This window comes from Desulfobacterales bacterium (assembly GCA_034520365.1).
GTDB lineage: Bacteria > Desulfobacterota > Desulfobacteria > Desulfobacterales > Desulfosalsimonadaceae > M55B175.
In genome coordinates this window covers 978,507-1,036,177 of record JAXHNP010000007.1, presented here as the reverse complement: position 1 = coordinate 1,036,177, position 57,671 = coordinate 978,507, and the positions used below count along the sequence as shown (strand labels likewise).

Here is a 57,671-nt window from a genome sequence, read left to right as displayed (position 1 = left end):
ATAATAGATCATGCAACCATAGAAACCGTGGAACCCGAGCAATCCGCGGAAAATTCCGATGAAAATGCAGACACCAATGCATAATATATAAGGAGGAAATACATTGCCTTTAATCCCAATGGTTATTGAACAAACCAGCAAGGGCGAGCGCGCCTATGACATTTACTCACGGCTCCTAAAGGACCGGATTATTATTCTGGGCACTCAGATAAACGATGAAATCGCCAATCTGCTGATCGCCCAGATGCTTTTTCTGGAGTCCGAAGACCCGGATAAAGATATTAACTTCTACATTAACTCCCCGGGCGGCTCTGTCACCTCCGGGATGGCTGTTTATGATACCATGGAGTACATCAAGCCGGATATCACAACCGTCTGCATCGGTCAGGCGGCCAGTATGGGCGCCCTGCTGCTCGCGGCCGGCGCCAAGGGAAAACGCTATACCCTGCCGAATGGCCGTATCATGATCCACCAGCCCATGGGCGGTATCCAGGGCCAGGCATCGGATATCAAAATTCAGGCAGAAGAAATCATTCGCCTGCGGGCGAGCCTTAATAAAATTCTTGCGCATCACACCGACCGGGACTTAAAACGGATTGAAAAGGATACGGACCGCGATTTCTTCATGTCCGGTGAGGAAGCCCGAGAATACGGTATAATTGATCATGTGATCTATAATCGCGACGATCTCGATAAGATCACTGAAACGGAGGCTTAGTATGTCAGTGAAAGGCGACGAGAGCAATGAGAACCTGTTTTGCTCGTTCTGCGGCAAGAACCAGCAAGAGGTAAAAAAGCTGATCGCCGGTCCCGCCGTCTATATATGCGATGAATGCATTCAGCTTTGCAGTGAAATCATTGAAGAAGAAAACGTCAAGGATTCGGATATCGCCAACCGGATCATGGCGCCCTCTGAAATCAAGGATAAGCTGGATGAATACGTCATACAGCAGGATCTGGCGAAAAAGGTCCTATCCGTAGCCGTACACAATCATTACAAACGGCTGGATACTTCGGTAATAACCGATGATGTAGAAATCCATAAAAGCAATATCATGATGATCGGCCCGACCGGCTGCGGCAAAACCCTTCTGGCGCAGACGCTGGCGCGGTTTTTGAACGTGCCGTTTACCATTGCGGATGCCACCAGCCTGACCGAAGCCGGGTATGTAGGCGAAGATGTTGAAAATATTGTCCTGGCGCTTCTGCAGAATGCGGATTATGATGTGGAAAAGGCCCAGCGGGGCATCGTGTATATTGATGAGATCGATAAAATCGCGCAGATGTCCGACAACCCCTCCATCACCCGGGATGTTTCGGGCGAAGGGGTGCAGCAGGCGCTTTTGAAAATCATTGAGGGGACCACCGCGAGCGTTCCGCCCAAAGGGGGGCGCAAGCATCCGCAGCAGGATTTTGTCAAGGTGGATACCACCAACATCCTGTTCATCTGCGGCGGCACCTTCAACGGCCTGGAGCAGATCATCCGCAAGCGCATCGGGTCCAAGGCCATGGGCTTTGGGGCAAACATCGTGAGCCCCAGCACCCAGACCGCCAGCGAAATTTTCAAGCAGGTGGAAACCGAAGACCTCATTAAGTTCGGCCTGATTCCGGAATTTGTGGGTCGGCTCCCGGTGGTGGCCACCCTGCAGGATTTAGATGAGGAGGCCCTGATCAAAATTCTGACAGAGCCGAAAAACGCGCTTATCAAACAATTCCAAAAGCTGTTTGAAATCGAGGGGGTGAACCTCCGGTTTACCGACGCCGCGCTGGCCGCCATTGCCAGAGAGAGCATGAAACAAGGTGCCGGCGCACGGGGACTTCGCGCCATACTTGAAAAAACGATGCTCAACATCATGTACGACCTGCCTTCCATCGGCGGCGTGAAGGAATGCGTCGTGGGCGAGGAAGTGGTGGTTAATCGCGAAGACCCGATCCTCCTCTATGAACAGCCCAAAAAACAGGCTTAATTTTACTAATATATGTCCGGCCGGCGTGTTAAAAACACCGGCCGGACTTTGGCCTGCCGAAAATCACGGTTCTCACCCCCTGACAATCAAACAATAGGGATTTAAATTAAATATATAAACAGATCCCAATTAAACTATAGAATAATAGTGACTTTGATATTATGGCTAAAGAAAAACATACATATGACAACAGTGCCACCCATTCGGAAATGAACCTGCCGCTTCTGCCCCTGCGCGATGTGGTGGTTTTTCCGCATACGATTTCTCCGCTCTTTATCGGGCGCAGCAAATCGATCAGTGCGATTTCCGAGGCCATGCACCAGGACAATAAATACATCCTGCTGGCCACCCAGTCGGATCCCGGCAAAGAGCACCCGACAGACAAGGACATCAAAACCATCGGCACCGTGGCCAAGGTGCTGCAGATGCTGCGCCTGCCGGACGGGACGGTAAAGACTGTCGTGGAGGGAAAATTCCGGGGCCGGATACTTACCTTCAACCCCAATGAAAGCTTTTTCGAAGTCTCTGTGGAGATTCTGGAGGAGCCCACCATCGGCCCCAATGAAAAGGAAGCGTTTTTCCGAAACATTCTGCAGGCATTTGAGGAGTATTCGGAACTGAATAAAAACCTGTCCAAGGAAACGGTTGAAAATATTCAGTCCATCCAGGATCCCGCGGAACTTCTGTATACCATTGCCGGCCAGTTCTCCTTTAAAACCAAGGATAACCAGAAACTCCTGGAGACCATTTCTCTTGAGGAGCGCCTCTCGCAGCTCCTTCAGCTGATCCATGACGAAATCGTCATCCTGCGGACGGATCAGAAGATCAAAGGCCGCATCAAATCCCAGATGGAGCAAAGCCAGAAGAATTATTACCTCAATGAGCAGATGCGGGCCATTAAGAAGGAAATGGGCGCTGATGAGAGCGAGGGCGATGATCTAAAGGAGCTGGAAAAGCGGATCAAAAAGAAAAAGATGTCCAAGGAGGCGGCTGCCAAGGCGCGTCAGGAGCTTAAAAAGCTTAAAATGATGACGCCCATGTCCGCCGAGGCGACCGTGGTGCGAAATTACATCGAATGGCTGATCAGCCTGCCCTGGTACAATAAAAGCAAGATCAATACGGACATTGAAAACGCGGAGCAGATCCTTGATGAGGACCACTACGGGCTCGGCCGGCCCAAGGAACGGATTCTGGAATACCTGGCTGTGCAATCGCTGATGCAGAAAATCAAGGGGCCGATTCTGTGCCTGGTGGGCCCGCCCGGCGTGGGCAAAACTTCGCTGGCCAAATCCGTCGCCCGGTCCACGGGCCGTGAATTTGCGCGCCTGTCGTTAGGCGGGGTGCGGGACGAGGCGGAGATCCGGGGCCACCGGCGGACCTATATCGGCGCCATGCCCGGAAAAATTATCCAGTCTTTAAGAAAGGCGAATGTCAATAATCCGGTGTTCTGCCTGGATGAGGTTGACAAGATGAGCATGGATTTCCGCGGCGATCCGTCTGCCGCCCTGCTCGAAGTCCTCGACCCGGAGCAGAACTATTCATTCAACGATCATTACCTGGACGTGGAATACGATCTTTCGGATGTGCTGTTTATAACCACGGCCAACACCTTGCCGGATATTCCGCTGCCGCTTCAGGACAGAATGGAGATCATCCGGCTGCCTGGGTACACGGAAATCGAAAAATACCATATTGCCAAGGATTTTCTGGTGCCCAAGCAAATCCGCCAGAACGGATTGCAGGAAGATCATATTAAATTCTCGAAAAATGCCATTTACTCGGTCATCCGGGATTATACCCGGGAGGCCGGCGTCCGGAACCTGGAGCGCGAGATTGCCTCCATCTGCCGGAAAGTGGCCCGGGCGATTCTGAAAGAGGACCGGGATAAGATGATTCGGGTCACGGCCAAATCCGTGGAGAAATACCTGGGGCCGCCCCAGTACCGGTTCAGCCAGATTGAGAGCCAGGATCAGGTGGGCATTGTGACCGGCCTTGCCTGGACCCAGTTCGGCGGCGAGCTGCTCTCCATCGAAAGCGTGATCATGCCGGGCAAAGGCGAATTCAATGTTACGGGCAAACTGGGGGATGTCATGAAAGAATCCGCCCGGGCTGCCATCAGCTATGTCCGGTCCCGGTCGGATCAGTTCAATATTGATCAGAATTTTCACGAAAAATATGACTTCCATGTCCACGTCCCCGAAGGGGCGACACCAAAGGACGGACCGTCTGCGGGGATTGCCATGTGCGTCTCCATCGTCTCTGCGCTCACCAAACTGCCGGTGAAGCGGAGCGTTGCCATGACGGGCGAAATCACACTTCGCGGCCGGATTCTGCCCATCGGCGGCTTAAAAGAAAAAATTCTGGCCGCCCATCGGGGCGGGATCAAGCAGGTGCTGATTCCCAAAGAAAACGAGAAGGATTTAAAAGAAATCCCGCAGAGCGTAGCCAGGCAGGTCAAAATCCTGCCGGTGGAACATATGGATGAAGTGGTCAAGCACGCGATTCTCGTCAAGGAGGGCGAATCCCCCTATACTGAGCAGCATCAGCAGTTTATGGCGGAAACCGCGGATACCGGCGAGCCGCTGCCGGCCAGCCTGCAACATTAAATATTGCTGATTAATGTAATTTAAGCTTGACAGTAATGGCGCCGGCTGTTAAAAATTATTTTTTAAGTGAGGGCGGATAGCTCAGTTGGGAGAGCGGCGGCCTTACAAGCCGTAGGTCACAGGTTCGAGCCCTGTTCCGCCTACCAGTTATTTGACAATTTTACACACGGGGGCGTAGTTCAGTTCTGGTTAGAACGCCGGCCTGTCACGCCGGAGGTCGCGAGTTCGAGTCTCGTCGCTCCCGCCACTAACAAAATCAGGGGTTTAAGAGAAATCTTAAACCCCTTTTTTATTGCTTGAAAGAAGCAGATTTGCTGCATCAAACTGAGGTTTACATTTGTGATTTGACGGATTCCACCTTCCCGGTCAGGCCGGCGGAGCGGTCTTTGCGGTAATCCGCCTTCATCGTCAGATAGATGCGGTCGCAGTCACTCTGCAAATCTTTAAAGCACTGATCCGCGACTCTCATTACTTCCGGCCATTCCCCTTCAATGCAGGTGCCCATGGAATTGATCGCATGAGAAAGGCCGCTACCCTCGATAATTTTGGCCACCCGGGCGACATACGGACTCACGCTGACACCCTTGTCCATTGGAAAAATAGATAGCTCAATGATAACACTCATACAAACAACCTCGTTTGGGAATTTAGAGAAGGATCTCCTGGTAAAGCTTGCTGAAAAGTTCTTCGGCAGTTTTGATCTGGGTCTCTGTCATCCGCGATTTTAGCACCTGGCGCTGCTCGGCCGCCACATCCTTTCCCTGGGCCGCGGCCAGGGAAAGCCAGGCATAGGCGGTTACATCGCTCTGGGACGTGCCCTGGCCGTTAAAACACATGACCCCGACACTGTACTGGGCCTCCACATCGCCCTGACGGGCCGCGGCTTCATACCATTTAAACGCCTGATTAAAATCCTTTTCCACGCCCATGCCGTTGTAGCACATGCCCGCATAGCGAAGCTGGGAATACACCAGGCCCCGGGCCGCCGCCTTTTGATGCCATTTTGCAGCCGTTTTCAAATCCCTTTCAACACCCAGTCCATTATCATACAATACGCCCATCCGCATCTGGGCCTTGGCATGCCCGTCTGAAGCGGCCTGCCGATACCACTCGGCGGCTTTGGGGTAATCCGTTTCCACGCCGGCCTTGCCCTCCTCATAGACCACGCCCAATGCAAACGCCCCCTCGCTGCTGCCGCTGTCTGCGGCTTTTTCAAACCATTCCACCGCCTTGGATTCATCAACCGGCTTGCCGAGACTGCCGTTGGCATACAGCATGCCGATCCGGTACATGGCATCGCCAAACCCGGCGTTTGCGGCTTTTTCATAAAGCAGAAGGGCTCGCTTGGAATTCTCTGCCACCCCTTCTCCGGCCTCATGCATCACCCCCAGGCTGTACATGGCCGGCGCAAAATCTTTATCTGCGGCTGCCTGAAAGTATTCCGCCGCTTTCTCATAGTTCCGGGGAATGCCGTCCCCCTTATAATAGATCACCCCCAAACCATAGCTTGCTTGAACAAGCCCCTGGGCATGGGCTTTTTCGTACCAGTTCAGCGCCTGCCAGGGATCCCTGTCTACGCCCTCGCCCTTATAGAACATATCCCCCAGACAAAGCTGGGCCTTTGCATAGCCGGCTTCAGCCGCCTGCTCATACCATCTTGCGGCTTTTTCCGGATCCGCCGGCAAGCCGGTGCCGGAATCATATATGGCGCCCAGGCTGTAATAATGAATCGGCAGGGCATCTTCCCGGTTGGCCGCCCGTTTGTACCATTTCGCCGCCTCCTCCGGCTGCTTTTCGCCGGCTTTTCCGTAATAAAGCATATGGGCGTATCCGTATTCCGCCAGCACGTGTTCCTGCTCTGCGCCTCTGCGATACCACGCCAGCGCTTCATCTGAATCCGCGGCCACGCCCAGGCCCTGTTCATACATATACCCGAGCGCATACTGAGCGGCAGCCCCGCCCTTTTCCGCGGCTTTTAAAAACAGGTCCGCCGCCTTCTCGTAATCCTGGGAAACACCCTGCCCCCGGTAAAAACGGATTCCCTGATCCGTGAGCTTTAGAGCTTCCGGATTCGGGGGTTCCACCGCCATGGGCACAAATTTATCCGGAGCTTCCGCTGCTTCGGGTTCGGGGTCGGCATTTTCGGCTGCCTCGAACGATTCCGGGGCATCCATCTCCGCCGAATCGTTTTCAGATGCATTGGACTCACAAAATCCGGCAGGCGGCAGCATCAAAAACAAACAGCAGATAAAGAATAAAGAAAAGGCAAAAACGCGGGGCCAGGCAAAATGATAATTCATGACAGAATCTCTCATAAGGAATAATATGTTATTGATCTATTTTTAAAAAATGTGGACTAAAACCAAACACTTGTCAAGCAAATATTCGGATTCGCCCGGCCGCTCGAACAGCCCGGCCGGCGGAACCCCCCGAAAAAATCCGGGTTGCATTCAGCGGCTGCCGCCTTTATATTGCGGACAAACGCCACAACCAAATTTCAGGCGACCCATGCGCAAGCAGCAAACAAAAGAAAAGCTGGTTCAGGAATTGACGGAGATCCTTTCCGGGGACATCTGTTTACCGGATGCGGTGGTGCATTATATTGATTCAACGCTTTCGCCAACATCCGGGCAAGCGCTGGCCGAAGCATTAGTGGATGCGGATAACTGCGAGGCGGACACGGCGGTTGAACTGATCTTTTTTCCGGATGCGGCCACACAGGAAAAACTTGAACCCATCCTCTCGGAAGCCGAACTGACCGAGGCGGAGGTTTCTGAGGTGGTCCATACTTTAAGCCAGAAAAACCTTCAGGCCCGGCTCTGTTTTCCGGATCAGCGCGGCCAAGCGATTCTGCCGGTAACTGAGACGGCCATCCGCCAGATGATAAGCCGGCTCCGCCCGAGCGCCACCATTTCCCGCCAAATCGCAGAGGCCATTGATCATTTTCTGCCGGAGGCCGAAGATGCCTGCCGGATGCGGGTCAAACTGCGAAATGCGCGGATCGGCCAAACAAACAACCAAATCGATTTTCTTTGTGCGCTAGTTAAGGGGCTTGCCCGGCCCTCGGCCCCGCATCCCACCCGTCAGCCAGATGACTTCTGGGAGCTCTTGGATCTGGCCATTTTTCTGCTGGAGCAGACCGATCCCGGAACGGACATTTATGAGGCCCTGATGACGTACAAACAGCATCTCATTAAAGCCGTCCGGGCAGGGGAAAAAAATCAGCAGGCGCTGGCATCCAATACCGTGGAAGCCCTGATCATGAAGGGGATGAATGTTTCAGCCATTGACGTGGCCGCAGCCCGGGAAAAAATTGACCAGATTGACCGGATCAGCATTGCCGTTTACGGCAAAACGGAATTTCTTTCCGCCCTGGCCCCCGCCGGCGGGCCAATGGATTTAAGTGTGCAGGACAAGGACGATATGGCCGCCGTGCTGCGGCTGCTTTCATAGGGGCCGAGGCCATTACTCGAACCGCCAGACTTCTTCAGCCAGCCGCTCCGCTTCTTCGCCCAGCCGGGTATCCTTGCCCATGGCCGCGGCTTTTTTAAATGTCTTGTAGGCTTTATTGTATTCATGGATGTCACGGTAGGCTTTGCCCAGATCCAGGTGAATCCGGGTTTGCCCGGGCGCCTTGTCCACGGCTTTTTCAAGGACTTCCACCGCCTTATCCGGCCTGCTGGTATCCAAATATACCTGCCCCAGCCCGTGAAGGGCCTTCGGAAATCCGGGCATTAAATCCAAGGCCTCTTTGTAATAATGGACGGCCTGCTCATAGTTGCCCTTATGATAGGCGATAAATCCCAGATTGGTCAGCGGGAAATGGGGCGTGGCATAGAGCAGATCATCTTTTACCGCCTCAAAACATTCAATAGCCGCATCCCAGTCTTCGTTTTCCATATAGGCCGCCCCGAGATTGTTTCTGGCCGGCGCATAATCGGGGTTTAATTCCAGGGCATACTTAAAATGCGAAATGGCTTTATCATACTGTTTTTTGGCCATATAGGCCAGGCCCAGATCATTCTGAAGAAAGGGGTCTTTGGCGTAAATCTGCTCAGCCTTCAGAAATTCCCGAAGCGCCCGGGTATAGGACTCCTGGCTCATATAGACTTCTCCCAGCTCCCGGGAGGCGGTGGCCCGCTCTTTTCGTAGCGCCAAATCGCCTGCAGCGCAGGCCGTAAGGCCGCAAATGGTTATCAGGCAGATAAAAAGCCGCCATTTTCTTGATGCCATGATGCGAATTCCTTTAATATTTTATGGTCCGCGTACCTGAAGCACGGCAAGCCCTTTTTCGGAAAGAAAATACCTTATTTCCGGCGGCACTTCAACGCTGGTGATCAGAATTCTGCGTTCTTCTCCGGACTGGCCGGGAGCTGACACCACTGTCCCCGGCAACTTAAAGGACGTATTGTGTATCCGCCGCCGATTGGCCGCCCAGAACATCGGCGTATCATTTTGTTCCACCGGCAGTTCGGATAGCAGCCGCCGGGCTGCTTGATACGGATCATTGCGGTTCTGGATTTGAATCACCTCAAAGCCGGTGAATTCAATCGATTTGATCGCATCCCCCTGCAGGTCGCCGTAATCGATCAGCACCTCGCTGCTTGGGCCAAGGGCGAGCAGGTTGGTTAAGGCTTTGACCTGGAAGCCCGCATAGGGAAATGAAATTTCAACGTTTTCCTGATATGTGTATCCCAGTTGCTCGGCGAGCGCGCGAACTACCTCGGAGGGGCTTGAGGCGATAAGGGTTTCGGCCCTGCCGACCGCCCCCTGATGTTCTGCGGCCTGCCGGGCCCGGGAAAAAACATTCTCCCGGTTGATCCAGTCCTCAACGCTTATCCATTGATGCGCCAGATAACTCCGGATGGCGGGCGCCATCTGCTCGCTTGGGTCCCGGATAAACGTAAGGCAAGCTTTGCCGTCCCCGTCCGGGCGCTCATATATGTATTCCCCCCGGACCGTCACGGATATGCCGTTATCGGAAAACGTCAGTTTGTTCTCGCACCCGTCCGGATCGATAAGCGGACAAATCTTCTGAAAAAGCTCCCGAAGCGTAGCCTTGGGCGCCAAACGGACAATCGAGAGGTTGCGCCAGAATTTTTTGATGGCAGCGGCCGCCTTCTCATCCACCCGCTCATGGGGATCAAACAGCAGACGCCCCCCCTCGGGCAGTTCCATGATCGGATTCTGCGTCAAATCGACCCTGTAATCCGCAAGCCCCGCCCGGGGAAAGAAGAAATCCCCTTCATCCATAAGCCGCGCGTTTAATATCCGGGCGGCTTTTTTATAAACCGGGCCCAGCCGCCCGGCTGCCTTTTGTTTTGGGGGCGCTGACGCTTTTTTCGGTTCTTTGGGGGGACTTTTGGATAATTCAGGGGCTTCAGCGGCCTCCTCAGGCGGCGCCTGGCTTTCAGGCTCAGGCTCAGGTTCAGGTTCAGGTTTTAGCTCCGGTGCGTTATCCGTAACCGCCGGTTCCGGCTCGGATTTGGCGGGCGGCGGCTCCGGCTCAGGCGTCTTAAACGGCTTTTTACTATCAATTTGGCCGGATTCGTCGAATACGGCATCATACCAGCCGGCATTTCGTACTGCCGGGTCCGGCAGCCGGATTTTTTCCCCCACCCGGATAAGATTGACGTCCTCCACATCCGGGTTCATGTATTTAAACAGTTCAAGCACCCTATCGTATTCCTTCCGGTTCAGTTTGCCGAACTGCTCGGCAATCAGCCTGGAAACCGTATCCCCGGACTGCACTTCATAGCGCGAGGAATTCTGGATCATGCTGTCCGGCAGGTTGGTGATGTTTATAATCGGAATGGTCACCGTGCCGGTGGATTGCCCCTCAATGGCGCCGGGCGCAAGAATTTTTAAAGGGATCAGGATCTTCTGGTTGGGATAGATTTTATTGACATCCTCAACATCCGAGTTGATTCGCTTGAAGATGGCTAAAAATTGGGGAAAATCTTCGTGCGCAATTTCGCCCCGCTGTTTGAAGAGCTTGATCACATAGTCGTTTTTCTGCACCACATAGGGATCGCAAAGAATGTCACGGCCGCGGTCCTGGCAGACCACAAAGCGCTTCTGGAAAAAGGCGGCATGGGCCGGAAAAGCCAGTAAAATACCGGCGAGCACCGCGACCATACCCCAGACAATGGCAAATAACCGGAATCTGCCGGATTCCATCTAACGGGAAACCTTCTTTAAATCCAAAATTTGAGCGATTTCCCGGGCTATCCGGGAAACGAACCCATCCAGCGCCTCCCCGGACAGCGGTTTGCCCGGTTCGGGCACGGCTTCCAGATCCGCCGGGCGGATGAGTTCCGGCGCATTGATGAGCGCCGGCTTGGGGGTTACCTCGTATTCCGGCGGAAAGCTGTCTTCAAAATACATTTCCTGAAAGCCCGAGAATTTCAGCGCATGGGCGGTGGAATCCAAAATCACGCTTTCATGCGGTTCAACCAGGCCGCGCGCCCTGGCGGCCACAATACCGGCCAGGCATTCCCCGCCGTGCGTACAGATCACATGGCCGTTTCGGTTGGCGGTGAGCTGCCAGTCCATGATCTGCTGTTCGGTCACCTCGGCCACAAACACCCGCTGCCGGCCGGCCATTTGATTGTATTTTTCCACAAGGTGGATCACCCGCGGCATGGAAACCGGGTTTCCGATCATAGCGGCCTGGGCCACGCTGGGTTTTACATGCACGGGCTCAAAATGCCGCTTTTCCGGCTCAGGCTCCAGATAATACTTGTATACCGGATTGGCATGTTCGGACTGCACCCCGATAATCTTGGGCAGGGCATCAATAATGCCGGTTTCAAAAAATTTCAGGAACCCGTTGATCACCGCCGTAATGTTGCCAGCATTCCCGATGGGCACCACCACCACCTTGTCGGCCAGATCATACTCAAAATACTGGGCGATCTCATAGGAATAGGATTCCTGCCCCAGGATCCGCCAGGCGTTTTTGGAATTTAAAAGCGCCACGTTATAGGTCTCAGACAGAGCCTCTACGATTTTCATGCAGTCGTCAAAAACCCCCGGAATCTCAAAAACCGCCGCCCCGCTGCCCAGGGGCTGGGAAAGCTGCTGGGGGGTCACCTTTTTATGCGGCAGAAGGACCGCGGATTTTACCTTCGGCTGCAGATAAGACGCATAAAGGGCGGCAGAGGCGGAAGTATCCCCGGTTGAGGCGCAGACCGCCAAAATATTTTCCACAAGCCCCTGCTGGATGAGGTACTGAATATAGCTTAACGCACTGGCCATGCCCCGGTCCTTAAACGAGGCGCTCGGGTTCTGGCCGTCATTTTTAAAAAATATCCGGGCCCCGGCGGTTTCCTGTAAAAACCGGTTGGACTCGATGATCGGGGTGTTGCCTTCGCCGAGATAAACAATCGCATCCAGCGGCAGGATCGGCCCGATAAACTCGTGGAACCGGTAGATCCCCTGAAGCGCCGGGATATTCAGCATTTTCCGGTAATCAAAAATCTCCTGCCAGGTTTTGCCGGAAATCGCCTTTAGCCGCTCGAATTTCGGATCCTGGAGCAATAAGACCTTGCCGCAGTCCGGACAGGTGTATAACAGTTTTTCAATGCCGTATTCGGCGCCGCAGCCCAGGCACCGGTAAATCAGTTTGCCGGCCGGCGCAGGCACCAGGTAGGGCTGGATATCTTTTGAAAATTCTTCGGGTTTCACGGTGTGATACGTTCCTTTCCGCCCATATAGGATCTCAAGGCCTCCGGGATAACCACGCTCCCGTCGGCCTGCTGGAAATTCTCCAGAATCGCGGCCACAGTCCGCCCCACCGCGAGACCCGAGCCGTTTAAGGTATGAATCGGCTCGGTGCCCTTCTTTCCCTTGCGACGCATGCGGATGCCGGCGCGCCGGGCCTGGAAGCCCTCAAAATTGCTGCAGGAGGAAATCTCCCGGTACTTTTCCTGGGCCGGCAGCCATACCTCGATATCATAGGTTTTAGCGGATGAAAACCCGAGATCGCCGGTGCATAAAACCACCACCCGGTAGGGAAGGTTAAGCCGCTTGAGCACTCCTTCCGCATCCGCCAATAACGTTTCCAGTTCATCATAGGAGTTTTCCGGTGCAACAAACTTGACCAGCTCCACCTTATTGAACTGATGCTGCCGGATCAGCCCGCGCGTGTCCTTACCATGGGAGCCGGCCTCGGATCGGAAGCAGGGCGTATAAGCGGTATAGTAGATTGGAAGGCTTTCCTCGTCAAGAATTTCATCCTGATATATATTGGTTACCGGCACCTCGGCGGTGGGAATCAGGTAATAGTCCCAGTCTTGCAGTTTAAAAAGATCCGTTTCAAACTTGGGCAGCTGACCGGTGCCGGTCATGGATTTGCGGTTTACAATAAACGGCGGCAGCACCTCCGTATACCCGTTTTCCCGGGTATGAAGATCCAGCATAAAGGAGATAAGCGCCCGCTCAAGCTGGGCGCCCGCGCCAAAATACAAGGGGAACCGCGAGCCCGTAATCTTGGCCGCCCGCTCGAAATCCAGAATATGCAGGGCCTCGCCGATGTCCCAGTGAGCCCTGGCGTCAAAATCAAAATCCGGCCGCTCGCCCTCTTCCCGGACCAGGCGGTTCTGGGTATCATCTTCACCCACCGGCACCGAGGCCTCCGGAATATTGGGAATACGGATCAGAATCTCATTAAGGGTGTTTTCGCAGTCCGCCAGTTCCTGCTCCATCTTTTTGATCCGGCTGGAAACATCGCGCATCTCGACAACCTGATCTTCGGCATCTTCACCGTTTTTCTTCTTCTTTGCGATCTCATCGGAGACCATGTTCCGGCGGTGGCGCAGCGCCTCCATTTCAGAGAGAATCTCCCTGCGCCGCTCATCCGCTGATTTAAACGTATCCAAGTCAGCGGCATCCCCCCGTTTCTGCAAAGCCTCTGAAACTTCAGACAAATTTTGTCGGACGTACTTGATTTCCAGCATAGCGTACCTATATTGTTAATGAATAAGTATACTTAACAATTCATAAAATATTAAAAATTAGCACCCAATACAGGGGGCGTCAATAATTATTGAAAATTTTGAAAAAATCATATATAAGGGGTATTTATTTTTGCTTGTGTTGGAGAATAGATTGATGGAGGATGTCAAAGAAAAAAAACAGGAACTGCGGAAACTGATTGAGAAAAAGCTGGAAGCCTACTCCCGGGAAGAGATCCGGAAAAAGCTGGATGCGATCGAAGCCCAGCTCTTTGAGTTCGCCAATTTTATTGAAGCCGAAGTTTCCCTGTTTTATATCAATACCCATCGCGAGGTGGATACGGATCATATTATCCGCCGGTGCATTGACAGCCCCAAAGACATCGTGCTGCCGCTGTTTGACGATGCCAATGGCGGAGCCAGACTCTACAAGATTCAGAATGTGGATGCGGACTTAAGAAAAGGGACCGGCAAAATGCTGGAACCCAATCCAAAGCGATGTAAGCCGGTTTCCATGGATCATATCGATATCGCCATTATACCGGGGGTCGCTTTTGACGAAAAAGGCGGACGATTGGGCATCGGTGCCGGGCGGTATGACCGGATGATTCCAAAACTGCCGGTCACGGCCAGAAAAGTGGCCTTTGCGTTCGAGGATCAGATCACCCAGATGGTTCCCATGGAATCCCACGATAAATTCGTGGATATCATTATTACCGAGGAACGCATCATCTATAAGATTTAGCGCATCGCCCCGCTTGCTTGCGATAAATCCAAACACCTCAAGAAAGCCTGTTTTCCGGAAGCTATGAAACCTGTTGTTGCCATTATCGGCCACCCGAATGCCGGAAAATCCACCCTGTTCAACCGTATCACCCGAACAACGGACGCTTTGGTTGACGATTTTCCGGGGGTTACCCGGGATCGACACTATGGAAACGCCGAGTGGGACGGGTGCGCTTTTACCCTGATTGATACCGGCGGATTCGCCGGGGCGGAGGATGAATTCACCGCCATGAGCCGTCTCCAGGTGGAACAGGCGGTCAAGGAAGCGGATGCGGTCATTCTGCTCTTTGACGGAAAAACCGGGCCCACCCCGTATGACCGCGAACTTCTGGCGCTTGTGCAAACCCATAACGTGCCCGTGATGCTTACGGTGAACAAGGTGGACAGCGAAACCCAGGAGGACCGGTGCTATCCCTTTTACGAACTCGGCGTGGACCGATTCTTTCCCGTCTCCGCGGAACACGGGTATGGGGTTTACGAGCTCCTGGACCGGTTAACCGCCGAATTGCCTGATGCCGCGCCGGAACCGGAAGCCGAGGCAATAAAGATCGCGGTCATCGGGCGGCCGAATGTGGGCAAATCCTCTCTCATCAACCGGATTCTGGGCGAAGACCGGGTGATGGTGAGCAGCCAGCCCGGCACCACCCGGGATGCCATTGACACGCCATTCTTCAGGGACGGCCGCCGCTATATTTTTATCGATACCGCCGGGATCCGCCGGAAAAGCCGGGTATCCAAAAAAATTGAAAAGTATTCCATTATAAAGGCCCTTAGAAGCATTGAACGCGCGGATGTGGTGCTGATTCTTCTGGACGGCTACGAGGGCATCACCGAGCAGGACGTCAAAATCGCGGGCTATGCCTTTGAACAGGGCCGGGGCTGCATTTTTGTCCTGAACAAATGGGATATCGTGGAAAAAGACAGCCGAACCATGCAGCGCATGATGGACTGGTTAAGAAGCGAGGCCAAGTACTTAAGCTTTGCCCCGGTATTAACCGTATCCGCCGTGACCGGAAAGCGCGTGCCCCGGATATTTGAAACCGTGGATACCGTCTATGCCCAATATGCAAGCCGCATTGCCACCGGCCCGTTAAACAAGATCATCGAGCAGGCCACTGAGCGCACGGAGCCGTCGCTCTTTCGCGGCCGGCGTCTGAAATTCTATTACGCCACCCAGGCATCAACCCGGCCGCCCACATTCGTCTGCTTTGTCAACTACCCCGAAGGCGTGCATTTTTCTTACAAACGCTACCTCATCAACCAGATCCGGGCGGAGACCGGCCTGGACCAGGTGCCGGTGCGGCTTTACTTCAGAAAACGCGGGGAATCCGAACCCAGACAAAAGAAAAAGCGCCCGGCGCCGACTAAAAAGAAAAAAGCCCGGAAACGGGCCTGATTCGACCGGACATCCCTATGGCGTCCTCTGACGAAACCAACGAAACCCGAAACCTTTTCAATCCGCCGCCCCAAAAGGCGGCTGACGACTCCCGGCCCCTGGCCGACCGGATGCGGCCCAAAAACCTGGATGCGCTGATCGGCCAGCAGCATGCGGCGGGCCCCGGCACCCTGATTCGAAATGCCGTCACCGCGGACCGCCTGTTTTCCATGATTCTGTGGGGCCCGCCCGGCTCCGGCAAAACAACCATCGCCCGGATCATTGCGGAACAGACCAGCTGCCATTTCGTTCATATTTCAGCGGTGCTCACCGGGGTTAAAGACATCCGAAGCGTTATTGAGACCGCCAAGGAGCAGCAGCAGCGCTACCAGAAACGTACCATCCTGTTTGTAGATGAAATCCACCGGTTTAACAAATCCCAGCAGGATGCCTTCCTCCATCACGTGGAAAGCGGCCTGATCACGCTGATCGGCGCCACCACGGAAAACCCTTCGTTTGAGGTCATATCCGCGCTTCTGTCCCGTTGCCAGATCATCTCCCTGTATGCCCTGTCGGATGCGGATATCCAAACCCTGCTTACCCGGGCCGCGGCAGATTCTCTAAACGGGCTGGGCGAAACGGACTTAACGCTTTCGGATGAGGCGGCCGCCCATATTGTTTCCATATCCGACGGCGACGGGCGGGCGGCGCTAAACGCGCTTGAGGTGGCCGCATTTACCGCGCAGTCCGCCGGGCATACGGAAATCACCCGCCAGGATGTGGAAACTGCGCTGCAGCGCAAAGCCCTTGCCTATGACAAGGCGGGCGAGGAGCATTACAACCTCATCTCCGCCTTTCACAAGAGCCTGCGCGGGGGCGATCCGGATGCGGCCCTTTACTGGCTGGCCCGTATGATGGAAGGCGGCGAGGACCCATTCTATATTGCCCGCCGCATGGTGCGGTTTGCCTCGGAGGATATCGGCAATGCCGATCCCCGGGCATTGACCCTTGCCATGGACGCCATGGACGCCTACCGGTTTCTGGGGTCTCCGGAAGGGGACTTAAGCCTTGCGCAGGCCGCCGCCTACCTGGCATGCGCGCCCAAGAGCAATGGGATCTACGCGGCGTACGGGCAAATCCAAAAAACCATCAAAAAAACCGGCACCCTGCCGGTGCCCTACCATATCAGAAACGCCCCGACCCGGATCATGAAGGAGGAGGGCTACGCCGAAGGGTACAAATACCCACACGATTACCCGGAGGCGGTGGTTTCCCAGGACTATCTGCCGGAGAAATTAAGGGGCCGCTCATTTTACCAGCCCACGGACCGGGGCTATGAGAAAATCATCAGGGAAAGACTGGATCACTGGCGGACCATCAGCCGGAAAAGTCAAAAAAAATAGGCCTTAGTCATACGCTTTCTCTATATTCGCCAGCTTTTCAAGATATACATCCTTGTATATCAGGCCATTCTGATGGCGAATATCATCCAAGGCCAGCTGAATGTGGGGCCGGATGTCTATGCCGTAGCGGTTCAAGGTGGCCTTATTGGCCTGATCAAGCACCCGCACGCTGTAATATCGGGTCAGGCAGCGGATGGTGGAATCCCGGCGCAAAATATAGCTCTTGCCGGAAAGCGTGTTTAAAAAAAAGCCCGCATACTCGTACAGCGTTTCCAGAGAAACGACCGCCTCGCTCTGCTCCCCGCAGCCGCCCAGTTTAACATAGTAGTCATAAAAATTCAGCAGGGCATGCTCCAGCACATCTCTTTCTGTCTGCAGGATATGCTTGATGAGCGCAATCCGCTTCTTATCCAGGGTGCGGAAAAAATGGGCCTGGTTGTGTATGAGGCTTATGATATCCTGGGTTTCTCTTATGATTAACGGCGGTCTGGCCGAAAGCGCAGTCACCATATCCTCAAACACCTGACGGGCGCCTTCAGCATCCTCAATGCCGGCGGCCGCCAAAACCCCCTGCTGATCCAGGTAGCTGAAAAATGCGTTGATTTTCTGCTCCAACTGATAGCAGCCGGGGGTTTCCATGACTGCCATGGTATTGATGGGCGGCTTTTCCGGCGGCTCGCCGAAAACCTTTTCGATCCGTTCGGCAGCCGCCTGCTTTGGCGTCTGTTTTTGCTCGTCCGCCTGTTCAAGCTTTTGCTCTAAGGCTTCAACCGTTTCCTGCAGGTCCCTGGTTTGCGCTGCCAGGTGCTGCGCCTGCTCCGATACAGCGGTCTGGACTTCCTGCTGATGCCATTGCATTACTTTAAGATATCCGAAGTAGCCGGCAACCGCAACGATGGCCAGCACGATGACAGCAGCGACATACTTTCCGGTATTGGAGGTGGCGAATTGATGATCCGGCATTTGAATACCAGGCTCCTTATTAGAAGGTATTAGCTGTTATTAATATAGCATAGAATTGAAAAATGTCGAAGATCTCATGCTCATTCTGACCACCCGGCTAATTTTTTATATAATAATCACTGGATACCCTTTATCAGGTCTTCCAAGGAACTTAATCGGGTTTTAGGTTTTGGGTATTAGGTATTAGGTTAATGAAATCAAGAAGTTATGGTCGGCACGGTGGCCGACCCTACGATGAATCGGGTTTTTCCCCATTCGTAGGGCGGGCCACCGTGCCCGCCTGAAAAATAGATAGAACAAATTTACCGTGTATACGAACGGCATTGTCTGGACAATCCCGGGCACATGGGGTATGGTATGTGCCATGAAAAAACGATCGATTGCCCTGTGTGTGGCCGGCATGCTTGTTTTAGCCGGCCTTGGCCTTTCCGCGTGCTCGTTTAAGGAAAAGCTGCCGGAGACCGTCACTGACATGCATGGAAAATGCGCTAAAATTGACATCGGTCCCGGGCCGGAGGATTTTGTGCTGGATAAGTGGCAGCATCCGTCCCGGTTTCTGATTTCATGCTGTGAGCGGCGGGAACCGCCAAAAAACGGCAATATTTTCTTTTATGAACCGGAGACCGGCCGCAAAGGCATTATGCGGCGAAAAGGGGAACCCGCGCGAATTGCCGCATTCAAACCCCATGGCATGGATGTCCGGCATGCAGAAGGCGTTACCTATCTTTACGTCATCCTCCACGACCCCTATGATACCGGCGAAAAAACCGAGCATGCGGTGGCTGTATACCAGGTGTTTCAGGATCAGCTGACATTTAAGAATTGGTTCGAGGATCCGGATTGTCTCTGGTCGCCCAATGATCTCTCCGTTCTTGAAAACGGCGACATTTACTTAACCAATGATTACCGCGGCAAGCTGGACCTCTATTTTAAGCGGCGCGCCTCGGAAATCGCCTTCTACGATGCGGATGATAAAAAATGGCAGATCGCCGCAAAGGATCTGGCCTTTGCCAACGGCATTCTGGCGGAAACGGATCAGGTGTTTGTCACCACCACGCTGGGCAATCAGGTACTCTCCTTTCCCCGGCACCCGGACGGCAGGCTCGGTGAAGCAGAAGCGGTCGTCTCCTTAAAAGGCGGGGACAACCTGATGCGGTATGGGAAGTACCTGATCACTGCGGCCCATTATGATGATTGGGCGTTCTTACGGCATGCCAAGGACAGTGAAAAAACCGCCCCCACGGTGGTCATGCGGATCACCCCGGAGACGGGCGTGAAAAAGCCGATTTACGTCAATTCCGGAGAATTTATCAGTGCGGCCTCCACGGCCCTGGTCTACCAGGGTAAGATTTATATCTCCCAGGTGTTTGATCCCTTTATGGTGGCCTGTGACGCGCCGCCGGATATCGACTGGTAGCGTTTTATGGAAGAATCCCTGCAGCCTACGCAATTCATTAATTTTGACGATCCGTCGGTCGCCGCCTTTGCCGATGAAAAGGCCGGTCAACTAAAGGACCCAACAGCCCGGGCGGTCAACCTTTATTACGCCGTGCGCGACGGGATCCGCTATGATCCCTATGCCATCGATCTTTCGGTTGAAGGCCTGAAGGCAAGCACCACCCTTAAAAACGGCCGCGGCTGGTGTGTGGCCAAGGCGATTCTTCTCGCCGCCTGCTGCCGGCATAAAAATATCCCCGCCCGCTTAGGCTTTGCCGATGTTAAAAACCATTTGTCAACCGAGCGACTGCGCCAGCAGATGCAGACCGATATCTTTTACTGGCACGGATATACGTCTATTTACTTGAACGGCCAATGGCTTAAGGCCACCCCGGCATTTAATATCGAACTTTGTGAGAAATTTTTCCTAAAGCCCCTTGAATTTGACGGAAAATCCGACGCCATCTACCACCCCTTTGACCTTAAGGGCAACCGGCACATGGAATACATCCGGCATCGGGGCGAATTCGCGGATCTGCCGCTGGAAGAGATCATTGAAACATTTGAAAGAGAATACCGGCCGGCGGATGAATCCTGGCGGAATGCGGATTTTGATAAGGACGTGGCCAGGGAGAGGAAGCGCTAGCGCATGACCTTAATGTTTTTTCCGGCAGTGCCGAACAAAAAAAGCTTCACCCAGGCGATGCCCAGACGCAGCAGGGCCACGTCATCGGATTTGATTTTTAGACGGATATCGGATTTAACCTTATACCGCTTAAGAAAACTGCTGTTTAAAACAAAATCCCGGAACGTATCCACGTTATAAGTGGCCATAAAGGCCATCCGTCCCTTCTGCCCGTCAGGCCCCTCTCCGCCCCAGGGATCGGCGCGAAACAGCCGCATGAAGTCCGCCCATTCAACGGTCATCTGGTTATAAAAAACCGCCTCCTGGTCCGCCGCCCAGGTATCCTTGGTCCAGGTAGTCTCCTCATACTGCCCCTGACAGAAATCCGGGGGGCGGAAATAATGGACGAGTCGACTTTGGCCGGTCTGCCCGTCATAATAAATCCCGTGTTCAACAGGAAACGCCCGACAGGTCTGGGGCCGGTCCGGATAGACCCGGCAGCCGGCATCCGTCAAAAAAGGACAGGTTTTCTCCTGGTTCTCCGCCATGTGCAAAAGCACAGAGGGGAAGTGACTGCCTTCGCGGACCACGACGTCCGCGTAGGCGTCGATAAACTCGCCTGAGGTGATACCCAGGGATTTACGCAGCCGGATCACATCATAGGGGTATAAAAAAAGGTTCAGATTCCGGCAGCACCGGTTAAAGCAGGAGATACCCGGATAGCAGCGGAAACAGAAGCGATCCGTGTCTTCAAGGAGGCGTCCCGGGATATCCGCCGGGTCATCGGTTTCCACATACTTCATATAAACGATTCCTTTTAAGGATGCAAACTCGCATCCACAATCATATCAGCCACGGTTTTCCTGATCCGGGCGTCAATGCCGGCATGGGCCTTAAACGCCTGCTCCAGTCGGGCCATTTGGGCATAAAACGGGGTCCGGTCAAAAGGCACATAGGATTTATGCCCGCAGACGCGCTCAAATTCGCCGCAGCCCGGCCCATAAGTTTTGGGTTTTCCCGGCGGGCGGAGTTCATGGGCCAATCCATGGAGCCGGCAGATCATGGGCCGATACGGATAAAGCGCGCACCAGCCATCAATATTGGCCGGACACATCAGGCGGTCCGCGCCGGGCGCATTTGCCCGCTGAGCAAAAGCCACTCCCCGGGCCCTGCGCTGGATCAACTGTTGACTATCGGCTGCCAGCCCGGCAAAACCGGCGAGCAGATAAGCGGTTTCAATATGGGTGTGGTGATAAAACCTTGTCTGGCAGCAGTTATCCGCACACCCCCGGCAATTAAAGCCATATTCGGCGGCAATCTTTTCGTATACCTGGTCCATTTCCGCATACAAATCCGCCAGCCGATCAAAAAAATCACCGGGCGCCGGATAGATGGTATCGTAAGACATGGATGGCATCGAGTGGATCAAACCAGGGGGGTGGGCACGAATATGTTATTATAGAGGTTTAATACGTAGCGGTCAGTCATACTGGCGATAAAATCGCAGATCAGCCGGTCCAGGGGCGCTTCCTGGTGATAGGCCACCGCCATTTCCATGCCGGCGAGCTTGGCTTTCATGGCCTCGGGATTTTCCAGAAAATAGCTGTAAATCTCTATAATCATCTTTTTTGCCTTGATAAACTCGGCATGCACCCGCTCCGAGCGGTAGACATTCTCATAGAGAAAGCCGCGCAGACAGTCCATGGCATCCGCAACCGGCTCGCTCAATTTTAAGACGTAATCGTCATCCTGGATCTCGCTTGAATAAATCAGATCCCGGATCATGGTGGTGGCGCGCTCGGAATGCCTGGCACCCAGGACGGCCGCACAATCCTTCGGCACCTGGGATTCCTTAACCACCCCGCTTCGGATGGCGTCATCCAGATCATGATTCAAATAGGCGATAATATCGGCAAACCGTACAATCCGGCCCTCCACCGTACAGGCGATCTCCGAGGGGTCAGAGGGCATGATATCGCCAAACCCCTTGGAATGCTTTAAAATGCCGTCTCTTACCTCATAGGTCAGGTTAAGCCCCTGGCCGTGTCTTTCGAGCACGTCCACGACCCGCAGGCTCTGTTCGTTATGACAGAAGTCCGGGGAATAAATCTCCTTGAGCGCGGTCTCTCCGCTGTGGCCGAACGGGGTATGGCCCAGGTCATGGCCCAGGGCAATGGCTTCGGCCAGATCTTCGTTCAAACGCAGCGCCCGGCTGATGGTTCGGGCGATCTCGGCCACCTCCAGGGTATGCGTCAGCCGGGTACGGTAATGATCGCCCAGGGGCGACAAAAAAACCTGGGTTTTATGTTTTAAGCGGCGGAAGGCGTTGGAAAACACGATGCGATCCCGGTCCTGCTGGTATACGGTGCGCACCGGACAAGGGGCTTCTTCGCGGGCCCGCCCCCGGGATTTAGCGGAAAGCATCCCATAGGGCGAAATAAAATTGGCCTCCCGCTGCTCAAAATCCTCACGGATGGTCGGGGACGGTTTATCTATCCCCTGGCCGGAACGGTTTATGTTGTATTGACGATACATAATTTTAAATATCTAAATAAATCCGCCGGATTTGCCTGCCGCAGGCACCGGCACGACTTTAATAAACTACTAATTTTATCCTTAAATTAAAAATTCTGTAAAGGAAAAATTAATCCCATTGCTAAAAGAAATTCAGATTCGGCTCCGCTGACAATTCCGGCGGGGTTTGCAGAAATTCATTCACCCGCGCCCGGAGTTCATTCAGATCCGCTGCCTTGCGAAGCCGCTTGTTAAATGCATGGCCGTACCTGAAATAGGCGGCCATGTAGACCGCGGCTTTCCGAAATCGCCGGAGGGCGGTGGCCTCATCATAATGGGCCGCCAGAAGATCGATCAGGCGGTTAAACATTTCGGCATACGATTCCGGGCCGAACCTGCGCCCGTGGATCATTTCGGAAAACACCCACGGCCGGGCAACGGCGCCGCGGCCCAATGCCACCCCGTCGCAGCCGGTTTTAAGCAGCATGGCCTCGCAGTCGGCGGCTGAGAAGACATTGCCGTTTCCGAACACCGGAATGGATACGGCGGATTTCACTTCCCCGATATAGGCCCATTTCGGCGGCCGGGCCCGACGGTCCGGCGCCACCCGGGGATGGAAAGTCAAGGCATCTGCGCCCGCGGCTTCAAACCGCCGGGCCATTTCAACGGCCGGTGCCGGTGAATCCGTCCATCCGGTCCGGAATTTGACAGAAACCGGAAATTCCACCGCCTGCCGGACCGCTTTGACAATGCTTACCGCCTGATCCGGGGATTTTAGGAGTGCAGCCCCGCAGTTACGCTTGCAGATCCGGGCCACTGAGCAGCCGAAATTGAGATCCACGCCGAAAAACCCCTCTTTTTCGATCCGCCGGGCCGCGGCCGCCATATCCGCCGGCGAATCCCCGAAAATCTGGCAGACCAGCCAGGGCAGCTCCGCATCCCGCCATCTGAAGACCGAGGACACATACCGGTTTTCCTGGGGTACGGAGCGGGCGCTGCACATTTCCATAGACATCAACCCCGGCCCGCCGTATTCAGCCAGAAGCTCCCGGAAGGCGGCATTGCCCAATCCGGACATGGGGGCAAGCATCAGACGGTTGTCAATCTGCTGATCCCGGATTTGGAGCGGGGTGGTTAAATATTTGTGAATTTTTTGATCCATAAAGCATTATAATAAGACATAAGCTCGCCAAATCAACCCGGATCGCTTTCACGATCCAAACCGATGGCCGGCAGGGGCCCGTCCCCGCAACCAGGGCTAATTTGTTCTGTATCCAAATCGAAATCGCTATCGGGATCGGGATCGAAAAAAATATGACCCTTGGACACGAAAAACTGGACGTCTATCGCCTTTCAATAGGCTACGTTGCATGGGTTTACGAGAAGGCCGACAGGCCTGAACGGAGTCCATCGGCCCGCCCGGGATCAATGGCTTCGGGCCAGCCAGTCGATACCGCTCAATATCGCCGAAGGTAATGGCAAGACCGCGGAAGCCGACCGAAAGCGTTATTTCGAAATCGCTCGTGGCTCCGCGCTTGAGTGCGCGGCGATTCAAGATGTGCTGGTTGTCGGCAAGGCGCTGGACAAGATGGAAAGCCGGAACCGCAAGGATGAACTCGACCGTATGGCCGCGATGCTCAGCCGTCTCGGCGGAAGAGGATACCAAGTTCGAGAGGATCAGGAAGTCTACAGCATCGATTTCGATCCCGATTCCGATTTCGATCCCGATTTCGATCCCGATAGCGAAGAAAACGAATCCCAACCTTAGCGTTAACAGGACCGGGGGTATGGATTTTGCGGTTAGAACAAATTAGCCGTGCCCACGTAACAAAAAATCTTGACTTAACAGACATATCTGTATTTTAATTAATAGTTTAATTAAATTTTAAGGAGGAATAAATGGGCGCATATGAATTCTATGAGGTGGTTAAAAAACCGCCGATTGCCTGGGTGTACTTAAACCGGGCGGAAAAGAAAAACGCCATGAATCCGCCCGCCTGGAAGGAAAGCGTCCCGATTTTTAAAGATCTGGACGAAGATGCCGAAATCCGGGCGGTGATCATTGCCGGAAAAGGTCCCTGCTTTTCGACCGGCATTGACCTGATGGGCATGGCCTCGGAACTGTCCGAGCTGATGGAGCCCAACCAGAAAGGCGGGGTGAAATGGCGCCTGATCCACAAAATTCATCCGCTTCAGGATACCATGAGCTGTATTGAATGGTGCAAAAAACCGGTGATCGCGGCCATTCACGGCTACTGCATCGGCGCCGGCCTGGATATGGCCACGGCCTGCGATATCCGGCTCTGTTCCAAAGATGCGCAGTTTTCACTAAAAGAAGCCGCCGTTGGCTTTGTGGCCGATGTCGGGGTACTCCAGCGCATCCCTTTGATCGTGGGCCAGGGCATCGCCCGGGAGCTGGCCTATACTGCCAAATTGATTGATGCCGCGCGGGCAAAGGATATTCTTTTGGTCAACGACATCTATGATGACCATGATGCGCTTATGGCCGGGGCTGAAGCCATGGCCGAAGAGATCGCCGGAAACTCGCCGCTGGCCGTGCAGGCATCCAAGGATGTGCTAAACTACGGAATTGGCAAAAGCATCGATGACGGCCTTAAATATGTGGCCTCAATCAGCTCCAACATCATCCCCTCGGACGATTTAATGGAAGCCATGACCGCGTTTTCCGAAAAAAGAAAGCCCCAATTTAAGGGCGAATAGCAAAAGCAGACGATCCATACATGCGGGTATACCTTAACACTCTGGGGTGCGCCAGAAACCTTGTGGACAGCGAGGTCATGGCCGCCGCTATGGTAAAATCGGGCGCTTTGATGACCGAAGATCCTGCTGACGCCGAAACCATTGTGGTCAACACGTGCAGTTTCATCGAATCCGCCATCAACGAATCCGTGGACACAATTCTGGCGCTGGCCGCATACAAAAAAAACGGGAACTGCCGGCGGCTGATTGTCACCGGATGCCTGCCTGAGCGCTTTGGCGAAGAGATCGCCGCGGCCATCCCCGAAGTGGACCTTTTTCTGGGCACCGGCGCCTATGATCAAATCACGGATGCGATGGCCGGCCGATTTGCCCCCGGCACCTGCCGGCTGCCGCCCCCGGAATCCCTTGCCCTGCCCACGCGGGCCGCCGGCAGAAAGCCGTCGACCTATCCGGTGGCTTACGTAAAAATCGGTGATGGCTGCAACCGGCACTGCACCTACTGCGTGATCCCCAAACTGCGGGGCCGGCTGAGAAGCCGGGCGGCCGCGGACATTCTGGCCGAAGCCGAAGAACTGGCGGCCCGGGGCTTTAAAGAAATTGTCCTCATCGCCCAGGATACCTCCGCCTACGGCCTGGATTTAAGCCCCCGGCAGTCCCTGGCCGGCCTGCTGGACCGGCTGGCCGGCAGGCTGCCAGACATACGGATCCGGTTTCTCTACGGCTCGCCGGATTATACGGACGCGGCATTAATCGCCACAGTGGCCAAACACCCCGCCATTGTGCCCTACTTTGACCTGCCGGTCCAGCATGTGAGCCCGGGGGTATTAAAGCGTATGGGCCGGACATATGCCAAGCCTGAGCTTCTCCAGCTGTTTGACCAAATCCGGGCCGAAATTCCCGGGGCGGTGCTTCGTACCACACTTCTGGCGGGTTTTCCCGGAGAGACCGAAGCGGATTTCACCGAACTTTTGGATTTTCTGGAAACCGTGCGGTTTGACCATGCCGGCGTATTTATCTATTCGGATGCCGAGGATCTGGCCGCCCACCGCCTGCCGGACCATGTGGCACCCGCCGATGCCAGGGCGCGCTATGAACGCCTGATGACGCGTCAGGCGGACATCTCGCTCGAAAAAAACCAAACGCGGATCGGAAAGACCTATGCCGTGCTTGTGGAGCATCGGATTGATGATCATCTTTATGTGGGACGCGCAGGGTTTCAGGCGCCTGAAGTCGACGGCGTTATCTATATCGAATCGTCCGGCTTATCAGTCGGCGATTTTATCAATATTCGCATTACGGAAGCCTATGCCTATGATCTTAAAGGAGAACCCGAATGGCCGGTTTAAAAGATGACCTGCTGGCGCGGATTAAGCCGGATTTAGACCGGATTGAAGCCGCCCTGGCGGCCAACCTCACCCCGCACCTGCAGCTGGTTTCAGATACCGCCGGCCATTTGATATTCAGCGGCGGCAAACGGCTGCGGCCCCTGCTGAACGTGCTCTGCGCCAGACTCTGCGGCCGTGAAGACGAATTTGTGGTCAAATTCTCGACCATCGTGGAATTTCTTCATACCGCCACCCTGCTCCACGATGACGTGGTGGATGATGCGACCATGCGACGGGGCAGACCCGCAGCGCATGAGGTTTTCGGAGCGCCGGTCACCGTTTTGGTCGGGGATTTTCTGCTCGCCCGGGCCCTCTCCATTGCCGCCCAAACCGGGAGCCCGAAAATCATCCGCGTGATTTCCAGCATAACGGAAAGTATGTGTCAGGGCGAAATCCAGCAGCTAACCCGCAAAGGCGACATCACCCTCACGGAATCCGAATACATGGAGGTCATCCAGCGAAAAACCGGTTATCTGATCCAGGGCGCCTGCCAAACCGGGGCGATCCTGGCCGGTGCGGCCGCGGAAACCGAAAGGCAGCTTTCAGACTACGGCTATCATATCGGCATGGTCTTCCAGATGGCCGACGATCTCCTGGACTACATCGCTGAGACCGATACCCTGGGCAAAACCGTGGGCGCGGACCTCAGGGAGGGAAAACTCACGCTGCCGCTCATCCACACCCTTGAGCAAGCCAATGGCAAGGACCGGGAAAGAATTATCGAAATCGTGCGAAAGGAATCGTTTTCCACGGATGAATTCAAGCAGCTGGTTAAAATAATTGATTCCTATGGCGGAATCTCCTATTCTCGGGAAAGAGCGGGCGCTCACGTGGAAAAGGCCAAGGCCATGCTGGCGGCATTCCCACCGGGTGAGACCCGGGAGACACTTTTCATGCTGGCCGACTATGCATTGAGCCGGGGCAGTTAATCGGCACCTAAATTGAGCGTTTCAGATTGTTAAAAAAATGATTCCATAAAGGATTATAGCAATTTATATTTAAAAATCTGAAACCCTCCGGGATTTCCAATTTTACCGCATCTACTGCGTCAGATGCAGCCTCGCATAGGCCACTATAGCTTGCCTGCATCTTCCTTGTATCTGCGGCAAACTTGAAAATCACTCAATTGAGGCCGGCAATAACCCATTCAACTAAAAAAGGAATATCCATGACTGATCGGTTCTGGCTCAAACCATTGGCGATCCAACTGGCCGTGACACTTGTACTGGCAGCCGTTCTTGTGTCGGGAGGGCCGGCTGCTGCGGAAAGCGCTGAAAAAGAAATCACCGTCATCGGCTCAAGCCGGATCTATGATAATGTGACCAGCGCGCGCAATACCGCCGTGGCGGAGGGCCTGCTGTCTGCGGTCGAGTCCGTGGCGCTGGGTATGATTTCAGAACAAGCCCTGAAAACCGACTTTGATCTGATCAGCACAAAGCTCTATGAAAACCGCCAGGATTTTACCCGGGGCTATCAGGTGTTAAAAGAGCTAAATACCGGCAAACACTACCGACTCCTTATCCGCTCTACGGTCTCAACGGATAAAATCCAAAATATGCTCCAGGACTTAGGCATTGCCGTCGCCCCCGAAGCACTGCCCAAAATCCTTTTTCTGGTGGCGGAAAAACACGCGGATGACCTTTCTTTTTCCTACTGGTGGCAGACCCGGGGCTCGCAATTTATCCAGACGGCAGCGGTCAAACCGATGAAACAGGCCTTTAAAGAAAAAGGCTTTCCGGTCATTGATGAACAGGAACTCCCCGCTGAGCAGATCCTTGCCGACCTGGAGCTTTCGGCGGAAATAACTCAGCCGGAGGCCATTATGCTGGGCCGGCGCGTTCAGGCCGATGTGGTAATCCTTGGTAAAGCCCGGGCCGCTGAAACGCCCAACAAAATGGGCATGGATACCAAAACCTTCAAGGGGACGGTGTCTGTTAAGGCTGTGGATGTCCAAAACGAAACCGTCATCCAGACGGCCGAGCAAACGAAAACCGCGGCGGATCAGAATGTCAGGGAGGGTAGCCGCCACGCCCTTTCAAACGCCGGATACCAGACCGGCAAAATTCTTGTGGAAAGAATTTCCGCCGCCTGGCAGCAGCAGACACGGGAGAAGGGCCGGATAGAGGTCCACGTAAAGGGCAAAGATGATATTCTGCCCCAGCTGGTCAGCTTCAGAAAGACTCTGCTGGCGATGGAGGGGGTAAAGGCGCTGCAAACCACGGAGCGAAGCACCAGCGAGGCGACTCTTTCCTTGAACTATGACGGCAGCGCCCGCAGCCTGGCGGATAAAATCCTGTTAACCGCTTTCGATGGGTTTGGGGTCAATATTTACGAACTGACTGAAAAGCGGATCGCAATTGACCTGTTAACCGGGCCATCCCTTATGGAATCGGATCTGGACTAAGGGCCCGGGCTCGGCAAAATGATTTAAAAACAAACCCCAAAGATGCTAAACCATACTTTCTCCCATATCCGCGGCATCGGCCCGAAAGCCGGACCTTCATCTAATTGAAAAGCTGAAACACCATTGGCAGCCCTTCTAAGTAACTACCTGATGAGAGACCCAAAAATACATGCTATCCCCTATTGATTCACCCGCCGCATTGCCGATAAAATAATCTAAAAAAGAAAGGAGGCCCTGTATGAAACTGACGAGCAATGCCTTTGAAAACGAGGGAAAAATTCCGTCCAAATACACCTGCGACGGAGAAAATGTCAGCCCACAGCTCACGATTTCCGATGTGCCGGCAGAAGCCAAAAGCCTGGTTCTGATCATGGATGATCCGGATGTTCCCAAACATATCCGGGAAGACGGTATGTGGGACCACTGGGTGGTGTTCAACATTTTGCCGGATGTCCGGGAAATACCGGAAGGCCAGGAGCCGCCGGGTACTCCGGGGCTTGGCACGAACGGGGATACCGGCTATTTCGGCCCCTGCCCCCCGGACCGGGAGCACCGGTATTTTTTCAAACTTTACGCCCTGAACACCATGCTGGACCTGCCGGAAAAAACCGACAAGCTAACGGTTGAGAAGGAAATGACAGAAAATGTCATTGATAAAGCCCATCTCATGGGAAAATATGAAAGGGTTTAGCACCTAACTCCGCACGCCTTCTGAGTAAGACCGTCATCTTGCCGGCAGGCTTATGGCCTAAAGGACTCTAAGCCGGTTTGCCCGGCAGGGCAAATTTGTTCTGTCTTTTCTTAGGCAGGCACGGTGGCCTGCCCTACGGCCACATGCGTCGTAGAGTCGGCCACCGTGCCGACTAATTGTCCGTTAGCAGGACCGTGGTTATGGGTTTTGCGGTTAGAACAAATTAGCCGTGGTTTGCCCGGGTTGTCGATTGACATCCGGGCAGCTTTCTGTCATATGAGTATAAATACAGAAAGTTATTTACCTGCCGCGGCATCTCCGAACAGCAGTCGGATGCGCCGACTTTTTAATGATGCGTCCCAATCAGGAGGAAATGATGGAGAAGGGATTTCAGTCCCTGGCCGAAGTAATCGATTTTGCCGTCCGCCGGGAGGAAGAAGCCCATAATTTCTATAAATCCCTGGCTGAAAAAATTGACGACCCATTTTTAGAGCAGCTATTCCAAGAATTTGCCGAAGAAGAGGCCAAGCATCAAAAGAGCCTCCTGGAACTGGATGCCGCCGGCATTGAACGCATTTTCAGCAATATCACAGAAAAAATCAACAACTTGAATATCGCCGCCCGGGTACAAGATGTGCCCCCGGACACCCGGCTCGACTTAAAACAGGCACTTATCCTTGCCATGAAGCGTGAAGAGAAATCCCACCAGTTATACGCGCTGCTTGGCGAATTATCCACGGATGAAACCATCAGCCTCTTATTCGTCGGGCTGGCCCGGGAAGAGGCCAGTCACCGCCATCGCATTGAAAAAGCCTATCAAACGCTTTTTGGAGAGCCGGTATAAGCCTCTGGCATGCACTAATTATGCGTTGTGCTGAGGGCCACAACGTGATATCAGTTGATCGCAAAAATGCCCGATGCAATGCGATACGGATTAACCCTGAAGCCAGGATGAACGGACTGGCAGACTGCAGCAGCCCATATGCCGGAAAAACATCAAGCGCCCATTGAAAATTGGTTTGAGCATATCAGCAGAAAAATCATCCGATTCCGGTTTCTCTGGCTCGTCCTGATTGCCGCCGTTTTCCTTATTTCCGCACTAGGGCTGCCCCGGCTCGAATTCGACACCTCGATTGAAAATTACTTTCCAAAGGACTCCCCGCTTTTTGCCAAAAAGCAGGAATTTAATGAGCACTTCGGCAACAGCGATTTTGTGGCCTGCCTCATAAGGTCCGATAACATCTTCAAACCGGAAATCCTTCGGATGATGCAGTCGCTTGGCCGGGAATTGGAAGCCAAGGTACCGTTTGCCGACGAGGTCATCTCACTTACCGATATCATCTACGCCCGCCCGGAAAACGGCCGCATCACCCTCGATCAACTGGTGCCCGATCCCGTGCCGAGCGATCCGGAGGCAATCGAGGGCATCCGAAAAACGGCCATGTCCAAGGAATTCCTGGCTGATAAATTCGTATCCCGGGACGGCACCGAAGCCTGGCTGGTTTTGCAGCTAAAGCCCTACCCAGCGGACTGGAAGGATGCCCAGCACCTGTCTCCCACCAATGCCGTGGGCAAAAAAGCCCTGGAGATCCTCTCACAGCCCGAATACCAAAAATTTAATATCCAGCCCACGGGCTGGCCGGTCTTGGTGTATGAAGAGCTCGTATTCACCAAGTACGAATCCAGCCGCCTGATGACGGCCGCGGTCATCCTGGCGGTTATCGTCCTGACCCTTTTTTTGCGCTCCGTCCGCGGTGTTTTAACCCCGTTTTTGATGGCCGGGATTTCGCTTGTCATCGTGTTCGGCATCATGGGATTTCTAAACATCAGTGTAAACGCCCTGCTTTTCAGCGTGCCGGTGGTTTTGATCCTGGCGATTTCCATTAGTTACTCCATCCACCTGTTCAACTACTTCAACCGGGAATTCCGCGCCAACGGCAGCCGGAAGGAAGCGGTATACCGGGCGGTCCGGCGGGCGGGCTGGCCGATCTGTTTTTCCGCATTAACCACCATCGGCGCCCTGCTCTCCTTTCTGGCCATTCAGCTGACCCCCATCCATTGGCTGGGCACCACATCGGCAGCCCTGATATTCTGCAGCTATCTGCTGTTGATGATCCTGGCCCCCATCCTCTTAAGCTTTGGCAAAAACCGGGCCGCCCCTTTGGAAGGACCCAAAACGCCGGTATTGTGGAGTGATAAATATTTTGTCAGCCTCACCCGCTGGATTTTTAATCACACCAAAACGGTCATGCTGGTATATGTCTGCATTCTTCTATTCTGCACCTACGGCCTGACAAAAATCGAAATAAACATTGACACGGAAAACACCTATGGACCGAACGTCCCCTATGTGAACCGGCTGTTAGATATTGCCGAATCCGATCTCGGCGTTTTTAATACCTACAACGTGATCCTGGATTTTAAACGGCCGAATGCGGTAAAAAACCCCAATATCTTGAAAAATTTTCAAATTTATACCCAGAAGGTCCAGGATCTCACGCTCACCAAAAATACCTACTCGATTCTGGGGATTTTAAAAGAAATGAACCGGCTGAAGCATGGGGGCGATGATGCCTACTATCGGCTGCCGGACAAATTTATCGGGCTTGGCGAAATTTTCATGGAGTATGAAATGCTTGGCAAAGGCCCCGACCTCTCGCGCTGGGTCAGTGATAATTATTCCATGATAAGGCTTCAGGTGGGCACCAATGACTTAAACGCCCAGGAAACCGTCCGTGAGATGGATTTCCTCCAAAAAACCGCGCATGAATTGTTTCCCGAGGCGGAAATTACCATCACCGGCGGGATGCCGGAATATGCGGCCTTAAACCATTATGTGGCCAGAGGCCAGATCTATTCCCTGGGCATCGCCTTAAGCGTGATCGCTATTCTAATGATCATTGTGTTCAGAAGCGTTAAACTGGGCATGATCGGACTGATTCCGAATATTACGCCCCTGCTGGTGGTCGGCGGGTTTATGGGGCTGACCCACACGCCGCTTGATTTTCTGACCATTACCATTGCCCCGATGATTCTCGGGTTGTCCGTGGATGACACCATCCATTTCCTGGATTATATCAAAAGCGAATTCCACCATACGCAGGATTATTTTCAGGCCACGGCCTGTGCCCTAAAAGTGGTGGGACGGGCCCTGTTTATAACAACCACCATCATCGTGGTCGCATTCAGCATCTACGGGTTTTCGAACCTGCATATCATGGTCAATTTAGGCGTACTGATCATTCTGGGCATCACCTCGGCGCTTCTGGCTGACTACTTTATCACCCCCATCCTGATTAAATGGGCCCATCCGTTCGGCAAAAAGCGCCAATCAGCCGGGGAGGCCGGCTAGTTTGCAATTGACTCGGCCCGGGCTTTTAAGAACAGATGGTATAAAAGCTCACAGTAGCGGTCCATTTTGATCATGCCCGCCTGGGACTCGGTGTAGCGCCAGAAGCCGTAGAGTTTGGTCAGGCGGATCAGCTTATCACTGTATAAATGCCAGGTGAACTTTTCCCTGACCCGGGCCATGCTGTTCTCTGAGATCTGCGGCCAGCAGTTTTCATCCTCATGACAGTCCCGGATAAACTCCCAAAGCACATCCGCGATTAATTCCGGCTTGCTGGTATTCATCAGAAAACCGCTTTGCCGGTCCACAATAATTTCGGAAGGCCCGCCGAAAATGGGACCGAACGTGGGCAGGCCGCACTGCATGGCCTCCAGGATAGTCAGGCCGAAGGCCTCAAATAAGGCCGGCTGCACGAAAAACCCCTGGTTGTCGGCAATAATCCGGTAGACCTCGCCGGTTTCCTGTTTTGGCACGCTGGGCAGCCAGCGGATATGGCCGTGCAGACCGTATGTGCCGATCAACTCATACATGCGCTGGATTTCACTGCGCTCTTCATTATCCTGGGATTCTTCCACGTGGATGGTGCCGGCGGCCACGATCAGGTTGCAGTGCTTGCGAAGCTCCGGATGCTGGCCGAACGCCTCCACCAGCCCGGTGATATTTTTGATCCGGTCGAGCCGTGCCATGGTAAAAATGGGAATCTGTTCCGGGTTTTCCAGATACCCGTGGATATCCGCCGATTCCTCTGTAAACAGGCGGTTTTGCCAATAGCTGGTTTTGCTCGTGGGCCGCTTGTCCGTTTCATAATAGGGAAAATAATTGGCCTCATCCACCCCGGGCGGCACCACGTTAAACTTGGGGTTAAACAGGTTGATCCCATTTACCACCTGATGGAGACCGGGCATGGTGTAGAACTGGTAGGACTCATACTGGCCGAACCGGGACTCCGTGCCGGCGATCTCCTGGTAAGTGCTGGTAATGATAAAATCAGACTTGTTCATGGCCAAAAGATCCGCGGTAAACTGGCAGGAAAAATGATAGTCCGCCTCCATATCCTGCCAATACAGGTCGGAGAACAGGTACTTGGTTTTCTCCAGCGCATGGGCGATGGTGCACTGAATCACATCCATGCGGTCGGATAAAAGCGTGGCCACCAGATTGCCGTCCGAATAATTGCCGATAATCAGATCCGGCCGCCCCTGGAATTCAGCCATAAGCTCCCGCTCGCAGTCATCGGCGAACCGGTCCAGATAGGGCCAGATCCGAAACCGCGAGATCCAGTCCGGGTGCTGCCGGCCGTTTTCGTCATGAAACGGAATCCTTAGAATATAGGAGCTATTCGTGCCCACAATATCTTCCTTGGGCTGATTACAGGCGGTGTCCACGGCATTGGGGATAAGCCGGGTGAGTACGATAATGCGGGGGACAACATCAATCCCCGCCAGCTCAAATTCTTGGGTTAAGTGTTTCTCCAAAGCGCGGACCTGATCAAGAATATATATGACCTGGCCGCCGGTATCCGGTTTGCCCAGGACATTTTCCTGCCCGAACCAGCCGTGGGGGGAGAGAATCGCCACCTTGGAGATCATGGGGATCCGGGATATGAATTCTTCGAGCCCCCCGCTGCTGGGCTCATGGAAAAGCCCGTGGAGCAGCTGCATGGTTTCCAGAATCCGGCCGGCATTCTTCCCCCATCCCGGCTCAAACCCCTTGCTTTTCAGCTGGGGTTCCAGGTTTTCATACGGCAAATCCGGATCCAGCCGCTCCACGTCTTCAATGAATTCCTCCAGCGCGTCAAGAAAGTCCCCCATATCATTCAGGATCGCGGCATTGACCAGAAGCTGCTGCCCATTGATGCGATGCAGCCGCAGAAACTCAAACAGCTTGCGGCCCCATTCTTCCGCCTGATGGAACAGGCTGCTGGACATGTGCTTATTCAAAAAGCTGATGCCGTTGCCCACGTTTTTGACATCCCGGATTTCCGGGGAGTAATCATAGAACGGCAGAAAATCGAGCTCCAGCGCATGCCGGTTGGCTGCCGCCCGGTTGCCCAATATATAGGCATCCTTATAGTCGAGATAGCGGTTGACCGTAATTTCCTCCAGATAGTCAAAGGCACCGGAGAGTCGGTAGAACCGGTACCGGCCCATGGTATAGCGGTGGAGGACAAGCGCGATATTTTCCATAAACAGGATTTCAGGGATCTTGTTTAAGAACTTGGCGATCTTAGAATTATAGGTAAACTCGCTCTCCTTATCATGATCCCGGCACCATTTAAGCCATTCCAGCCAGATATCGTTTCTCAGAAAATAACGCTGGTCGAAGTTCTTCAGGACAAAAAGAAAATCCGCAAACTCCTTCTGCTCAGCTTCCGGTATTAATTTGGCGATCATATTGCTCACGCGCGACTCCCTTCGGCGCTATCTTTCACCTAAAAAGATATTGAACTTTCTGCGAACCTAAATTGCCTTAATCTGATGCGGCGGTTCAAGTCAAGCGCAAAAAAATTCCCTCATCCGGGTTAACCCCGGCCTGTTAACTTTTCCAATCCATTTGTGCTTCTTCATTTGACATATTTTGATCTTTTGCTTAATTTAATGATAACGCGGAATTGATGATCACCATAGTATATTAACCGATTTCTGAAAAGGGGGACCTTATGGCCAAAAAAGTTGTTATTGATCAGGATGAATGTGAGGGCTGCGAGAGCTGCGTGGAACTCTGCCCGGAGGTGTTCGGGTTTGATGAGGACCGGGAAGTGGCCTATGTCATCAAACCCGAAGGCGGGCCGGAGGATGAAATCGAGGAAGCCATCGACTCCTGTCCAACGGAATGCATTTCTTGGGAAGAAGATTAAACGCATCATTGCTGCGATGCGGCCCTTTTTAAAAACCACCCAGGCCTCCTGCTAAGGGGGCCTTTTCTTATTCTGACATAAGCGATAAAACCAATGATCAAAACACCCATCACTGAATTTTTCGGGGTTGAGCGGCCGATTGTGCAGGGCGGCCTCATGTGGGTGGCCAGGGCCGAATTGACCTCTGCCGTGGCCAATGCCGGGGGCATGGGTTTTATGACCGCTCTCACACATCCGGATCCGGAGGATCTGCGGGCGGAAATAAGGAAATGCCGACAAATGACCGACAAACCTTTTGGTGTGAACCTGACCTTTCTGCCGACGCTTCGGCCGCCGGATTATCCCGGCTATATTAATGTCTGTATTGAGGAAGGCATTGAATTTATTGAAACAGCCGGCAGAAACCCCGAAGCCTATATGGAACAGATCAAATCCGCCGGCATCAAGGTGCTTCACAAGTGCACATCCGTCCGCCATGCGCAGAAAGCCCAAAAAATCGGCTGTGACGCCATCGGCATCGACGGCTTTGAAGCCGCCGGCCACCCGGGCGAGGATGATGTCACCTCCTTAATCCTGGTGCCGCTTACCCGGGATGCCATTAGCGTGCCGCTGCTCGCCTCGGGCGGGTTTGCCGACGGCCGCGGCCTGGTGGCGGCCCTTGGCCTCGGGGCGGATGGCGTCAATATGGGCACCCGATTTCTCGTCACAAAGGAGGCGCCGGTCCACGAAAACGTCAAACAGACGATTTTGAATGGCAGCGAACGGGACACCCGGCTGATCATGCGCACTCTTCGAAACACGGAGCGGGTCATGCATAACACCGCGGTGGACAAAGTGATTGAAATCGAAAACCAGCCGGGCGAGACCCAGATCGAGGATATCGTCCCCTATGTGGCCGGCCGGGTGGGCAAGGAGATGCTTGAAAACGGCGACATGGAGGCTGGCGTGCTCTCCTGCGGCCAGTGCATGGGGCTAATAAAGAGCATCCCCACCTGCCAAGAGCTTCTGGATCAGATCATGGAGCAGGCCGAGACCGTTATCAAAGAAAAATTTTCATCGGTTATCCTCGAATAAGCCCGAAATCCCTGAGTATGCCCGGCACATATTAACCGATTATTAACAGACCGGGCTTATTGACCGGATTTTAGATGCTGACTGAGGAATTGGTCAAACCCCTGCCGCTCCCGGGCGAGGGCGGATGCCAAGGACTCCGTGTTCCGGGTTTCAATCAGCTTTTTGACGATACCCAGCATATCCGGATTAAGCCTCGCCATTTGGCGGGCGATTTCCCGGGCCCTTGGCAGAAGCATCTCATGGGGTACCACCTCGTTTACCAGCCCCCAGCGGCATGCCTGCTCCGCCTGGATAAAGGCCCCGGTAAAGGACATCTGCTTGGCCCGCTGCTGGCCGATCGCCTGCTGCAGCAGCTGGGTCATCCCCCATCCCGGATGAATGCCGACCTTTGCATGGGTATCGGCAAAAGAGGCCTTTTCCGAGGCAATCAGAAAATCGCAGTTTAATGCCAGTTCAAATCCGCCGGTGATGGCATGCCCGTTAATGGCGCCGATCAATGGCTTTTCAAAAGCGGAAAGGATATCCATCAGGTCCGTGCCGTCGCCCCGGGGATCAAATAGGTTTTCCTTGGCAATGATCCCCAAATCCAGCCCTGAGCAAAAGGATTTTCCGTTGCCGGTTAAAACGGCTGCAAGCAATTCATCGTTTTCGGAGACCGTCTCCAGCGCGTCATAGAGCTGGGCCAGAAGCGCCTGGTTCATTGCGTTTCGCCGGTCCGGACGGTTTAAAATAATCCAGGCGGTGCGCCCTTCAATATCCAAAAGTACCGATTTTTCCATTTACTCCTCCTTTTTTCTAATTATCTCCATGCACCGGAAGCGGCGGGAGTTTGGGCTTAAAAATCAATACCAGGGGTGTCAGCACGAACATATCCCCGATCATGGCAAACCCCATGGCAAAGGCGGTCAGCATGCCGAACATCTTGGTCGGCAGGATGCTGCCCAGAAACAGCACAAAAAATCCGCAGAAAAGCAGGAGCGTGGTCATGACAATCGGTTTGCCCACATCGGCAAACGTCTGAATGACCGCTTCGCCGGCATCTTCTTTTAACCCGCTGTTCCGCCGCAACCAGGCGATAAAATGGATGGTATCATCCACGGCAATGGCGATGGCCAGCAGGATGGCGCCCATGGTATTGGTGATGATGTTGAATTTCTCCCCGCAAAGCACATAGAGGCCCACTGCCCAGATCAGAATCACCAGGAGGTTTACCTCGCAGAGCAGCGCCAGGCTGAATTGCCGCAAGAGGATCACCATCAGAATAAATATGAGGATGAGAATCACCGGATTCAAAAAACACCTCGATATGATTGTTATGGGACTGCTGAAAGAAACCATAGAGGAAAACCAGGGTAAACAGCATGACCACCCCGAAAATGGGCCGGGGCCGGGAAAGGATGACATCAATAACGGTATTGATAAACGTTTTGGGCATGCGCGAGCGGGCAGACAAATTTTTTATTGACCGAAAACCGATTGCCTGAAAAAAATAATAGGCTGAATCGTTTATTGTGAAATGTCATCCCAACTTTTATAGATGAATCGCAGAAATGTAAACCCTTTTGCCGGCATCCGCCGCGATTGCAAGAGCCAATGAAAAACAGTCAGCAAACCATCGGCCTGATATCAGACACCCACGGTCTGCTTCGGCAGAGTGCCATTGAGGCCTTGAAGGGTGTGGATCTCATCATCCATGCGGGCGATATTGATGAACCCGAAATACTGGATCGACTTAACCGGATTGCGCCGGTTTACGCGGTATTGGGCAATATGGACCGGCATCCGGGGCTTGGCCGTCTGCCGCGGTTTGATATGATTGCGGTCGGGGACATCTATATCTGCATCATCCACGATCAACACCAGTTGGACCTCGACCCGGCGGCTGCCGGGTGCTCGGCGGTGGTCTACGGCCATTCCCACCGGCCGGCCCTCCGGAAAAAAGACGGGGTCTTCTACGTTAACCCGGGCAGCGCCGGACCGCGGCGATTCAAGCTGCCCATCTCCATCGGGTTTTTGGATATAAACGGGCGCGAATGCACCCCCAGGCTGATGGAAATCAACGAATAGAGGATATGAATAGATGAAACAGCGTCTGATCGCAATCGGCTGGTTTACATTCGTCAGCCTGACATCGGTGCTCTTTTTTTTAGTCGCCCTTTTGATACGGCTTGTTACATGGCCGTTTGACCGGAGAAAGATCATTCTGCAGCAATTTACCTGCTTTTGGGCGGCGCTTTACACATGGATCATCCCGGCCTGGCGGATCCGGATCGAGGGACGGGAACACCTCCCCCGACAAACGACCCATGTGGTGGTTTCCAACCACCAGTCCCTGCTGGACATCCTGGTGATGTTCAACCTGTTTTTCCACTTCAAATTCGTATCCAAGATCGAAATCTTCAAGATCCCGCTGATCGGCTGGAACATGTCGTTAAACAACTATATCAAACTAAAGCGCGGGGACAAAAAAAGTGTGGCCCGGATGCTGGCTGACTGCGAAAAAGCCATTGAACAGGAAAACTCGGTACTGATCTTTCCGGAGGGCACCCGCTCGCCGGATGGCCATATAAAGGAGTTCAAGCTGGGCGCTTTTAATCTGGCCTTAAAGATGCAGACGCCCATCTCGCCCATTGTCATCGCCGGAACCAACGCGGCCCTGCCCAAATACAGCTTAAATTTTCACGGCCGCACGGATATCCGTATCCGGGTACTGGAACCCATCCCCTATGAATCCTTTGCCCACCTGTCGGCTGAGGAGACCGCCAAAATGGTCCGGCAGGTGATCATCAATGCCCATGAGGAAATCAGGGGGCAGACCTCGGAACGTTCCGGATAGGCCGATTACTTGATATCCGCATGGTATTCCTGGAGCGATTTAGGCGAAGACGCGCCCATCAGACGCGCATTAATCCCCCGGGCGGCGGCCATGGCGGCGGCCGTGGTGGTAATATAGGGCACCTTATAGTTAATGGCCGCCTTTCGGATATAGGAGTCATCATCCTGGCTTTCCCGGCCGGTGGGCGTGTTCAATACCAGCTGGACCTGCCCGTTTTTAATGCCGTCCACAATATCCGGCCGGCCGTAGCCCAGTTTTTTCACCACGTCGGATTCAATGCCGTGCTCCGCCAGAAACTCATGCGTCCCCTTGGTGGCCCGGATGGCAAAATTTAAATCCGTAAACAGCCGAGCCGGCTCCAGCACTTTAGGTTTGTCCGCATCCGCCACCGTAATCAGCACCGTCCCCTTCTGGGGCAGCGGCGTTTGGGTGGCCTCCTGAGCCTTGAAAAAGGCGAGGCCAAAGGAATCCGCCATGCCCAGAACCTCACCGGTGGAGCGCATTTCCGGCCCCAGCAGGGGATCGACTTCCGGGAACATGTTAAACGGGAAGACCGCCTCCTTGACCCCGAAATGGGGGATCAGTTTGTGCTCCAGATCAAAATCATCCAGCCTGGCGCCGAGCATGATCTGGGTGGCAATCCGGGCCATGGACACATTGCAGACCTTTGATACCAGGGGCACGGTGCGGGAGGCCCGGGGATTGGCCTCGATGATATAGACCGTATCATCGGCGATGGCATACTGAATGTTCATCAGCCCCACCACATTTAACTCCATGGCGATTTTCCGGGTGTACTCATTGATGGTCTCAATGTGCTTGACCGGGATGCTGACCGGCGGGATCACGCAGGCCGAATCCCCGGAGTGGACCCCGGCCAGCTCGATATGCTCCATGGTGGCCGGAACGAACGCATCCGTGCCGTCGGCGATGGCGTCGGCTTCCGCCTCGATGGCGTTTTCCAGAAACTTGTCAATCAGAATCGGCCGCTCCGGCGAGACATCCACGGCCATGGCCATATAACGCCTCAGCATCTCCTCGTCATGCACGATCATCATGGCGCGCCCGCCCAATACATAGGAGGGCCGGACCATCAGGGGATATCCGATTTGTTTGGCAATTTTTAAAGCCTCATCCTCGGAAAGCGCCATATCGGATTCCGGCTGCGGAATGCCCAGCTTGCGCATAAACTGCCGGAAGCAGTCCCGGTCTTCGGCCTGTTCGATGGTCTCCGGGGTGGTGCCGAGGATCTTAACCCCCGCATCCCGTAGTTCCTTGGCGATATTCAAGGGCGTCTGCCCGCCGAACTGAACAATCACGCCCTCAGGATTTTCCTTTTCATAGAGGCTTAACACGTCTTCCACGGTCAGGGGCTCGAAATAGAGCTTATCCGAGGTATCAAAATCCGTGGACACGGTTTCCGGGTTACAGTTGACCATGATGGACTCATACCCCGCATCCCGGATGGCAAAGGCCGCATGCACGCAGCAGTAGTCGAACTCGATGCCCTGGCCGATCCGGTTGGGGCCGCCGCCCAGGACCATGATCTTCTTGCGATCGGTTACTTCAACTTTATCCGGGGCATTATAGGTGGAATAATAATAGGCGGCATCGGCCACGCCGCTTACCGGCACCGAATCCCAGGCCTCGACCATGCCGAGCGCTTTTCGCTTCTCCCGGATCTCTATTTCGGGTATCCCCAGGAGCTGGGCCAGATATTTATCCGCAAACCCGTCTTTTTTGGCCTGGATCAAAAGCCCATCCGGCGGCAGCGTGCCCACATGCGAGAGGATTTGCTCTTCGAGGTCGACGAGCTCCTTCATCTGCTCGATAAACCAGGCCTTGATATGGGTTTTCTCATGAAGGGCCGCAACGGTTGCGCCCTTCCGCAAGGCCTCGTACATGATAAACTGACGTTCGCTCGACGGCGTATTTAACAGCATCATCAGCTCATCCAGGGGCTTCCGGTTAAAATCCCCGGCAAACCCCAGGCCGTAGCGGTTGTTCTCAAGCGAGCGGATGGCCTTCTGCAGGGCCTCCTTATAATTTTTGCCGATGCTCATAACCTCGCCCACGGCCCGCATCTGAGTGCCCAGCTTATCGTCAATCCCCTCGAACTTCTCAAAGGCCCAGCGGGCGAATTTCACCACCACATAATCCCCGCCCGGCGTGTATTTTTCCAGGGTGCCGTCACGCCAGTAGGGGAGTTCATCAAGCGTCAGACCGCCGGCCAGAAGCGAGGACACGTAGGCAATGGGAAACCCGGTGGCCTTGGAGGCCAGCGCTGAGGACCGGGAGGTGCGCGGGTTGATTTCAATCACCACCACCCGGCCGGTCTCGGGATTATGGGCAAACTGGATGTTGGTGCCGCCGATGACCTCAATGGCCTCGACAATGGCATATGAATAGGCTTCCAGGCGCTCCTGGAGCTTTGGATCGATGGTCAGCATCGGGGCCGTACAGTATGAGTCCCCGGTATGAACGCCCATGGCATCCACATTTTCGATAAAGCAGACAGTGACAATCTGGTTCCTGGCATCCCGGACCACCTCAAGCTCAAGCTCCTCCCAGCCCATAACGGACTCCTCAACCAAAATCTGATTGACCCGGCTTGCGGCCAGCCCCCGGGCCGCCACCACCCGAAGCTCCTCCACGTTATAGACATGCCCGCCGCCGGTGCCGCCCATGGTATAGGCCGGCCGGATCACCACCGGATAGCCCAGCTCCTCGGCCACTGTTTCAGCCGCCGCCACCGAGGTTACCGCCTTGCTCTCCGGCATCTCGATGCCGATGCGGTCCATGGTATCCTTAAAGGCCGTCCGGTCCTCGCCCCGCTCGATCGCATGAAGGCTCACCCCGATGGTCCGGACATTGTATTTATCCAGCACCCCGGCCTGATGGAGTTCTGAGGTAAGATTCAGTCCGGTTTGCCCCCCCAGGTTCGGCAGCAGGGCATCCGGCCGCTCCTTTTCAATGATCCAGCTCAATGTCACGAGATTTAAGGGCTCAACATAGGTCACATCCGCCATGTTCGGATCAGTCATGATCGTGGCCGGATTGGAATTGACCAGTACGATTTTATACCCCAGCGCCCTGAGCGCCTTACAGGCCTGGGTCCCGGAGTAGTCAAATTCACAGGCCTGGCCGATAATGATCGGTCCGGACCCGATGATCATGACCTTGTGGATATCTTCATGCTTGGGCATATATGCTCCTTTGTAAATTGGGTTTTGGGTATTGGGTTTTCGGTATTGGGTTTTCGGTTTTAGGTATTGGGTGTTGGACTTGATTCTGAATTTAGATGTTCACCACTAATACCTAATACCTAAAAATGGCTGGAGCCATCCCAGCAGTGAGTACATAGTTGTGATTTCGGCAAACCGATGGCATTGACCATATCCTCCAGCAGCTGGAATTTAAGCGAGGTCAAGAGCAGCTGCTTACGGATTTTCTCCACCATGGCCCGATTCTTTTCAGACCCGGATACCGCATATTCCTCTATGGCATCCATATTACCGGCCTCAAGCCCGTATATCACCTTGCGGCCGATCAGATCCAGAGTGGACCGGGAGGCGGAAAAATTCAAAAACTCGCAGGGGTAGATCAGCGTCGGGCACGCGGTCCGCATATGGACCTCTTTGGCGCCGAAGTCGAACAGAATCTGGACATTGTCCTTTAGCTGCGTGCCCCGGACGATGGAGTCGTCACAGAACATCACCCGTTTTTTTCTGATCACCTCAGGAATGGGAATCAGCTTCATTTTGGCCACCAGATCCCGCAAGTGCTGATTCTGTGGCATAAAGCTCCGGGGCCAGGTGGGGGTGTATTTGACAAACGGCCGGCGGTAGGGAATCTGCTTTTTATTGGCATAGCCGACGGCATGGGCGATGCCTGAATCCGGGATCCCGCTGACAAAATCGATCGGGATGTCATCGCGCTCCGCAAGCGCCCAACCGCAGTGATAGCGGACTTCTTCCACATTGATATTCTCATAGCTGGAGGCCGGGTACCCGTAATAGACCCAGAGAAACGAGCAGATCTGCAGCTCATCGCCCGGCGCGGAAATCTGTTCCTGCCCGTCTGCCGTCAAAAAAACGATCTCGCCCGGCCCCAGATACTTCTCGATTTCATAGCCCAGGTTAAACAGCGCGCAGGATTCTGAAGTGGCGGCAAAAGTGCCGTTCCGCCGGCCCAGCACAATCGGTGTCCGCCCCAGCCGGTCCCGGGCGGCATATATGCCGTCCTTGGTCAAAAGCAGCAGGGAACAGGAGCCCTGGATGATTTTCTGGGCATAAAGAATCCCCTCCTTAAACGTCGCCTGCTGGTTGATCAGCATGGCCACCAGCTCCGTGGGGTTGACCGCCCCTTCAGAGGCTTCGGAGAAATGATGGCCCTGCTTGAAGGCGTAGCGGACGATATCCGCCATATTGTTGATTTTGCCCACCATGACGATGCCGAACGTCCCCAGGTGCGAACCGATAATCAGCGGCTGGGCATCGGTGTCGCTGATCACCCCGATCCCCTTTTTACCACTCAAATTCGGCAGCTCAGGTTCAAGCTTTGTCCGAAAGTAAGTATTTTCAATGTTCTTAATCGACTTGGTGATTCCGTGCCGGTTCTGGAATGCAAGCCCCCCGCGCTTGGTGCCAAGATGCGAATGATAATCCGTCCCGTAAAAAACATCGGTCACACAATCCTGCTTGGACACACACCCGAAAAAGCCGCCCATAGTCTACTCCCTCCGGCCCCTCTGCCATGTCGGGCCAAATTTTGCCGACCGTCATCCTTAAAACCGGATGCGGTATTTCTTTAAAAAATCCACCGGCTGATAGGAAAGTTTGGCCTGCTTAAGCCCTTCATCCCCCAAATCCGCCTCACGGTTGACCCAGCGCACCGTATCCGGCTGATGGGCCAGAAACAACTGATTGATGGCCTGATAACTGCCCTTGTAATCCGGGCAGCCTTTCTCAAAATGAATGGCCAGGGTATCCGGCGAAAGCATCTCGCCGATGGTATAGGCCACAATCAAATCATCCACAAAGATACAGGCCCCCCTTATGCCGGCCAAACTATCCCAGCTGCCCAGCGTTTTCATGATCGCCTGGTTTTCATCTTCAAGCTGCCTGAGTGACTCACAGGCCCGCCAGGTACACCAGTCATTCTGAAGCGCCATGGCCTGATCAGCAAACTCGCCGGTCATCTCCACATAGGTATAGGTATTTTTTTTCTTAAACTGATTGACCAGGTTCTTTTTCTTGTGAAACTTGTTGCCCTTCAACTCCCTTAACTCCCGGGCATCATAGAGGTAATCCCATAGATCCCGGTCATGGGCGGTAACCACCCGGTCGCCAAAGCTCTGCTGCCAGATATCCGCCAGGGTCTCGGGCACCCGGATAAAGGTTTTGAAATCATCCGCATAATCCGCCTGCCAGGCCGCCCAGTCCGCGCCATGCCAGTCTCCGACCGGTGCCCACAAAACAGCCTCCGGCCGGTGCTGACGGATAAAGGCCAGCTCCCCGGTCCAGGCGATTTCCAGGCCATATATATCCGCCCAGGCAAACAGGTTAATAAACCCATAGTCCGAGGCGACCTCAGGGCATTGGGCCAGGCAGGCCTGATAGGCGCGCTGATGCGAGCGGTCAAGGGGTTCAAAGGAGAGCCTCATGCCGCCTCCCGGACTGCTTTGGCAAAGGCCCGGCCCCGCTCAAAGGCCGTATCCATATATTCCGGATGGGAAAGCACATCGCCCTCCAGATCCAGCCCGCGAACCAGCAAAGAATCCCAAAGTTTCATATCCAGCACATCGAAAAAATACTTCATGGAAAGAAGCATGCCGTCAAAAAGTTTTTTGCCCGTGGTCGCGCCCACGGAAATCAAAAACCCCTGCCGCACCGGCGTCCACTGATTGTAGGGGGTCTGGTCGATCCAGTATTTTTTGACCCACAGCGACTGGCAGCGGTCCATGAACATCTTCATATGGGCGCTGACCGTATAGAAAAATATCGGGGTGGCAACCATCAGCCCCCGGCAGGCCAGCACCCGATCCCGAACGGCCTGGAAATCATCTTTAATAACACAATCCCCGTCCTTTTTGCATCCGTAAATTTCAAGGCAGGGGGAAATTTTATGGTCCCGCAGAACAATCTCATCCACCGACGCCCCGGCCGCTCTGGCACCTTCGACCGCCCGTTTCAGAAGGGTGGCGGTATTGCCCTGCCGCCTGGGACTGCCATATACCGCCGCAATATCATACATGGTTTACCTCCAAAATCAGCCCCACCGGACAGTGGTCTGAGCCGTGAATGTCATCGGCAATAAATGCCGCTTGGAGTTGATTGTTTTCAACCAGGTCCGAGGTGACCCAACAATAATCGATCCGCCACCCGGCATTGCGCTCCCGGGCCCTGGACCGGTAGCTCCACCAGGAATATTTAACAAGATCCGGATGCAGATACCGGAAGGTATCCACATATCCGGCCGCGGCGATGGCATCCAGCCAGTCCCGCTCTATACGCAAAAACCCGGAGGTATTGGCGTTGGCCCTGGGATTTTTGAGGTCAATTTCATTGTGGGCCGTGTTGTAATCCCCGGTGATGATGAGGCTTCTGCCCCGGGTTTTCAGGCGGTTGGCGTATTCAAAGAAATCCCGGTAAAAATCGAGTTTATACCGGAGGCGCTCCTCGCTCATCTGGCCGTTGGGGAAATATATATTAAATAGCACAAACTTGCCAAAATCAAACTCAAGAATCCGCCCCTCCGCGTCATAGGCCGGTACACCGATCCCATAGGAAACGGATTTGGGCTCAAGCCTCGTCCAGGCGCCCACGCCGGAATAGCCCTTTTTAACCCCGCAGTGTGACCAATAGGCCGTATAGCCGGGGATCTCCGTCATGGTTGCATCGAGCTGGGGGGCCTGGAGTTTAGTCTCCTGGATGCAAAAAACATCCGCATCCAACGCCTTAAACGCCTCCCAGAAGTTTTTTTTCAATACCGCGCGCAGGCCGTTCACATTCCATGAAACCAGCTTTATTGTCACCCGTCCCTCCTTAACAGACCGCTTCCATGGATATTCCATCGGTTCCCATGAACCGGGTGGAGACGAAACCGACATGATGTAACTGGTCACAGTAACGGCCATATGCCATGGGGCAGCATGCCGGCAAAAAAAATAATCTTAATAAAAATGGTGAGTTAGACCGCAAGTAGCCCTATATCAAGGCATCCCAAAAAACGCAACGGCAAAAATGGCTCAGCCCATCCTGACTGCAGGCGATCTCCCGGGATGCGAAAAATCTTGAAGACGCCAAGCGCCTGCCGGACAAAACCACAGGCCAGTAAATGTTTATTCCCGCCTAACTGCCTTTAATAAACAGCTTTCTATTGACTGCCCATTGATCTGCCGATATGATCCTTTATGTTGAAAAAGCACAATCTTGGCCCAACCCCTAACCCCCAGGCAGGTGCCACCATGAAGGAAGAGACGCAAATCGACAGATTTCTGCCGGAGCTCAAAAGCATTAAAATCTTTCACTGGCTGCATGAGACCGAACTGCGAAAGCTTTTGATCATTTCAACCATCCTCCACTATGATGATGGCGAAACCATCATCAACCAGGGTGATGTGGGCAACCACATTTATGCGGTCCTCAAAGGCGAAGTGGAGGTTTCCGTAAGGGATAAAAACGATAAGAAAGTGGTGATCTGCAATATCGGCGAAGGGGAAATTTTTGGGGAAGCCGCCATATTTCTGGCCTCCAAGCGCACCGCCAATATTGCCTCCACCAAAGAGACCACGGTAATTCGGATCAGCCGCCAGGATCTCATCTATTTTTTCAAAACCCATCCGCATGCCGGCAACAAGCTCCTGATGCTGATCGTTTTAAGCCTGTTGGAGAAGCTCCGGCATGCCAATGAGGACCTGGTGCTGGAGAAACAGCCGGTGGTGGATTTCGGACAGGCCGCCGATCTGATCCAGGAATTTATCCAGGAATCCGGACGCCCGCCCGGCGCATCGGAATAATATGGAAAAAACCGAGCCCGCCTATATTCGAACTCACGCATCCGGCGCGCTTTCCGAAAAAATCCGGGACAGCCGGCAGATTCTTGAAAACTGCGAACTCTGCCCCCGCCGATGCGGGGTGAACCGCCTCGCCGGCGAGACCGGCCTCTGCAAAACCCCCGAAGAAGCCCAAGTCTCCTCCTTTAACGCCCACTTCGGCGAGGAAGCCCCCCTGGTGGGGCGAAACGGCTCGGGCACGATATTTTTCACCCACTGCAACCTGATGTGCTGCTTCTGCCAGAATTTTGACATCAGCCATGAAGGCTGGGGCAGCAGGGTAAATGACGAAGAGTTGGCCGCCATCATGATCGCCCTTCAGGATGAAGGCTGCCACAATATTAACCTGGTCACCCCGTCGCACGTGGTTCCGCAATTCCTCTCCGCCCTGGAAAAAGCGATTGCCGCGGGCCTAACCCTTCCCATTGTCTACAACTCCGGCGGATACGACCGGGTGGAAACCTTGCGGCTGCTGGAGGGCGTGGTGGATATTTACATGCCGGATTTCAAATTCTGGAATTCGGCCATTGCCGAGGCTGCCTGCGATGCGCCGGATTATCCGGATGCGGCCAAAGCCGCCATAAGGGAAATGCACCGGCAGACAGGCGACCTTAAAACCGATGAACACGGTATCGCCCGCTCCGGACTTTTGGTCAGGCACCTGGTCCTGCCGCAAGATTTGGCCGGCTCCCGGCCCATCATGCGGTTTCTCCATGATAATGTCTCGCCAGACACCTATGTAAACATCATGCCCCAGTATCGGCCCTGCGGCAATGTTCATCAAGCAAAAGGCCTGGACCGCCGGATAACTTCAGCGGAATTCCAGGCAGCGCGCGAGGCCGCCCGGGAAGAAGGGATCATTCGACTTGACCGGATCAGATAGCCTGAAAAAACCCTGGCCGAGCCTGTCCCAATCTTATAAAAAGGCCTATCATTTTCGGCTGGCCACCACCTCGTTTATCTATCCGGATTTTATGGCGCCCAATGTCCGGATGCTTGCCCCCTTTGTGGATGAAATCGAACTGCTGTTTTTTGAAAGCACCTATCCGGAAAGCCTGCCCCAGCCTGATGAAATCCGGGAGCTCGTCCGGCTGTCTGAATCATTCGGCATCACCTATAATGTGCATCTCCCCTTAGACATTTCACTCACCGCAGCCGGGGCTAAAGAGCGGCAGCAGGCCGTGGATACGATCAAATACTGCATAGATCTGGCCGGGCCCCTATCGCCCACCACCTGGACGCTGCACCTGCCCTATGGGGAAGAAGATGCTGAAAATTTTAATCACTGGCGGGACCGCACCCAAAAGAGCCTTGCCGAGCTATGCCCGTCGCATATAAAGGGCTCGCTTATATCCGTCGAGACCCTGTCCTACCCGCTTGATTGGATCTCCGATCTTTTGGCCGCATTCGACCTTTCCGTTTGCCTGGATATCGGCCACATGGCGGTCCACGACATGGATTGGATCCGTTTTTATGAAAATTTCACCCATAAAATTCCGATCATCCATTTATACGGCTTTCAGAAGGCGCATGAGCACCTGGGCCTTGATCAGATGCCGCTTGATATCCGCCAGGGCCTAAGTGATATCCTGGGCCAGTTTACCGGCACCCTATGCCTGGAAGTCTTCTCATTTAACCGTCTCGAGGCCTCGCTTAAAATTCTTTCCCAATTGGCTTGACCGCCGCAAAATTTTTTTAAAGGAGAAACAGATGTCATTACTGAAAGATACCATTCGAAAAATCCCGGCCATTGATCAAACCGTTTATGAAAAGGCCCTGGACCGGCTGGCCAATCAGGCCCGGCCGGCCGGAAGTTTGGGAATGCTCGAGGAAGCTTCAGCCCGGCTGGCGGCGATCAAAAAAGACCTGGATGTCAGGCTGCCGCATAAATATATCCTGACCTGCGCCGGTGATCACGGCGTGGTCGCGGAAGGCGTGAGCCTCTTTCCCCAGGAGGTAACCGCCCAGATGGTTTATAATTTCACCTCCGGCGGGGCCTCGATCAATGTGCTGGCAAGGCATGCGGGCGCAGAGGTCCGGGTGGCGGACTTTGGGGTGAACTACGATTTTGCTCCGGATCTGCCCATATTCCATAAAAAGATCGCCAAGGGCACCAAAAACTTTTATAAAGAACCGGCAATGCAGCGGGATCAGGCGGTCTCCGCCATTGAAGCGGGCATTGAAACCGTAAACGATCTATGCGCGGCCGCTGATGTCGATTTGCTCGGTACCGGCGACATGGGCATCGGCAACACTACGCCCTCTTCCGCCATTATTGCGGCCTTTTCCGGGATTTCCCCCGAAAAGCTGACCGGCCGGGGAACCGGGCTTGATGATCAGGGACTTTCCCGCAAGACGGCGGTGATTGAAGCCGCCCTGAAAAAGCATGTTCCGGACCCGAATGACCCCATTGATGTGCTGGCCAAGGTGGGAGGATTTGAAATTGGCGGTATCGCCGGTATTGTCATTGGCGCGGCGGCCCGGGGGATACCGGTGCTATCCGACGGCCTGATATCAACCGCCGGCACCCTGATTGCCGCCGAGCTCTCGCCCGCGGTCAGGCCCTACCTGTTTGCGGCGCACCAGTCCATGGAAATCGGCCATCAGTATATGCTGGCGCGGATCGGAATAGAGCCGCTGCTCCATCTCAACATGCGGCTGGGCGAAGGCACGGGGGCGGCGCTTGCCATGGAAATTCTGGATGCCGCCACCCGGGTGCTGGCTGAAATCAAGACCTTTGACGAGGTAAACATCGAAAACGCGCATACCGGCTGAACGAATCGGTTTTTCCTTGACAGTTTGGGGATACGGGTAAAAAAATAAAGCCTTTATTAACTTTTTGCGGGATTTAGGCCAATGACCCTGAAAGATCAGATCTATACCCCCTCTCAGCAGGAAATCATCCGGCGGGTGCAGGTGAACCTGCCCTTTGTTATGCTTGCGGCCGAAGACTGGCAGGAGCTGGTCTTTGCACTGGATTTGAATCCGGAGATCGGGCTGGATGCCGCGGCGCTTGACCGGTTTTCCCCGTCGGACTTTTCCGCAATGGCGGGTAGGCTCCACGCCCATGGGCTTTCGGTGACAATACACGGCCCGTTCCTGGATCTTTCCCCGGGGTCACCGGATCCGGCGATTCATGAGACCACCTGCGGACGCTTCCAGCAAATGATCGATGCGGCCGCCGTCTTCCAACCCAAAACGATTGTCTGCCATGCTGCCTATGACACCTTTCGCTACGATTTCTGCCGGGACGTATGGTATGCCAGAAGCACTGAAACCTGGCAATGGGTGGCAGACTCGGTAAAGCGCTGCGGCGCCCGGCTGATGCTTGAAAACGTATATGAAAGATATCCTGAGGATCTTTTGCGGCTCTTATCCCAATTTGATCCGGATCATGCGGGATGCTGCCTGGATGTCGGCCATCTGTCTGTTTTCAGCCGCGAGCCCCTTTCCCGATGGATAAAGATACTCTCCCCATGGATCGGGCAATTCCACTTGCATGACAACCACGGCGACTTTGACGCCCACCTGCCGATGGGGGCCGGAAACATCGATTTCAAGCCCGTGTTTGACTTTGCTGCCGGCAATGAAACCAAACCGATTATTACCCTGGAACCCCACCGCAAGGCGGATTTCCGGTCAAGTATCCGCTATCTGGATAAACCCGATGTATGGGGCCAAATTTCAGATATTTAAAATTATAGATGCGGTTCGATTGGGCTTGACAAATCTATTATTCCCTATTAAAAACAATTTTTCTAAAGAATAAAAGGAACTTCCCAACAATTATGGGCAAATAACCATTGAATACCATCAATGACTGAAAGGAGACGGAAAACATGTCAAACTTGATCCCCCCACATGGCGGCAAAGGCCTGACCATCTGCCTGCTCGAGGGCGCAGAACTGGAAGAAGAGAAGAAAAAAGCCAAGGGTCTTAAACAGATCCCGATTACCCCGAATGAACGCGGCGATCTGATCATGATCGGCACCGGCGGCTTCAGCCCGCTGGGCGGCTTCATGAACAAAGCCGACTGGAAGAGCGTATGCGACAATTACCTGCTCGCAGACGGCACTTTCTGGCCCATTCCGGTGACACTCTCAGCCACAAAGGAAGATGCGGACAGCATCAGCGAGGGCGAAGAGGTCGCGCTATACGATCCGGAAGGCGATGAGATCATGGCCACCATGAAGGTCACGGAAAAATACGAAATGACCGAGGAAAACAAAATTTACCAATGCGAAAAAACCTTCATGGGCGAAGGCACGCCGACCCCGGAAGAGTTCTGGAAGATTGCCAAGGAAGAACATCCGGGTGTCCAGATGGTAATGAACCAGAAACAGTTCAACCTGGCCGGGCCCGTCAAGGTGTTAAGCGAAGCTGATTTTCCGACCGCTTACAAGGGAATTTACCTGCGCCCCTCGGAATCCCGCAAAATTTTCGAGGACAAAGGCTGGTCAAGAATTCCGGCCATGCAGCTCAGAAACCCCATGCACCGTTCCCACGAATACCTGGCCAAAATTGCCATCGAGGTAAGCGACGGCGTTTTTATTCACTCCCTGGTCGGCAACTTAAAACCCGGCGACATTCCGGCGGATGTGCGGGTCCGTTGCATTGACGTACTGGTTAAAAATTACTTTGTCGAAGATAAGGTCGTACAGGGCGGCTACCCGCTGGATATGCGATATGCCGGTCCCCGGGAAGCCCTGCTTCATGCCACCTTCCGCCAGAACTACGGCTGCAGCCACATGATTATCGGCCGCGACCACGCCGGCGTGGGCGACTTCTACGGCATGTTCGAGGCACAGACCATTTTTGACAAAATCCCGTACCCGGAAGAACCCGGCAAGGCCCTGCTCTGCAAGCCCTTAAAAATTGACTGGACCTTTTACTGCCATAAGTGCGACGGCATGGCCTCTCTTAAAACCTGCCCGCACACCAAGGAAGACCGGGTCATCCTTTCCGGCACCATGCTGCGAAAGGGCCTTTCCGAAGGCACCCCGATTCCGGACCACTTTGGCCGGGAAGAAGTTCTCGACATCCTGCGGGAGTACTATGGAGGCCTGACAGACAAAGTCGAAGTTAAGCTTCACGGCGCCGCCACCGGTGATGAGAAGAAGTAAATAGTTTCGGCAACTGTTCCCTGCCGAAATAACTAATTAAAAAAAGGTCTTAAATTTTTCTGAAAAGAAAAATTTAAGACCTTTTATATTTAGTAAATCGGGTATTCCCAGTTGACTAGATTTTCAAGTTTGCCGCAGATGCAAGGAAAATGATGTCGAGCTATAGTCCACTATGCGAGACATCATTTGACACAGCAGATGCGGTAAAATTGGAAATCGCTCCACGGCCTAAAGCTGGACGCTAAACTGGCGGTTAAAATTTTCAATCACCGGCACGAACGGCTCGGGCAGCCGGGCAAAAACTTTATTCACGATATCTTCAGGGATTTTTTTATAATAGGCTTGGGCGATGCCGCCGGTGATACAGGCCAAAGTGTCGCTGTCCCCGCCAAGGGATATGGCCTTTCGGATGGCATCTTCAAAATTTTCGGATTCGTAAAACGCAATCAGGGCCTCCGGCACCGAGCCCTGACAGGTCACGTCAAACTGATAGCCCGGCCGGATGTCATCCAGCCGGCGGCTTAAGTCATAGTTGAATCGGGTTTCAATTTCCCCTTTGATATCCTCCCTGGACGCATCCTGCCGCGCCATCCATACCGCCAGGGCCGCGGCCTGGGCGCCGGCGATCCCTTGCGGATGGTTGTGTGTCACGGCCGCCGACTTTTCCGCTTCAGCCAGGACTTCCTCACGTGTTTCAAAGGCAAACCCCACCGGACTCACCCGCATGGCCGAGCCGTTGCCAAAGCTGTTATACGGCCGGCTGTCCGCGGAATAAAGCCAGTTAAAAAAAAGCATCCCGAAGCCGGCATCCGGATACGCCTGGCCATAGGTCTTTAATGCGCTCTTGTAGTCGTTATTTTTGGCAATCGCATCCGCCACCGCCACGGTCAGCACGGTGTCATCCGTAAACCGGGATTTGCTTTGGAAAAGCGGAAAATCCGTCGTCTTTATCGGCCGATGCTCGTATACAGAGCCAATTATATCACCGGCAATCGCACCCAGCATCAGACATCACCATCCTTTTTTTAAAATATTATCGGTTGGGCCGTTAACTGCCCGCTTAAAGCGCACGACTATATTAAAAACATACCTGTGGGGTTGTCAAAATTTTCTTGCATAAACCCGATGGCAAGACAAGCTTTTTCTACATTTAACGGCCGCCCGCATGTCAGAGGGAGATGAAAATGGCTGTAGGATCTGGCAGCAGAACGCGGGCCCCCAAAAAAAGGCCCCGAAATGCCGGATTTCCGGCTTTTCGGGGCCTTTTTGGGGGGGAGACGTTAAGCGTAAGCGTTAATTTAAGCTGTTTTCGATTCCCTTCCGGAGTATACATCATAGCCCATGGCAACGGTTCGGTAAACCAAATGGGCCAGTTTGGAAAACGGCAGAAAGGCAATCAGATTAAAAACAAACATGAGGTGGATAAAATAAATCAGATAGGTCAAAAAGGCCGCATCCGCCAGCCGGGTCAGCTCTGCCAGCATGCCGGTGGCAGCCACGCCCAGAATCATCCACAGCAGGTACCAGTCTTTGTAAGTGGACACCTGATCGGGTTTGGCCGCGCGCTGGCGCATGAGCAGGATGGTGCCGATAATCAGGGCGATGCCGCTGACATTGGCCAGAATCTTGACCGGGTTGAGCTGGGAGTATGGCCCATGCACGCCGAATCCGTAAAGCACCACAAAAAATATGGATGTTACGATGAAAAGCCCGATAAACGAAAACAGCACCATCATATGCGGGGTGGCCCGCTCATTGTTCTCCCCGCATTCGGAGAACTGTTTATGCTTCAGAATCTTGGGAATGGCAAGGCCGATGGATTTTATGAATTCCACCGGTTCAATGGTCTGCTTTTGCGTTTTACCCTCGGCAAGGGCATTTTCGTGGATATCCGAGATGAATCGCTTTAGGCCCAAAGCGAATATCGCCACCACCCAGATGGATAGCGGGATAAAAATCAGATCCACCAGCCAGGTAGAAAAAAACTGGGCATGGGCAATCTCACCATGGGCATTGAGTTCCGGACTGAAATTAAGCCAATGAACGCCGAAGAGCTTTAGCACAATACCGAGCACAAGGAATACGACAGCCGGAAGGGCTGCGAAAGCGGGCAGCTTCTTCGGATCATTAATCGCCATGCCGAGCGATTTCGGTGTGCCGTATTCGGCAATTGCATAAGTGCGCGCGGCTGCCAGTACATCCCCGGGATTTGCGCCCCGCGGACACTGGGTGGTGCAGTCGCCGCAGTTGTGGCAAAGCCATATATCGCCGTTTTTAACCACTTTATCTTTTAACCCCCATGACGCGGCGATCATTTCTTTTCTGGGGAACGGCCGCTTATCCGGGGAAATCGGGCAGGCAACCGAACAGGTGGCGCACTGATAGCATTTTTTCAATGATTCGCCGCCGAGTTCGCCAAGCTGCTTTATAAAATCAACATCTGGTTCGACCAGAATTTTCTCCGCCATTTCCATACCTCCTATTGGCCTTGGCTGTTTCCGCCATTATCTTAATTATATATCGGTGATCCGGCCGGCGCGAGAGGCGCCGGCCGGAATCCATATTTAGAAGCCTTTGAACGGATTGGGGCCGAGTTCCTCGATGTCTTCGACAAACTGGTTGATAATCCCCGGAATCTTATCATAATCGTCAATGGCCACTTCGTACTGGGCCACCCGTTCTTCCTCAAGGGCGAGACTGGCAAGCGCATCCCCGATCTTCTGCATCCGGATGCTGGCCAGTTCACTGCCTTTGACAAAATGGCACTGATAATCATCGCCCTTTTTACAGCCCAGAAGGAACACACCGTCCATCCCCTGGGACATGGCGTCTTTGATCCAGATCACGTTGACCGAACCCAGACAGCGCACCGGAATGATGCGCACATCGGCTGAGAAGGACTTATTATGCAGCCCCACCACATCCATGGCCGGATAGGCATCGTTTTCACAGACCAGACCCAGAATCCGAAGCGGCGGCTCATCATAGTCATCCTCCGAAGGGACCGCAATGGATTTGACCTGGGAGCCGATGCTGTCAATGTTGTAGTCCGCAAACCCGATGATCCGTTCCGGACAGGCGCCCATGCAGGTTCCGCAGCGGCGGCAGCGGGTGATGTTGGGCTTGGGCGTCCCCTTTTCATCATCGTCAAGTGCGCCGAACGGGCATTCGTCCGTGCACCGTTTGCACTGGGTGCAGCGCTGGAAGAAAAAGTCGGGATAGGTCATGTCCCCGTAGCGGGGATGGACCGACACCCCGCGATTAGCGGACTCCAGACACTGGATCGCTTTAAGCGCCGCCCCGGAGGCATCCTCGATGGATTCATCGATGGTCATGCCGCGCCGGATCGCGCCGGCGGCATATATGCCGGTCCGCTGGGTTTCATAGGGAAAACAGATGAAATTGGAATCCGCGTACCAGTCGAAAATCTCGTTATCCCGAAAGCCCGGGCCCTGCCGATACGCCAGGTTAACCGTCGGATTATCTCTCGTCACCGGCACCATACCGGTAGCCAGTACCACCATATCCGCCTTCATTTGAATGGCCTCGCCCAAAAGCGTATTACTGGCATCCACAAGCATGCCGTCTCCGTTTTTAGAAACTCCGACAACCTGGCCCTTGGTCATGAAAATGCCCGGATCCTGCTGTAGCGCCTTGTAGAAATTCTCAGAAAGGCCGGGGGTCCGCATATGCTGGTAGACGATATAGGCTTTTCCGTCCGGATAATCTTCGCGCAGGTACTTGGCCTGCTTTAAGGCCACCATGCTGGTCACCGCACCGGTATAGGAAAAATCACTGTCATCCTCCGCGCCGCCCGGGCTCTGGACAAAGACCACGGACTTGGCCTCCTTGCCGTCTGAGGGCCGAACGATTTTACCCTTGGCCGCCAGTTCCTCAAACTGATAATTGGTAACCACGTCCGGCATCTGGCCGTAGCCCAGATGGGCGAATTCATCATCCCTGGGCTCATACGGCCGCCAGCCGGCCGCCAGGATGACCGCCCCGAACTGCTCGCCGTTGGGATCTATGGTCAGGATGTCTTTTCGCCCCTGATTGTATTCCAGGTATTTCTCCATCAGGGTTTCATTATCCAGTTCCTTGCCGTTTTCATCGTATTTCATTTCCTCCGGCAGGGGATAGGGGACATCAAACTCGATTTTTTCGCCGGGATTTTTCAGGGTTACCGTAAACTCGCCCGGCTGGCCGGCAATCCGGGCCACCGCGGTTTCGGTTTTCACCGTGATCTTTGGATTGGACTCCACCTTCTCGATCATATCCGCCACCTTGAACGGAATCAGGGCATCATAGGGTGGCTGTACCGGCAGCTGCTTGCGCCATTTGGCGGAGTTGCCGCCGAGCTTGTCGGTTTTTTCCACAATGGTAACCTCATAGCCGAGGCTTGCCGCATCCAGCGCCGCGGACATACCTGTGACCCCGCCGCCCAGAACCAGAATTTTGCGGGAAAAGGTTTCCGGTACATAGGGCTCCGGAAGATTGACCTTTTCCACCCGGGCCATGCCCATGCGGATATAATCTTCGGCC

Annotated in this window: 51 protein-coding genes and 2 tRNA genes (2 of these 53 cut by a window edge); 31 read left to right on the top strand and 22 right to left on the bottom strand. The window is 54.0% G+C overall.

All coding sequences use genetic code 11. The features are described from left to right. The 6 genes from tig to U5L07_18765 form a co-directional block, all read left to right on the top strand. Positions 1–84, top strand: the end of a protein-coding gene (tig, locus tag U5L07_18790) for a trigger factor (protein MDZ7833798.1). It extends 1,254 nt beyond the left edge of the window; 84 of the gene's 1,338 nt are visible here — the last part of the coding sequence; its start codon lies off the left edge, out of view; its stop codon occupies positions 82–84. A 19-nt stretch (positions 85–103) separates the two neighbouring features. Continuing rightward, positions 104–718: an ATP-dependent Clp endopeptidase proteolytic subunit ClpP gene (gene clpP, locus U5L07_18785; GenBank protein ID MDZ7833797.1), complete on the top strand. Its 615-nt coding sequence runs from the start codon at positions 104–106 to the stop codon at positions 716–718. A gap of 1 nt (position 719) precedes the next feature. Next, on the top strand, positions 720–1,967 hold the full coding sequence (clpX, locus tag U5L07_18780) for an ATP-dependent Clp protease ATP-binding subunit ClpX (protein ID MDZ7833796.1): 1,248 nt from the start codon (positions 720–722) through the stop codon (positions 1,965–1,967). A gap of 161 nt (positions 1,968–2,128) precedes the next feature. Beyond that, on the top strand, positions 2,129–4,573 hold the full coding sequence (lon, locus tag U5L07_18775) for an endopeptidase La (protein ID MDZ7833795.1): 2,445 nt from the start codon (positions 2,129–2,131) through the stop codon (positions 4,571–4,573). 70 nt (positions 4,574–4,643) lie between these two features. Beyond that, positions 4,644–4,719: transfer RNA gene (locus U5L07_18770), tRNA-Val, on the top strand. 22 nt (positions 4,720–4,741) lie between these two features. After that, positions 4,742–4,820: transfer RNA gene (locus U5L07_18765), tRNA-Asp, on the top strand. An 84-nt stretch (positions 4,821–4,904) separates the two neighbouring features. Here the strand turns inward: U5L07_18765 and U5L07_18760 are convergent. Further along, positions 4,905–5,198, bottom strand: a complete 294-nt coding sequence (locus tag U5L07_18760; protein MDZ7833794.1) for an MTH1187 family thiamine-binding protein — start codon at positions 5,196–5,198, stop codon at positions 4,905–4,907. A 22-nt stretch (positions 5,199–5,220) separates the two neighbouring features. After that, positions 5,221–6,873, bottom strand: a complete 1,653-nt coding sequence (locus U5L07_18755) for a hypothetical protein (GenBank protein ID MDZ7833793.1) — start codon at positions 6,871–6,873, stop codon at positions 5,221–5,223. Between the two features lie 208 nt (positions 6,874–7,081). Here U5L07_18755 and U5L07_18750 point away from each other — a divergent pair, with 208 nt between their 5' ends. Further along, positions 7,082–8,026, top strand: coding sequence for a hypothetical protein (locus U5L07_18750; protein ID MDZ7833792.1), 945 nt, complete (start codon positions 7,082–7,084; stop codon positions 8,024–8,026). Between the two features lie 12 nt (positions 8,027–8,038). On the opposite strand, the gene U5L07_18745 is transcribed toward U5L07_18750, so the two are convergent. Genes U5L07_18745 through serS form a run of 4 tightly spaced genes read right to left on the bottom strand, consistent with a single transcriptional unit; the run spans position 8,039 to position 13,533 of the window. Beyond that, positions 8,039–8,806 (bottom strand): tetratricopeptide repeat protein, encoded by a 768-nt coding sequence (locus U5L07_18745; protein ID MDZ7833791.1) that lies wholly within the window; start codon positions 8,804–8,806, stop codon positions 8,039–8,041. A 21-nt stretch (positions 8,807–8,827) separates the two neighbouring features. Continuing rightward, positions 8,828–10,753 carry a LysM domain-containing protein gene (locus U5L07_18740; GenBank protein ID MDZ7833790.1) on the bottom strand — a complete coding sequence of 642 codons (1,926 nt, stop codon included), beginning with the start codon at positions 10,751–10,753 and terminating at the stop codon, positions 8,828–8,830. Further along, on the bottom strand, positions 10,754–12,262 hold the full coding sequence (thrC, locus tag U5L07_18735; GenBank protein ID MDZ7833789.1) for a threonine synthase: 1,509 nt from the start codon (positions 12,260–12,262) through the stop codon (positions 10,754–10,756). Then, positions 12,259–13,533: a serine--tRNA ligase gene (gene serS, locus U5L07_18730; protein ID MDZ7833788.1), complete on the bottom strand. Its 1,275-nt coding sequence runs from the start codon at positions 13,531–13,533 to the stop codon at positions 12,259–12,261. Before serS ends, thrC begins: the two co-directional genes overlap by 4 nt. 154 nt (positions 13,534–13,687) lie before the next feature. On the opposite strand from serS, the gene U5L07_18725 reads away from it, so the two are divergent. The 3 genes from U5L07_18725 (at position 13,688) to U5L07_18715 (ending at position 17,094) form a co-directional block, all read left to right on the top strand. After that, complete coding sequence (locus tag U5L07_18725; protein MDZ7833787.1) at positions 13,688–14,275, top strand: 5-formyltetrahydrofolate cyclo-ligase; 588 nt, start codon at positions 13,688–13,690, stop codon at positions 14,273–14,275. Positions 14,276–14,338: 63 nt separating this feature from the next. Beyond that, entirely contained in the window at positions 14,339–15,712 is a 1,374-nt protein-coding gene (gene der, locus U5L07_18720; GenBank protein ID MDZ7833786.1) for a ribosome biogenesis GTPase Der, read from the top strand. 17 nt (positions 15,713–15,729) lie between these two features. Beyond that, on the top strand, positions 15,730–17,094 hold the full coding sequence (locus U5L07_18715; protein MDZ7833785.1) for a replication-associated recombination protein A: 1,365 nt from the start codon (positions 15,730–15,732) through the stop codon (positions 17,092–17,094). 3 nt (positions 17,095–17,097) lie between these two features. Here the strand turns inward: U5L07_18715 and U5L07_18710 are convergent, their stop codons facing one another. After that, positions 17,098–18,057 (bottom strand): hypothetical protein, encoded by a 960-nt coding sequence (locus U5L07_18710; protein MDZ7833784.1) that lies wholly within the window; start codon positions 18,055–18,057, stop codon positions 17,098–17,100. Positions 18,058–18,421: 364 nt separating this feature from the next. Between U5L07_18710 and U5L07_18705 the strand changes: the two genes are divergently transcribed. Further along, a complete protein-coding gene (locus U5L07_18705) occupies positions 18,422–19,474 on the top strand; it encodes a hypothetical protein (GenBank protein MDZ7833783.1) in 1,053 nt (350 codons plus the stop codon). Positions 19,475–19,480: 6 nt separating this feature from the next. Then, complete coding sequence (locus U5L07_18700; protein MDZ7833782.1) at positions 19,481–20,140, top strand: transglutaminase family protein; 660 nt, start codon at positions 19,481–19,483, stop codon at positions 20,138–20,140. Here U5L07_18700 and U5L07_18695 read toward each other — a convergent pair. From U5L07_18695 to U5L07_18680, 4 genes are all read right to left on the bottom strand, one after another. Continuing rightward, a complete protein-coding gene (locus U5L07_18695; GenBank protein MDZ7833781.1) occupies positions 20,137–20,922 on the bottom strand; it encodes a YkgJ family cysteine cluster protein in 786 nt (261 codons plus the stop codon). The two genes, U5L07_18700 and U5L07_18695, sit on opposite strands and share 4 nt — an antisense overlap. A gap of 14 nt (positions 20,923–20,936) precedes the next feature. Further along, entirely contained in the window at positions 20,937–21,527 is a 591-nt protein-coding gene (locus U5L07_18690) for a hypothetical protein (protein MDZ7833780.1), read from the bottom strand. A gap of 17 nt (positions 21,528–21,544) precedes the next feature. Beyond that, a complete protein-coding gene (locus U5L07_18685; protein MDZ7833779.1) occupies positions 21,545–22,654 on the bottom strand; it encodes a deoxyguanosinetriphosphate triphosphohydrolase in 1,110 nt (369 codons plus the stop codon). A 121-nt stretch (positions 22,655–22,775) separates the two neighbouring features. Further along, complete coding sequence (locus tag U5L07_18680; protein MDZ7833778.1) at positions 22,776–23,795, bottom strand: tRNA-dihydrouridine synthase family protein; 1,020 nt, start codon at positions 23,793–23,795, stop codon at positions 22,776–22,778. A gap of 204 nt (positions 23,796–23,999) precedes the next feature. Here U5L07_18680 and U5L07_18675 point away from each other — a divergent pair, with 204 nt between their 5' ends. The 8 genes from U5L07_18675 (at position 24,000) to U5L07_18640 (ending at position 33,186) form a co-directional block, all read left to right on the top strand. Continuing rightward, on the top strand, positions 24,000–24,401 hold the full coding sequence (locus U5L07_18675) for a four helix bundle protein (protein ID MDZ7833777.1): 402 nt from the start codon (positions 24,000–24,002) through the stop codon (positions 24,399–24,401). A gap of 131 nt (positions 24,402–24,532) precedes the next feature. Next, entirely contained in the window at positions 24,533–25,354 is an 822-nt protein-coding gene (locus U5L07_18670) for a crotonase/enoyl-CoA hydratase family protein (protein MDZ7833776.1), read from the top strand. A 20-nt stretch (positions 25,355–25,374) separates the two neighbouring features. Next, positions 25,375–26,700 carry a 30S ribosomal protein S12 methylthiotransferase RimO gene (gene rimO, locus U5L07_18665; GenBank protein MDZ7833775.1) on the top strand — a complete coding sequence of 442 codons (1,326 nt, stop codon included), beginning with the start codon at positions 25,375–25,377 and terminating at the stop codon, positions 26,698–26,700. Then, the gene (locus U5L07_18660) at positions 26,688–27,668 is read left to right on the top strand and encodes a polyprenyl synthetase family protein (GenBank protein ID MDZ7833774.1); all 981 of its coding nucleotides are present in this window, start codon (positions 26,688–26,690) and stop codon (positions 27,666–27,668) included. The genes rimO and U5L07_18660 overlap by 13 nt, the downstream gene beginning before the upstream one ends. Positions 27,669–27,907: 239 nt before the next feature. Continuing rightward, positions 27,908–29,143 carry a hypothetical protein gene (locus tag U5L07_18655; GenBank protein ID MDZ7833773.1) on the top strand — a complete coding sequence of 412 codons (1,236 nt, stop codon included), beginning with the start codon at positions 27,908–27,910 and terminating at the stop codon, positions 29,141–29,143. A 238-nt stretch (positions 29,144–29,381) separates the two neighbouring features. Further along, positions 29,382–29,834, top strand: a complete 453-nt coding sequence (locus tag U5L07_18650) for a YbhB/YbcL family Raf kinase inhibitor-like protein (GenBank protein MDZ7833772.1) — start codon at positions 29,382–29,384, stop codon at positions 29,832–29,834. Between the two features lie 349 nt (positions 29,835–30,183). Further along, positions 30,184–30,678 carry a ferritin family protein gene (locus U5L07_18645; protein MDZ7833771.1) on the top strand — a complete coding sequence of 165 codons (495 nt, stop codon included), beginning with the start codon at positions 30,184–30,186 and terminating at the stop codon, positions 30,676–30,678. Between the two features lie 138 nt (positions 30,679–30,816). Then, the gene (locus U5L07_18640) at positions 30,817–33,186 is read left to right on the top strand and encodes an efflux RND transporter permease subunit (GenBank protein MDZ7833770.1); all 2,370 of its coding nucleotides are present in this window, start codon (positions 30,817–30,819) and stop codon (positions 33,184–33,186) included. Here U5L07_18640 and U5L07_18635 read toward each other — a convergent pair. Further along, entirely contained in the window at positions 33,183–35,576 is a 2,394-nt protein-coding gene (locus U5L07_18635; GenBank protein MDZ7833769.1) for a sucrose synthase, read from the bottom strand. The two genes, U5L07_18640 and U5L07_18635, sit on opposite strands and share 4 nt — an antisense overlap. A gap of 266 nt (positions 35,577–35,842) precedes the next feature. On the opposite strand from U5L07_18635, the gene U5L07_18630 reads away from it, so the two are divergent. Together U5L07_18630 and U5L07_18625 are read left to right on the top strand one after the other, a co-directional pair. Continuing rightward, positions 35,843–36,040: a ferredoxin gene (locus U5L07_18630; GenBank protein MDZ7833768.1), complete on the top strand. Its 198-nt coding sequence runs from the start codon at positions 35,843–35,845 to the stop codon at positions 36,038–36,040. Between the two features lie 93 nt (positions 36,041–36,133). Then, a complete protein-coding gene (locus U5L07_18625) occupies positions 36,134–37,114 on the top strand; it encodes a nitronate monooxygenase (GenBank protein MDZ7833767.1) in 981 nt (326 codons plus the stop codon). A gap of 56 nt (positions 37,115–37,170) precedes the next feature. Here U5L07_18625 and U5L07_18620 read toward each other — a convergent pair whose 3' ends face one another. Both U5L07_18620 and U5L07_18615 read right to left on the bottom strand, forming a co-directional pair. Then, the gene (locus U5L07_18620; protein ID MDZ7833766.1) at positions 37,171–37,893 is read right to left on the bottom strand and encodes an enoyl-CoA hydratase; all 723 of its coding nucleotides are present in this window, start codon (positions 37,891–37,893) and stop codon (positions 37,171–37,173) included. A 16-nt stretch (positions 37,894–37,909) separates the two neighbouring features. After that, the gene (locus tag U5L07_18615; protein MDZ7833765.1) at positions 37,910–38,398 is read right to left on the bottom strand and encodes an MMPL family transporter; all 489 of its coding nucleotides are present in this window, start codon (positions 38,396–38,398) and stop codon (positions 37,910–37,912) included. A gap of 77 nt (positions 38,399–38,475) precedes the next feature. On the opposite strand from U5L07_18615, the gene U5L07_18610 reads away from it, so the two are divergent. The 3 genes from U5L07_18610 to U5L07_18600 all read left to right on the top strand — a co-directional run bounded on the left by U5L07_18610 (position 38,476) and on the right by U5L07_18600 (position 39,950). Next, on the top strand, positions 38,476–38,598 hold the full coding sequence (locus U5L07_18610) for a hypothetical protein (GenBank protein ID MDZ7833764.1): 123 nt from the start codon (positions 38,476–38,478) through the stop codon (positions 38,596–38,598). Positions 38,599–38,707: 109 nt separating this feature from the next. Next, the gene (locus tag U5L07_18605) at positions 38,708–39,181 is read left to right on the top strand and encodes a metallophosphoesterase family protein (GenBank protein ID MDZ7833763.1); all 474 of its coding nucleotides are present in this window, start codon (positions 38,708–38,710) and stop codon (positions 39,179–39,181) included. Positions 39,182–39,194: 13 nt separating this feature from the next. Then, a complete protein-coding gene (locus U5L07_18600) occupies positions 39,195–39,950 on the top strand; it encodes a lysophospholipid acyltransferase family protein (GenBank protein MDZ7833762.1) in 756 nt (251 codons plus the stop codon). 5 nt (positions 39,951–39,955) lie between these two features. On the opposite strand, the gene carB is transcribed toward U5L07_18600, so the two are convergent. From carB to U5L07_18575, 5 genes are all read right to left on the bottom strand, one after another. After that, the gene (gene carB / locus U5L07_18595; protein MDZ7833761.1) at positions 39,956–43,156 is read right to left on the bottom strand and encodes a carbamoyl-phosphate synthase large subunit; all 3,201 of its coding nucleotides are present in this window, start codon (positions 43,154–43,156) and stop codon (positions 39,956–39,958) included. A 119-nt stretch (positions 43,157–43,275) separates the two neighbouring features. Further along, complete coding sequence (locus U5L07_18590; protein ID MDZ7833760.1) at positions 43,276–44,679, bottom strand: amidophosphoribosyltransferase; 1,404 nt, start codon at positions 44,677–44,679, stop codon at positions 43,276–43,278. 57 nt (positions 44,680–44,736) lie between these two features. Continuing rightward, complete coding sequence (locus U5L07_18585) at positions 44,737–45,615, bottom strand: phosphatidylglycerol lysyltransferase domain-containing protein (protein MDZ7833759.1); 879 nt, start codon at positions 45,613–45,615, stop codon at positions 44,737–44,739. Further along, complete coding sequence (locus tag U5L07_18580) at positions 45,612–46,205, bottom strand: flavodoxin family protein (GenBank protein MDZ7833758.1); 594 nt, start codon at positions 46,203–46,205, stop codon at positions 45,612–45,614. Before U5L07_18580 ends, U5L07_18585 begins: the two co-directional genes overlap by 4 nt. Continuing rightward, positions 46,198–46,986 carry an exodeoxyribonuclease III gene (locus tag U5L07_18575; GenBank protein ID MDZ7833757.1) on the bottom strand — a complete coding sequence of 263 codons (789 nt, stop codon included), beginning with the start codon at positions 46,984–46,986 and terminating at the stop codon, positions 46,198–46,200. Before U5L07_18575 ends, U5L07_18580 begins: the two co-directional genes overlap by 8 nt. A gap of 432 nt (positions 46,987–47,418) precedes the next feature. Between U5L07_18575 and U5L07_18570 the strand changes: the two genes are divergently transcribed. The 6 genes from U5L07_18570 (at position 47,419) to sat (ending at position 53,129) form a co-directional block, all read left to right on the top strand. Next, on the top strand, positions 47,419–47,970 hold the full coding sequence (locus U5L07_18570) for a cyclic nucleotide-binding domain-containing protein (GenBank protein ID MDZ7833756.1): 552 nt from the start codon (positions 47,419–47,421) through the stop codon (positions 47,968–47,970). A 1-nt stretch (position 47,971) separates the two neighbouring features. Next, positions 47,972–48,889 (top strand): radical SAM protein, encoded by a 918-nt coding sequence (locus tag U5L07_18565; GenBank protein MDZ7833755.1) that lies wholly within the window; start codon positions 47,972–47,974, stop codon positions 48,887–48,889. Beyond that, complete coding sequence (gene cbiR / locus U5L07_18560; GenBank protein MDZ7833754.1) at positions 48,873–49,685, top strand: cobamide remodeling phosphodiesterase CbiR; 813 nt, start codon at positions 48,873–48,875, stop codon at positions 49,683–49,685. Before U5L07_18565 ends, cbiR begins: the two co-directional genes overlap by 17 nt. 31 nt (positions 49,686–49,716) lie before the next feature. Further along, the gene (gene cobT, locus U5L07_18555) at positions 49,717–50,781 is read left to right on the top strand and encodes a nicotinate-nucleotide--dimethylbenzimidazole phosphoribosyltransferase (GenBank protein MDZ7833753.1); all 1,065 of its coding nucleotides are present in this window, start codon (positions 49,717–49,719) and stop codon (positions 50,779–50,781) included. Between the two features lie 81 nt (positions 50,782–50,862). Further along, a complete protein-coding gene (locus tag U5L07_18550; GenBank protein ID MDZ7833752.1) occupies positions 50,863–51,702 on the top strand; it encodes a sugar phosphate isomerase/epimerase family protein in 840 nt (279 codons plus the stop codon). Between the two features lie 143 nt (positions 51,703–51,845). Beyond that, positions 51,846–53,129, top strand: coding sequence for a sulfate adenylyltransferase (sat, locus tag U5L07_18545; protein MDZ7833751.1), 1,284 nt, complete (start codon positions 51,846–51,848; stop codon positions 53,127–53,129). A 228-nt stretch (positions 53,130–53,357) separates the two neighbouring features. On the opposite strand, the gene U5L07_18540 is transcribed toward sat, so the two are convergent. From U5L07_18540 to U5L07_18530, 3 genes are all read right to left on the bottom strand, one after another. Further along, complete coding sequence (locus tag U5L07_18540) at positions 53,358–54,134, bottom strand: ADP-ribosylglycohydrolase family protein (GenBank protein ID MDZ7833750.1); 777 nt, start codon at positions 54,132–54,134, stop codon at positions 53,358–53,360. Positions 54,135–54,427: 293 nt separating this feature from the next. After that, the gene (gene qmoC / locus U5L07_18535; protein MDZ7833749.1) at positions 54,428–55,597 is read right to left on the bottom strand and encodes a quinone-interacting membrane-bound oxidoreductase complex subunit QmoC; all 1,170 of its coding nucleotides are present in this window, start codon (positions 55,595–55,597) and stop codon (positions 54,428–54,430) included. A gap of 96 nt (positions 55,598–55,693) precedes the next feature. After that, positions 55,694–57,671 carry the 3' portion of an FAD-dependent oxidoreductase gene (locus U5L07_18530; protein MDZ7833748.1) on the bottom strand. The gene runs 359 nt beyond the window's last position, so the window shows 1,978 of its 2,337 coding nt (coding positions 360–2,337); its start codon lies beyond the right edge, outside the window — the gene reads right to left on this strand; its stop codon occupies positions 55,694–55,696.

Coding starts and splice junctions, on each gene's coding strand:
- clpX (MDZ7833796.1), top strand. CDS start 720: ATGTCAGTGAAAGGCGACGAGAGCAATGAGAACCTGTTTTGCTCGTTC.
- lon (MDZ7833795.1), top strand. CDS start 2,129: ATGGCTAAAGAAAAACATACATATGACAACAGTGCCACCCATTCGGAA.
- U5L07_18760 (MDZ7833794.1), bottom strand. CDS start 5,198: ATGAGTGTTATCATTGAGCTATCTATTTTTCCAATGGACAAGGGTGTC.
- U5L07_18755 (MDZ7833793.1), bottom strand. CDS start 6,873: ATGAATTATCATTTTGCCTGGCCCCGCGTTTTTGCCTTTTCTTTATTC.
- U5L07_18750 (MDZ7833792.1), top strand. CDS start 7,082: ATGCGCAAGCAGCAAACAAAAGAAAAGCTGGTTCAGGAATTGACGGAG.
- U5L07_18745 (MDZ7833791.1), bottom strand. CDS start 8,806: ATGGCATCAAGAAAATGGCGGCTTTTTATCTGCCTGATAACCATTTGC.
- U5L07_18740 (MDZ7833790.1), bottom strand. CDS start 10,753: ATGGAATCCGGCAGATTCCGGTTATTTGCCATTGTCTGGGGTATGGTC.
- serS (MDZ7833788.1), bottom strand. CDS start 13,533: ATGCTGGAAATCAAGTACGTCCGACAAAATTTGTCTGAAGTTTCAGAG.
- U5L07_18725 (MDZ7833787.1), top strand. CDS start 13,688: ATGGAGGATGTCAAAGAAAAAAAACAGGAACTGCGGAAACTGATTGAG.
- der (MDZ7833786.1), top strand. CDS start 14,339: ATGAAACCTGTTGTTGCCATTATCGGCCACCCGAATGCCGGAAAATCC.
- U5L07_18715 (MDZ7833785.1), top strand. CDS start 15,730: ATGGCGTCCTCTGACGAAACCAACGAAACCCGAAACCTTTTCAATCCG.
- U5L07_18710 (MDZ7833784.1), bottom strand. CDS start 18,057: ATGCCGGATCATCAATTCGCCACCTCCAATACCGGAAAGTATGTCGCT.
- U5L07_18705 (MDZ7833783.1), top strand. CDS start 18,422: ATGAAAAAACGATCGATTGCCCTGTGTGTGGCCGGCATGCTTGTTTTA.
- U5L07_18700 (MDZ7833782.1), top strand. CDS start 19,481: ATGGAAGAATCCCTGCAGCCTACGCAATTCATTAATTTTGACGATCCG.
- U5L07_18695 (MDZ7833781.1), bottom strand. CDS start 20,922: ATGAAGTATGTGGAAACCGATGACCCGGCGGATATCCCGGGACGCCTC.
- U5L07_18690 (MDZ7833780.1), bottom strand. CDS start 21,527: ATGTCTTACGATACCATCTATCCGGCGCCCGGTGATTTTTTTGATCGG.
- U5L07_18685 (MDZ7833779.1), bottom strand. CDS start 22,654: ATGTATCGTCAATACAACATAAACCGTTCCGGCCAGGGGATAGATAAA.
- U5L07_18680 (MDZ7833778.1), bottom strand. CDS start 23,795: ATGGATCAAAAAATTCACAAATATTTAACCACCCCGCTCCAAATCCGG.
- U5L07_18670 (MDZ7833776.1), top strand. CDS start 24,533: ATGGGCGCATATGAATTCTATGAGGTGGTTAAAAAACCGCCGATTGCC.
- rimO (MDZ7833775.1), top strand. CDS start 25,375: ATGCGGGTATACCTTAACACTCTGGGGTGCGCCAGAAACCTTGTGGAC.
- U5L07_18660 (MDZ7833774.1), top strand. CDS start 26,688: ATGGCCGGTTTAAAAGATGACCTGCTGGCGCGGATTAAGCCGGATTTA.
- U5L07_18655 (MDZ7833773.1), top strand. CDS start 27,908: ATGACTGATCGGTTCTGGCTCAAACCATTGGCGATCCAACTGGCCGTG.
- U5L07_18650 (MDZ7833772.1), top strand. CDS start 29,382: ATGAAACTGACGAGCAATGCCTTTGAAAACGAGGGAAAAATTCCGTCC.
- U5L07_18645 (MDZ7833771.1), top strand. CDS start 30,184: ATGATGCGTCCCAATCAGGAGGAAATGATGGAGAAGGGATTTCAGTCC.
- U5L07_18640 (MDZ7833770.1), top strand. CDS start 30,817: ATGCCGGAAAAACATCAAGCGCCCATTGAAAATTGGTTTGAGCATATC.
- U5L07_18635 (MDZ7833769.1), bottom strand. CDS start 35,576: ATGATCGCCAAATTAATACCGGAAGCTGAGCAGAAGGAGTTTGCGGAT.
- U5L07_18630 (MDZ7833768.1), top strand. CDS start 35,843: ATGGCCAAAAAAGTTGTTATTGATCAGGATGAATGTGAGGGCTGCGAG.
- U5L07_18625 (MDZ7833767.1), top strand. CDS start 36,134: ATGATCAAAACACCCATCACTGAATTTTTCGGGGTTGAGCGGCCGATT.
- U5L07_18620 (MDZ7833766.1), bottom strand. CDS start 37,893: ATGGAAAAATCGGTACTTTTGGATATTGAAGGGCGCACCGCCTGGATT.
- U5L07_18610 (MDZ7833764.1), top strand. CDS start 38,476: ATGACCACCCCGAAAATGGGCCGGGGCCGGGAAAGGATGACATCAATA.
- U5L07_18605 (MDZ7833763.1), top strand. CDS start 38,708: ATGAAAAACAGTCAGCAAACCATCGGCCTGATATCAGACACCCACGGT.
- U5L07_18600 (MDZ7833762.1), top strand. CDS start 39,195: ATGAAACAGCGTCTGATCGCAATCGGCTGGTTTACATTCGTCAGCCTG.
- carB (MDZ7833761.1), bottom strand. CDS start 43,156: ATGCCCAAGCATGAAGATATCCACAAGGTCATGATCATCGGGTCCGGA.
- U5L07_18590 (MDZ7833760.1), bottom strand. CDS start 44,679: ATGGGCGGCTTTTTCGGGTGTGTGTCCAAGCAGGATTGTGTGACCGAT.
- U5L07_18585 (MDZ7833759.1), bottom strand. CDS start 45,615: ATGAGGCTCTCCTTTGAACCCCTTGACCGCTCGCATCAGCGCGCCTAT.
- U5L07_18580 (MDZ7833758.1), bottom strand. CDS start 46,205: ATGTATGATATTGCGGCGGTATATGGCAGTCCCAGGCGGCAGGGCAAT.
- U5L07_18570 (MDZ7833756.1), top strand. CDS start 47,419: ATGAAGGAAGAGACGCAAATCGACAGATTTCTGCCGGAGCTCAAAAGC.
- U5L07_18565 (MDZ7833755.1), top strand. CDS start 47,972: ATGGAAAAAACCGAGCCCGCCTATATTCGAACTCACGCATCCGGCGCG.
- cobT (MDZ7833753.1), top strand. CDS start 49,717: ATGTCATTACTGAAAGATACCATTCGAAAAATCCCGGCCATTGATCAA.
- U5L07_18550 (MDZ7833752.1), top strand. CDS start 50,863: ATGACCCTGAAAGATCAGATCTATACCCCCTCTCAGCAGGAAATCATC.
- sat (MDZ7833751.1), top strand. CDS start 51,846: ATGTCAAACTTGATCCCCCCACATGGCGGCAAAGGCCTGACCATCTGC.
- U5L07_18540 (MDZ7833750.1), bottom strand. CDS start 54,134: ATGCTGGGTGCGATTGCCGGTGATATAATTGGCTCTGTATACGAGCAT.
- qmoC (MDZ7833749.1), bottom strand. CDS start 55,597: ATGGCGGAGAAAATTCTGGTCGAACCAGATGTTGATTTTATAAAGCAG.